Below are 57,671 nucleotides of genomic sequence, written 5' to 3' on the forward strand. Positions count from 1 at the left end.
GGGAGAGCAGGCGTCCCGCCGCGCGATTTTATGTGCCGGAGGCACGCCGGATTCAGACCGGCAAGTGTCTGACCTCTCTGTGGAAGTGGCTCAGGGCTTTGCGCCCATCCACTGGCGGGCAATGTCACGATATTCGCCGGTGGCTGTGCTGAGATGCAGCCACTGATCGACATAGAGCTTCCAGCTGATATCGTCGCGCGGAATCATGTAAGCCTTCTCGCCATACTGCAGCGGTTTGTCGGGATTGATCGCACAGAGCGTCGGGTAATGCTGCTGCTGAAAACGCGCTTCAGAGGCATCGGTGATCATCACATCCGCCTTGTTGTCCACCAGTTGCCGGAAGATGGTGACGTTATCGTGGAACAGCGTCAGTGAGGCCTTTGGCAGGTGGCTGTGCACAAAGGCTTCGTTGGTGCCGCCTGCCGGTTCAATCAGCCGCACGTCAGGCCGGTTGAGCTGTTCGATGGTCTGGAAGCGATCTTTATCGCTGCAGCGCACCAGTGGGATTTTGCCATCCACATCCAGAGGCCGGGCGAACCAGGCGGTCTGCTGGCGTTTCAGCGTGACGGAGACGCCGCCGACGGCGATATCACACTGCTTTGCCAGAAAATCGGGCATCAGGTTTTTCCAGCTGGTTGGCACCCACTCCACTTTCGCGCCGAGCGAGGTAGCCAGCGCGTTCGCCATGCTGATATCCAGCCCTTCATACTGATCATCGGGTCGCAGGTAGCTGTAAGGCTTGTAATCGCCGGTGGTGCAGACCTTAAGCGTTTTAGAACTGAGGATGGTGTCGAGATGAGATTGTGCCTGGACAGCACCGGTGGCCAGCAGCAAAGAGAGGACAATTTTTTTCATTTTGCATTTTTCTATAATTGTTTTCACAGTGAGTTTGCCTGCAGATGGTGCCATAAACCGGCGCATTGTTGCTTCCACAGCAAAAGTGTTGTGATCAACCTCCCATTTTTCTGCGACCGCAGCGCGCGTAAGCTAAGCGCCATATTCAGGAAATGAGGCAAATAATTCATGAGCAAGATTTTAATTATCGATGGCGGCAAAACCTTTGCCCACTCTAAAGGCGAACTGAACCACACGCTGACCGACGTTGCGGCCAGCCAGTTGCGTGACATGGGGCATGAGGTGTCTGTGACCCTGGCTGACAGCGACTACGTGGTCGCCGATGAAGTGCAGAAATATGTCGATAGCGATGTGGTGATTTATCAGATGCCAGGCTGGTGGATGGGCGAGCCGTGGACCGTGAAGCGTTATATCGATGAAGTCTTTACCGAAGGCCACGGCTCGCTCTACGCCAGCGATGGCCGTACCCGTTCTGATGCGGCAAAGAAATATGGTTCCGGCGGTCTGCTGCAGGGCAAAAAATATATGCTGTCACTGACCTGGAACGCGCCGCTGCAGGCCTTTACCGATCCGGAGCAGTTCTTTGAAGGCGTCGGCGTCGACGGTCTTTATCTGCACTTCCACAAAGCCAACCAGTTCCTGGGCATGGAAGCGCTGCCGACCTTTATCTGCAACGATGTGATTAAAGCGCCGGACGTGCCACGCGATATTGCCGCTTATCGGACCCATCTTAGTCGCGTTTTTGCGTAAGATGGCTGGGGGATACCCCCTATTTTCCCATGAAAGAGGAATTCGCGAATGTTAACAGTCGTTGCTGAAATTTGTGTCAAACCCGGTCGCCGTCAGGCTGTGCTGGATGCGGTGAAAAAACTGATCCCGCTGGTTTTAGAAGAAGATGGCTGCCATCAGTATGACGCGCTGCTGGACCATCAGGCGCAGGTGCCGTGGAAGCAGAACTCGCCGGACTCCATTTTTATGCTGGAACAGTGGGAAACGCTGCGTCATCTGGAGCAGCATCAGCAGATGCCGCACATGGATGCGCATCGCGCCATCATTAAAGATGATGTGGTGGATGTGAAGATTCTGGTGCTGGAACCCAGCGCCTGATTCGTGCTGAAGGCTTAACCCCTTTTCGGTAAAAGGGGTCAAGGCTGCTGACAACCTCAAACCTGAGTGCCTCTGGCAGCAATGAATTAGCTCAACGCGAAGGGAACACGGTCAGAAGAGGAAAGCGTCCCGCGCCAGGGATGGCGCGGGTAGAGCGACCAGGGACTGGCTTGAGCGCCTTTCCGATCTGACCGTGTTCCCTGTGCAAGCACAATCTCACAGCGAATCCGGCCAGACTTGCCAGCATCTCCAAACCCCTGCCCTATGACAGGGGTTTTTTATTATGGCAGGAGAGATCATAGCAGCTGACGCCGATCAATCTCGGTGCGGAGAAAATCCAGAAAGCAGCCGATGCGCGAAGAGAGCGTGGTGTTGCGGTAATAGACCGCATGCACCGGCAACCGCAGCTCGCGGGTTTCAGCGGGGAGAACCGGCACCAGCCGGCCTGCCGCGCAATCTTCCCGGCTGACAAAGTCGGAGAGGCGTGCGATCCCCTGTCCTGCCAGCGCCAGTTGCCGGATGGTTTCGCCGCTGGAGGCAGAGATTGTGGGCTTAATGCGCATGAAATCGCCATCAGGCTGCCAGATCGGCCAGACGTTGTGCGCCTCAAGATGGCTGAAGCCGATGATTTGATGCTGCGCGAGATCGGCCACGCTCTGCGGGGTGCCCGCTTTCGCCAGATAGGCCGGACTGGCCATCAGCCGGATCGCACTGCTGCCAAGCATCCGGGCGCGCAGCGTAGAGTCGCGCAGTTCGCCGATGCGAATGGCAATATCCGTTTGCTGCTCCAGCAGATCGATCAGGATATCGTCGGTATTCAGTTCAAGCTGGATCAGGGGATAGCGGGCGCGGAAATCGTCCACCAGCGGCACAATCACATGCAGCATAAAAGGGGTGGCGGCGTTTACCCGCAGCCGCCCTGACGGCATCTCGCGCCGCAGGGCTATCTGCTCTTCGGCCTGCTCAACCGAGGCCAGGATCTGTCGCGCATGCTCCAGAAAAACCTGTCCCTCTTCGGTCAGCGCCAGCCGTCGGGTGGTGCGATGCAGCAGGGTGGTCTGCAGCTTGCTCTCCAGCCGGGACAACGCCCGGCTGATGCCCGAACTGGTCTGCGCCAGCTGGGATGCCGCCGCGGTAATGGAACCGCTGTCCACCACCGCCACCCAGGCGCGTAATTCTTCCAGGGTAATTTTCACAAGGATTACTGTCTCTGCTCTGAATCTGCCGGGTTCTCCGGGGATGTGCTGGCTGAAGCACAAAGAGAACAGGACGCTTTCGCGTCCTGTTTTTTTACACTTCGATATCGGCCTTGTCGCCTTTTTCCTGCAACCAGTTACGCCGGTCTTCGGAGCGTTTCTTCGCCAGCAGCATATCCATCATGCGCAGCGTCTGATCGATATCCTCTTCACTAATGGTCAGCTGTACCAGACGGCGGGTATTCGGATCCAGCGTCGTTTCGCGCAGCTGTAAGGGGTTCATCTCGCCCAGCCCTTTAAAGCGCTGAACGTTAGGTTTGCCCTTTTTGCGTTTCAGCTGCTCCAGCACGCCCTCTTTCTCATCTTCATCCAGCGCGTAGTAGACCTCTTTTCCGAGATCGATACGGTAGAGCGGCGGCATGGCAACGTAGACGTGTCCGTTTCTGACCAGTGAACGGAAATGTTTCACGAACAGGGCACACAGCAGCGTGGCGATGTGCAGACCATCCGAGTCCGCATCCGCCAGAATGCAGATCTTGCCGTAGCGCAGCTGTGAAAGATCTTCGCTGTCGGGATCGATGCCGATCGCCACGGAAATATCATGCACTTCCTGCGACGCCAGCACCTCATCGGAAGAGACTTCCCAGGTGTTAAGGATCTTGCCCTTAAGCGGCATGATCGCCTGATATTCACGATCGCGCGCCTGCTTGGCCGAGCCGCCTGCCGAGTCCCCTTCGACCAGGAACAGTTCTGTTTTATTCAGATCCTGCGCGGTGCAGTCCGCCAGCTTGCCCGGCAGCGCCGGACCGCTGGTGAGCTTTTTACGCACCACTTTTTTGGCTGCCCGCATACGTCGCTGGGCGCTGGAGATCGCCAGCTCAGCCAGCTGCTCTGCGATCTGGATATTCTGGTTCAGCCACAGGCTGAAGGCATCTTTTACCACGCCAGAGACAAAGGCTGCGCACTGACGTGAAGAGAGGCGCTCTTTGGTCTGCCCGGCGAACTGCGGATCCTGCATTTTTACCGACAGCACATAGGCGCAGCGATCCCAGATATCTTCAGCGGAGAGCTTCACGCCACGCGGCAGAATGTTGCGGTATTCGCAGAACTCGCGCATCGCATCCAGCAGCCCCTGACGCAGGCCGTTGACGTGAGTCCCGCCCTGCATGGTCGGGATCAGGTTAACGTAGCTTTCAGTTAACAGCTCGCCGCCTTCCGGCAGCCACAACAGCGCCCAGTCAACCGCTTCCACATCGCCAGCAAAGCTGCCGACAAACGGTTTTTCCGGCAGCGTCGGTAAGCCATTCACCGCTTCGCACAGGTAGTCAGTCAGGCCATCTTCGTAGCACCAGGTCTGTTCGGTATTGTTCAGCTTGTCTTTAAAGACAATCTCAACGCCAGGACAGAGCACCGCTTTGGCTTTCAGCAGATGTGATAAGCGTGACACCGAAAAACGTGGGCTGTCGAAGAAGCTTTCATCGGGCCAGAAATGGACGCGCGTGCCGGTGTTGCGTTTAGCCACCGTGCCGGTAACCGTGAGATCCTGGACTTTGTCGCCATTCTCAAACGCCATGTCATAGATTTCGCCATTACGGCGCACCGTGACTTCGACGCGTTTTGACAGGGCGTTAACCACCGAGATACCAACGCCGTGCAGGCCGCCCGAGAACTGATAGTTTTTATTGGAGAACTTGCCGCCCGCGTGCAGACGACACAGGATCAGCTCGACGGCAGGCACGCCCTCTTCCGGGTGAATATCCACCGGCATGCCGCGGCCATCATCAATAACTTCCAGCGACTGGTCAGCGTGCAGAATCACTTCAACCCGCTTCGCGTGGCCGCCCAGCGCCTCATCGACGCTGTTATCAATCACTTCCTGACCCAAATGGTTGGGTCGCGTCGTATCGGTGTACATCCCCGGGCGACGGCGAACAGGCTCAAGGCCAGTCAGGACCTCAATGGCATCCGCGTTATAGTTAGATTGACTCATCGTAAATGTCTGATTAGAAGGGTGAAATGGGGTGCGATTTCCGCATTACTCAGGGATGATTCAGACCGAGAAAGTCCAGAATCTGCAGGAAATGGCGCTCGAATCCAGTAAATGCATGATTTCCGCCCTCTTCTACCGTGTGACGGCACGCGCTGTAATAGTCGAGCGCCTGACGGTAATCGAGAACTTCATCGCCGGTCTGTTGCAGCAGCCAGAGTAAATCGGGCGCTTCCAGCGGTTCAATCTGCATTACTTTCAGATCGTAAATGTGGCGTGACTCTAACACATATTGCTGGCCGGTGTAGGGATTCTGATTTTCGCCCAGGAAATCCGCCAGCAGCTCAAAAGGCCGCACCGCAGGATTGACGACCACAGCAGGCAGCATAAAGCATTGCGACAGCCAGGTAGCGTAATAACCGCCCAGCGACGAGCCCACCAGCCCCAGCGTTTCGCCGCTGCGGCTCAGTACCAGATCTTCCAGCATTGCGGCGGCATCGGCCGGAAACGTCGGCAGCTGGGGCACGATCATTTCGATCTCCGGATGCTGCGCCTCTAACCATTGCCGGAACTGCGTCGCCTTAGCCGACTGCGGCGAGCTGTTAAAACCGTGCAGATAGAGTAATGCCGCCACGCGTCAGTATCCTTCTGAGTCTAAATCGGGACGAAAAGCGTCGGTGTCGAGCCGGTTAACCTCGGTCTCAAGGCCGCCATCCGGATACAGCGTGAACCAGCGCCAGCCTGGTGCCACGGTGTCGATCGTAAAGCTGGTGCAGTGCGGTTTGAACTGAACGCAGGTTGAAGGGGTGGCCAGCACACGACGACCGTGCCACTCAAGATCCAGCTCCTGGTGAATATGACCACAGACCAGCGTCCGGGCTAACGGGTAATGCTGTAACACCGCATCGAGCTGATGTGAGTTGCGCAGGCTGTGCTGATCGAGCCAGGTACAGCCAGAGGCCAGCGGATGGTGGTGCAGCAGCACCAGCGTGTGACGTTGCGGATAGCGGGCCAGCGCGTTATCGAGCCACTCCAGCTGATAATCGCTCAGCATCCCGTGCGGCACACCCGAGACCTGGCTGTCCAGCAACACAATCTGCCACTGTTCACCCACCAGCACCTGCTTGTGGGCATTGATATGAGCGGCTGCCAGCGTGTCGAACATCGCGGGCTGAAAATCATGATTACCGGGCAGCCAGACGCAGGGCCGCGGCAAACGTGAGATGCCCTCAGCAAAATGCTGATAGGCTTCGATAGAGTGATCCTGGGCGAGATCGCCGGTGGCGATAATCAGGTCGTAGTCGCGATGTTGCGCAATAATCGCATCCAGCACCGCTTTATAGCTCGACCAGGTGTTCACCCCAAGCAGCGATTCATGTTTTCCCGCGAACAGGTGGGTATCCGTGATTTGCAAAATCCTGATTTCGGAACCGTTCGCTGCAGGAAGAGTTAGCAGGCTATCCAAAGCGTTTCCTTCGTCTCCACGCCATTTACTGCATTATACGCATCAGCAGACCGGAACTGCCATCGCACCATGTGCCAGGCAGTAGCGCAGCCAGTCTGCGAGAAACTGGTTTATCTGATGTTTTTCATCGCGCTGATGCAATTTTTTATTAGGATAATCATAGCGCGCTTTGAAACGATAGATCTGTTGAGTTGAACACACTTCGGCGACCATCGCATCGTGATAGAGCCTTACCGACATCGAGGGCAGACTCCAGTAACTCACGGCAGGCGCGACCTGGCGGATCTCCACCAGCGTGGTGTAGCGTGTGGACTCCTGGATCGTCAGCTGATAACGGGCGCCACTCACCTGATAGATCACCGATTCTCCCGCCTCATCGTTACGCGGCAGCAGGCGGCGTAACTGGGCGAAATTGGTTTCGCAGAGCCGCATCATTTCGGGAAAGTCAGGGGTATAGCGCTGTTTCATTTTTGTATCCACTCTTCGCGTAGTTTCTCATGGTGCAACGCCAGCCATTGCAGGGCGATGACAGACGCCGCATTGTCAATTATCCCCTCTTCCACCCAGCGGTAAGCCTGTTCGCGGCTCACCACATGGACAAGAATATCCTCATTCTCTTCCTCCAGACCATGGCATCCCTCTGCCTGGCTGGCATCCACTTCCCCAATCAGCACCGACAGACGTTCGCTGGTGCCGCCAGGGCTGGCCAGATAGTTAAGCATGGGCTTAATCCGGCCGACCTCTAATCCTGCTTCTTCAACGGCTTCACGGCGCACGACCTGCTCAACAGATTCACCGGGCTCAATAATGCCGGCGACCATCTCCAGCAGCCAGGGCGAAACACTGCTGTCATAAGCCGGGATGCGGATCTGTTCAATCAGCACCACTTCATCGCGTAAGGGATCATAAGGTAGCAGCACGGCGGCATGTCCGCGCTCAAAAACTTCGCGCTGTACTTCCCCACTCATTTCGCCGTTAAACTGGCGGTGGCGGAAGCGATAACGTACGACGGAAAAAAAACCATCATAGACGGTTTCGCGTGCAATAATTTCTACATCGTTTTTTGTGAAAGTCACAGGGGATTTTTTTTCTTCCGGCATCATCGGGTTCCTTATGCAGATTGGGGTGGAGCGAAAAAAGCCTGTAACCGTGCTCCATGTAAGTGGTTCTTTCTGAATTATTTACGTAAATTAGGGGGAGAAGGCACGTTCAGCCAACTTATCTCACAGTTGCCCTCTGCTAGAATCGGCGATAATTTTTTGGCTTACCCGGCAGCGCACCCACTGCAATTTGCTGCAACAAAAGGAATGCAAATGAAAAAACTGCTCCCATTTTTTATTGGGCTGAGCCTGGGCGGTTTCAGCTTCGCCAGCCAGGCCGAAGACCTGCTTCAGGTTTATCAACAAGCACGTCTGAGCAACCCGGATCTGCGCAGCGCCGCTGCCGATCGCGATTCTGCCTTTGAGAAAATCAACGAAGCGCGTAGCCCATTATTACCCCAGCTCGGCCTGGGTGCAGACTACACCTATAACAACGGCTATCGCGACAGTAGCGGTCTCCATTCCAACACGACCAGCGGCTCGCTGCAATTAACCCAGACTATTTTCGACATGTCGAAATGGCGCGCACTGACCCTGCAGGAAAAAGCTGCCGGTATTCAGGATGTGACCTATCAGGTGGCGCAGCAGGATCTGATTCTGAACACCGCGACCGCCTACTTTAACGTGCTGAAAGCGATTGATACCCTTTCTTACACCGAAGCGCAGAAACAGTCGATCTATCGCGAACTGGATCAAACTACCCAGCGCTTTAACGTTGGTCTGGTTGCCATTACTGACGTACAGAACGCCCGTGCGCAATATGACAGCGTGCTGGCTAACGAAGTGACCGCGCGTAATAACCTTGATAACAACGTCGAAACGCTGCGTCAGATCACCGGCATGGACTACATGTCGCTGGCGTCGCTGAGCATTGATCGCTTCAGAACCGATAAGCCCGAACCGGTCAGCGCGCTGCTTAAGCAGGCGGAAAGCCGTAACCTGTCGCTGCTCTCTGCGCGTCTGAACCAGGATTTAGCCCGTGAGCAGATCCGCTCAGCTGAAGCTGGTCACATGCCGACGCTGGGTCTGACGGCCTCTACCGGCATGTCGAACAGCAAATATGGCGGCAGCCGTGCGAACCAGAGCCAGGGGTCTACTGACTCCATTACCGGTTCTAACCAGGTGGGTCTGAGCTTCTCACTGCCACTCTATAGCGGCGGCAGCGTCACCTCTCAGGTGAAACAGGCGCAGTACAGCTTCGTCAGCGCCAGTGAATCACTGGAAAGCGCGCACCGCTCTGCGGTTCAGACAGTCCGCTCATCGTTTAACAACGTGAATGCTTCTATCAGCAGCATCAACGCTTATAAACAGGCCGTGGTCTCTGCGCAAAGCTCTCTGGATGCGTCAGAAGCGGGCTATCAGGTTGGTACGCGTACTATCGTTGATGTGCTGGATGCAACCACCGTGCTCTACAACGCTAAGCAGCAGCTCTCTGATGCGCGCTATAGCTATCTGATTAACCAGCTGAATATCAGCTATGCGCTGGGTACGCTCAATGAGCAGAGCCTGCAGAAACTGAACAGCCAGCTGGGTAAAGAGATCCCGACCTCACCGGAAACGGTAGCACCGGAAAATGCACAGCAGACCGCGCGCGTGGATAGCGGTCCGGCGGCAACCGGCTCTTCTGAGGCAGCGCGTCCTGCGGCTCGCCACAGCAGCGGTAATCCTTTCGGTAATTAATGAGCGGACGGGCTGCTTTGCGGCCCGTCTCTCTGTTGAACGTATAACTAAGTAAAGATCCCTGTTGTATCAGGCCTCCAGCTTCAATTTTACCCCCCCATCCCCTATTCTATGCGCTACCTTTGGGCACAGGATAATCATAATGAAACGCACAAAATCTATTCGCTATGCCGCTTTTCGCAAAAGCTGGCAGGCACGCCATTTAACGCCCGTTGCTATCGCCGTTTCGGCGGTATTTATGCTGGCTGGTTGTGAACAGAACGACGAAACAGTTTCGATGTACCAGAATGCCGATGACTGTTCAAAAGCCAATCCGGGCCAGAGTGCGCAATGTACTACCGCATTCAATGAAGCCAAAAAAGAGGCGGAACGCACCGCGCCTAAATATGCCACGCGTGAAGATTGTGTCGCTGAATTTGGTGAAAACCAGTGTCAGCAGACACCGGCTCAGGCGGGCGTGGGCACCACTAATGCCGAATCGCAGCAGAGTGGCGGCAGCTTCTGGATGCCACTGATGGCAGGTTACATGATGGGTCGCATGATGGGCGGTGGTTCGGGCTTTGCACAGCAACCGCTCTTCTCACCGAAAAATGCCCGCAGCCCGGCCAATGGTCAGTTTGTTGATGCATCAGGCCGTAATTATGGTGCAGCAACATCCGGCAAAAGCATGACCGTGCCGAAAACGGCGCTGGCACCAAAACCGGCTACCACCTCCACCATTACCCGTGGTGGCTTTGGTGAAACCGTCGCGAAGCAGAACAGCATGCAGCGTAGCAGCGCCAGCGGCACTTCCAGCCGCTCAATGGGAGGCTAACGCCCCGATGGAACGCATTGCCATTTCAGAGCGCCCAGGCTGGCGCGAAAAAGCCACCGAGTTCGGTTTTCGTTTTCACACCATGCATGGTGAACCCTACTGGTGTGAAGATGCTTATTATCAGTTCACACTGGCGCAAATCGAGCATCTGGAAGAGGTGACCGCTGAATTACATCAAATGTGCCTGCAGGTGGTGGAAAAAGTGGTTAACAGCGAAGCGTTGCTGGCTAAATTCCGCATCCCCAAACACACCTGGGACTTCGTGCGCGATTCATGGCATCAGCGTCAGCCTTCGCTTTACTCTCGTCTGGATCTCGCCTGGGATGGCAAAGGCGATGTAAAGCTGCTGGAGAACAATGCCGATACGCCGACCTCGCTGTATGAAGCGGCATTTTTCCAGTGGCTGTGGCTGGAGGACCAGCTTAACGCCGGTCAGCTCCCCGCAGGCAGCGATCAGTTTAATAGCCTGCAGGAAAAGCTGATTGAACGCTTCGCCGCGTTACATCAGCAGCACGGCTTCAACTGGCTGCACTTCGCCTGCTGCCGTGACACCGACGAAGATCGCGGCACCGTGCAATATCTTCAGGATTGCGCCACCGAAGCGGGACTGCCGAGTGAGTTTCTCTACATGGATGAAATTGGACTGGGCGAAAAAGGGGAATTTACCGACGCCCAGGATCAGGTGATTAGCAACCTGTTCAAGCTCTATCCGTGGGAATTCATGCTGCGTGAGATGTTCTCCACCAAGCTGGGCGATGCTGGCGTGCGCTGGCTGGAACCGGCCTGGAAAAGCATTATCTCGAATAAAGCCTTGCTGCCGCTGCTGTGGGAGATGTTCCCGAATCACCCTAATCTGCTGCCCGCCTGGTTCGCGGAAGATGACGTGCCGCACATGGACAAATATGTGGTGAAGCCGCTGTTTTCACGTGAAGGTGCCAACATTCGCATCGTGGAAAATGGTCAGGAGATCGCCCGCGTCGATGGGCCGTATGGCGAAGAGGGAATGATCGTCCAGCAGTTCCATCCGCTGCCTAAGTTTGGCGACAGCTATACGCTGATCGGCAGCTGGCTGATTGACGATCAACCGGCCGGTATCGGCCTGCGGGAAGATCGCGACCTGATCACGCAGGATCTTTCCCGTTTCTATCCGCACGCTTTTATCGGTTAATGCACCGCGATAATAACAGGCCAGCTTCTGGCCTGTTTTCTTCTGGCTTCCCTAACCTACCTGAACCGACAACATGCTGATCGCACCCATCTCCATGCCATCAACCGGAATGCTGATGGCGTCATCCGGCTGACGTGCGCCAAGTACATAGAGCAGCGGCAGATAGTGCTCAGGTGTTGGATTAGAAAGCGCCGCACCAGGATGATCCATAAAGTTAACCAGCGGATGAGAAGCAGCATCGCTCTGCACCGCCAGGTTATCGCGGACAAACTGTTCAAAACTGCTGGCCCATGGATAAACTTCGCTGTTGCCATCCCAGCGCACTTTACGCAGGTTATGTACCACGTTGCCGCTGGCGACAATCATCACACCCTGATTGCGCAGTGCAGCCAGTTTCTGACCCATCTCAAAGTGCCATGCCGCAGGTTTGGTGCCATCAATGCTTAGCTGGACCACCGGAATATCGGCCTCCGGATACATCTTGATCAGCACACCCCAGGAACCATGATCCAGTCCCCACTCGTGATCCAGCGTCACCGCAACGGGCGCTAACTGCTCCACCAGCTGCTGCGCCAGTTCAGGCGATCCCGGTGCCGGATAGCGCGTATCAAACAGCGCCTGCGGAAAGCCCCCAAAATCATGAATGGTCTCAGGCTGTGCCATTGCCGTCACGGCGGTGCCGCGCGTATACCAGTGCGCAGAAACCGCAATAATCGCGCGTGGACGTGGCAGAGTATCGCCCAGGTGACGCCACGCGGCGGTATAGCGATTCTCTTCAAGGGCATTCATCGGGCTGCCGTGACCCAAAAACAGCGCTGGCATTCGTAACTGGCTCATTCGTGATCCCCGGGATCGAGTATTTGATAGCCATTACGATACGCGCATCCGCTGCTTTATCACGCGGATAACCATGATGGTGATCATCAGGAAATTTGAATGAAATTTAACGTGGCAGGTTTAACAGCGTTTCGACATGAAGGAAAGAGGAGTAGTCAGCGGTCAGGCCGCGCCATTCCGGGTGTCAGGACGATAAACAGGCCCGGGAGGGGCCTGTTTATCGCAGCAGCCAGATTAGCTGGCGTGGCGTGTTTCGTGCGCGCGACGCCAGGCGATCAGATCTTCAATGGTCACCACCGGCATGTTGTGCTGACGGGCGAACGCAATCGCTTCTGGCGCATGAGCCATGGTGCCATCGTCGTTGGTCAGTTCGCACAGCACACCTGCGGGCTTAAAGCCGGCCAGGGTGACTAAATCAATAGTCGCTTCGGTATGCCCGCCACGGGTTAATACGCCGCCTTCGCTGGCACGCAGCGGGAAGACATGACCAGGGCGATGCAGATCGGTGGGTCTGGCATTGTCGGCAATGGCGGCGCGGATGGTGGTGATACGATCCTGCGCGGAGACGCCCGTGGTGACGCCTTCTGCGGCCTCAATGGTCACGGTGAAGCCAGTGCCGAAAGAGCTGGTGTTGTTTTCCACCATCATTGGCAGATCGAGCTGCTGGCGACGCGCTTCGGTCAGGCAAAGGCAGACGATGCCGCTGCCGTGACGGATAGTCAGTGCCATCTGTTCAACGGTCATGGTTTCTGCGGCGAAGATCATGTCGCCTTCGTTTTCGCGATTTTCATCGTCGAGTACCATCACACCGCGTCCCTCACGCAGGGCGGCGATAGCACGTTCTACACGCTGTTCAGGCGTGCCAAATTCAGAAAGTAGCGTCTGATTCATGGTAATAAAAACCTTAAAATGTATGGGTTACCAGAATCAGGGCGTGCTTAGGAGTGACGTCAAAAAGACGTGGCAATAACGTGAAGCAGACACAATTGTCCGACAGATGTCGTTACCCTCTCCCATCCGGACTGTAACCGTCGGCCCCGGAATTACACCGGATCTGCTGACCTTTACCTCTCTTTTCATCAAGATAAAGCGCTCGCGGGCTTTCAGCCGAAGCTGATTTACCGCCGGTGGGGAATTGCGCCCCGCCCTGAGAATAAGCACTTTAACTATAACGCCGATCGTTTGAGGCGGCAATCATCAATAGCGCAATTGCTTTTGCATTTCCTGCGTTACCGATTTGAGGTTTATCCTTTTCATTTCTGGCATTACACTTAACACTTATTACGTTGGTAAACACGCTGACACAGCTCCCCGTAACCAGGAAATCATCATGATCGACACGAAAAAAATTGAACAACTTGCCCGTCAGGTTCACGAAGCGATGCCTAAAGGTGTTCGTGAGTTTGGTGATGATGTCGAAAAGAAAATTCGTCAGGTTCTTCAGGCGCAGCTGACCCGGATGGATCTGGTCAACCGTGAGGAGTTTGATGTGCAGACGCAGGTATTACTGCGTACACGTGAGAAGCTGGCGGCGCTGGAGCAGCGTCTGGCGCAGCTGGAAAGTCAGGGGTCATCAGCCGGTACGCCGCCGACGGCAACCGCACCGGTAACGCCTGTTGCGGCGACCACACCATCAGCCGCCGTAGCGACCTCACCTGCAGCCTCGCCGTCACCGGTTGCGGACGTGGTGAAGCCTGTTGCGGACAACAAGCCAGAATAAGCCCTTAAGCGGGAGCCCGGCTCCCGCTTACGCTGCGCTTTAGCTGCCGCGGATGGTTTTGATAATGTTGGTAGTGGAGATACCATCTTCGAAGTTCAGCACCTGAACGTCGCCGCCATTTGCCCACACTTCTTTGCTGCCCGCGATATCTTCCGGCTTGTAATCTCCCCCTTTGACCAGCAGGTCAGGGAGAATACCCGCAATCAGCCGCTGCGGCGTATCCTCTTCAAATACCACCACCCAGTCGACCGCTTCCAGCGCGCCCAGCACGATCATCCGGTTTTCCTGTGGGTTCACCGGACGGCTTTCGCCTTTCAGACGTTTAGTCGACGCATCGCTGTTCACCGCGACAATCAGTCGATCGCCGAGCTTGCGGGCATTTGCCAGGTAGGAGACATGACCGGCATGCAGAATGTCGAACACGCCGTTGGTCATCACCACTTTCTCGCCTCGGCGACGGGCCATCTCAACGGCGGCTTTTAACTGCGCTTCGGTCATGATGCCGAAACCCTGTTCCGGGCGGGCATGAATCGCATTTTCCAGCTCAACGGTGCTGACGGTGGACGTACCCAGTTTACCCACCACCACACCCGCAGCCGCGTTGGCCAGGAAACAGGCTTCTTCCAGCGAATCACCGGCCGCTAATGCCGCCGCCAGCACGCCAATCACCGTATCGCCCGCACCGGTCACGTCATAGACTTCCTGTGCCTGGGTGGGCAGATGCAGAGGCGCTTTGCCCGGCTGCAGCAGCGTCATGCCATTTTCTGAACGGGTCACCAGCAGCGCGGCGAGGTCAAAATCGGCAATCAGCTGGGTGCCGCGCGCCACAATTTCCTCTTCGTTTTTGCATTTACCGACCACGGCTTCAAATTCAGAGAGGTTCGGCGTCAGCAGCGTCGCGCCACGGTAGCGCGTAAAATCGGTGCCTTTCGGGTCGATTAATACCGGTACGCCCGCTTCGCGCGCCAGAGTAATCATGGTCTGCACGCTGGAGAGCGCGCCTTTGGCGTAATCGGACAGCACCAGCGCACCCGCGGCGGCCAGTGACTCACGCATTTTCTGGTGAATCGGCTCCGGATCGACCTGATCAAAGCCCTCTTCAAAATCGAGGCGGATCAGCTGCTGATTACGGGAAAGCACGCGCAGTTTGGTAATGGTCGGATGGCTTTTGACCGCCACGAAGTCACAATGCACGTTGACGTCTTTCAGCGTGTTACTCAACACACGCGCCGCATCATCTTCGCCAGTCAGGCCAATCAGTCGCGACGCGGCACCGAGTGCTGCAATGTTCATCGCCACGTTTGCCGCGCCGCCAGGGCGCTCTTCAACCGTGTCCACTTTCACCACCGGAACCGGCGCTTCAGGGGAGATACGGCTGGTTGGGCCATACCAGTAACGATCCAACATTACATCGCCAACAACCAGCACTGAGGCTTGGCCGAACGCGGGCAGAGTCACTTTCATTCCAGACACTCCAGACTGCATTAAAAATAGTGCGCGGATGATAGCACAGTTGCGATTTGTGCTATCAGCATCACGCCAGGATAGACGCAGGCGTTATCAGCCAGCGCTGCCAGCTGCTCAGAACCGTCTGCCGCTCCGCTGCATAGGCCTCTGGCTCAACGTGGCCGGGCTGTTCCTGCAGGGCGCGATGGTGCAATGCGTCGCGCAGCGTCACATAAGCCTGCGTCAGCGCCTGTGCTTCATCGGCGGGCATTTTATGGTACTTCGCCATCAGCTCGAAAATGCGCACATTGTCAGACCAGCGCGTCAGTTCAGGCTGCTCAGCGGCGTAGCGTAAGACAAGATATTGGGCGATGAATTCAATATCGGTGATGCCGCCCGCGTCGGCTTTGATATCCCAGCGACCTTTATGTTTGTTGCTGAGGTGGGCGCGCATTTTTTCACGCATCTCACGTACTTCAGTTTGCAGCGCTTCGGCGGCACGTGGCAGCGACAGAATCGCCTGACGAATCACGCTGAAACGTTCACCCAGTGCCGCCTCGCCAAAGACGACGCGTGCCCGGACCAGCGCCTGATGCTCCCAGGTCCAGGCTTCACTGCGCTGATACTCTTCAAAGGCCTCAAAGGTACTGACCAGCATGCCCGCCGCGCCCGAAGGACGCAGGCGCGCATCCACTTCATAGAGAATGCCGGAGGAGGTGCGGGTACTGAAGAGATGCATGATGCGCTGGGCGAGGCGCAGATAGAACTGACGGCCATCGATGCTGCGCTCCCCTTCTGTCACCGCGTCTGCCGGGCAGTCATGCAGGAACACCAAATCGAGGTCAGAACTGTAACCCAGCTCCCAGCCCCCCAGTTTGCCGTAGCCCAGCACGGCAAAACCGCGTTCATGTTCATTACTCAGATGCGAAGGACGGCCGTAACGCTGCACCATCATATTCCACGCCTGGCGCACCACAGATTCGATAATCGCTTCTGCCAGCCAGGTGAGATGATCGCTGACTTTCATCACCGGCAGCGTTCCGGCGATGTCGGCGGCAGCAATACGCAGATGCTGTGCCTGCTTAAACTGCCGCACCGCTTCCAGTTGCTGCTCTTCGTCCTCGGTAGGGATGCGCAGCAGATACTGTCGCAGCTCATCGCGATAGGCATCGGTGGCGGTTGGCTGATAGAGCGTGGCGGGATCGAGCAGTTCATCCAGCAATAAGGGATGACGCGCCAGCTGGCTGGCTACCATCGGTGAGGCGGCGCACAGGCGAATTAAGTGGCGCAGCGCACCGTGATATTCGGTCAGCAGCTCCAGATAGGTGCTGCGGGTCAATACGCCGATCAGCAGCGGCGTCAGGCGGCCGAGCGTCACCGCCGCATCTTCACGCGGGCAGACTTCGCTCAGCAGACGCGGCATCAGCTGGTCCAGCGCCTGACGGCCACGCGGGCCGATGGTGCGCCGGTTGATATCCTGACGAAACGCCTCCAGCGTCTGGTGCAGCATAAGCCGCTGCTCGTCACTGAGCTGCGGCACCAGCGACGCCAGTTCGCTATCCTCCAGCTGGTCCTGCCACAGCACCTGAAACTCTGCCAGCTCACGCTGATCGCCAATCTCAGGGGTATCTTCGCCAATCAGCTCATCGAAGATAGCGCGCACCGCCGCCATCTGGCCGTCGAGCAGGGTCATCAGAGCAGGCCAGTCGGCACAATCCATCGCCCACGCCAGCCGGGCGCGATGCAGTTCATCCTCTGGCAGGGTCTGGGTCTGCTCGTCGCCCAGGCTTTGCAGCAGATTCTCCAGCCGCCGCAGGAACAGATAGGCGTCGCGTAGTGCATTGACCTGTTCCGCTGGCAGCAGGGCCAGGGTTTTGATCGCCTCCAGCGTCGGCAGCAGTGAACGCAGCTGCAACGAGCGCTCACGTCCGCCGCGAATCAGCTGGAATACCTGCACGATAAATTCGGTTTCACGGATGCCGCCCGCACCCAGTTTGATATTGTTTTTCAGCCCGCGTCGCCGCACTTCGCGGCTGATCATCCCTTTCATGTTACGCAGCGACTGGATCACGCTGAAGTCGATGTAGCGGCGGTAAACGAATGGCCGCAGCATCTGCTGCAGCTCCAGGCTCCAGCGATCGTGGTCATCACCCATCAGCCGCGCCTTGACCATGGCGTAACGCTCCCAGTCGCGTCCCTGCTCCTGGTAATAATCTTCCAGCGCGGCAAAGCTCATCACCAGCGGGCCGCTGTCGCCAAACGGGCGCAGACGCATATCCACCCGATAGACAAAACCATCCATGGTGGGTTGATCCAGCACTTTAATCAGCCGCTGTCCCATGCGGGTAAAGAACTGAGCGTTGTCGAGTTCACGCCGTCCGCCACGCGTTGTGCCGTTTTCCGGCCAGGCAAAAATCAGGTCAATATCAGAAGAAAAATTGAGTTCGCCGCCGCCCAGCTTGCCCATGCCCAGAATCAGCATCGGCTGCGCGTCGCCGTCCGCATTACAGGGCGTACCAAAATCACGACAGCAATCCTGATAAACCCAGTCACGCGCCCGGCTGATCAGCACTTCGGCTAATGCGCTGAGCTGTTGCAGGCTCTGTTCGGTTGTGGCGTGCTGCAGAGACTGCATCCAGGCGATGCGTACCAGCATACGGCGACGAAACAGCCGCAGTTCACGCATCAGGCTCGCTTCACTGTCGATGCCGCTAAGCGCCTGATTGAGCCACGCAGAGTAGTGTTGCCACTCATCAGGCTGCGGCGGCTGGTCGAGCATCGCCTGCCACCAATCGGGATGTTGTTGCAGGTTTTCCAGCACAAAATCGCTGAAAGCCAGTCCGGCAGCCTGCTCCGGGCTTAACGAAGCCAGCGGAACCCCAATCTGTCGGGCGGCCTCTTCGGCCTGGTCGCGTAGCAACGCGGGAAGTGCTGACAACATAACTCCCTCCTTGATGGCGTGACGGAATGTCCTTTAGCGGCCAGCGCCGCTGGTGAGCCAGAACGGAGGCTGTTTCAGCGCCTGCATCGCCAGCCAGGCTAACCCGGACGTCTGTTTTTCATGAATTGCCGACAGCAGCTGTTGCCACGGGTCGAGCCAGCTCACGACCGCCTCAGACGGATAGAATCCCGCCAGCAGGTGGACGGTAAGCAATTGACGCGCCAGACGGGTAGCTTTGTCCTGATACTCGTTGGGTTGTTTTACCGTGATGAACGTTTCTCTCAGATCGGCGTTGACGCGGCTCAGCATAATGTCGCTGAAGCGTTTATAGGACCCCTGCAGCTTGGCTTCCCCTTTGGCATCGATCCACTGACGCCACTGAGATTCAGCCAGCCAGTGTGTCAGCGCCAGCTGCGTCTCAACCGAGAGGGAAGATAAGCAGAAAGTGGCAGCATCCTGCTCTTCATTCACCAGCGTCTCTTCCAGCGTGGTCAGCTGCTGACGCAGCGCACTGCTGGCTTTACGCGGCACCAGCGCACCAAACAGGCTGAACGCCTGACGCAGCAGATCCAACGCTTCGCGCACCGCATCCTGGGCCGCCGCATTGCCGCGCAGCCAGACTTCTTCATGATATTGCCAGTGATGAAGTCCTGCTGACATCGCGGCCACCATGCCCTGCTCTACGGTGGCTTTGGCGCCCGCTTTCAGCAGCGGGAAAGGCTGTATCTGGCGCGGCGGATTACCCTGCGCCAGCTGATAGCCGCGGGCAGCTTTGCTCAGGCTGCCCATACGCAGACCGCCCAGCGCCACCAGCTGCTGTGCGAAGGCCAGCAGATCCTGGCGTTCGCCACGTTTCAGCTCCAGCTCGATCTCGCACAGCGGTTCGCTGAGATCGCCTGCCGTGACCTCGCCCTGATCAAACGCCACTTCAATTTCACTGTTGCCTGTGGTGATCAGCCAGATCTCGCGCTGGAAATGGGTGGTGAACAGGGGCTGCAAGCGCGGCTGCAGTGCCGCGACATCGGTGCCCTGCGGCCAGATCTCTGCCGGCAGGCGTGCAATGTCCAGAACCGGTTCGCTGAGCTCAACGTTGTATTCCGGACGCTGATGCAGTCCGCCGAGCGTCTGCCCCGCCGCTTTCAGCGTCATTTCATAACGCTGGTCTACGCCGCGGATACGCAATCCCATATCCCAGCGTCGTAGCTGGTTGTCGTCGGTTTCAAAGTAGATGTTGGTCAGCTCGCGAGCAGCCTGATGCTGATGCGGCAGAGTGGAGAGCAGTTCAGCCAGTTTCCCGGCCGCCTGTGGAGTTGCAATGAACTTTAGTTCGATTTCGATGGTCATAATTTTTTATTCACTACGCCGCTGGCACTTAAGAGGGTGTTTCCTGCATATTTCAGGCGATTATCAGCAGGTTACTCAAGCTGTCGCCTGGAGGGCAAGGGGTTATCAGGCGAAGATTAATGCACAGAAGCCGCGCTGTCTCTGCTTTCTTTGCTCTTTCGCAGACCTTTTCGCACTCTCATGAGACCAGGATAGTTCTCATTCAGATTTATGCGAGGCCTCTCCAGACTGTGCCGGTAAATTTTTAGTCAGACTAAGCCAAACGAAATCGAATGAAAAAAATTACTCTCGCTGGACTCACTTTGCTGGCCCTTAGCACCCTTGCACCTGCCCATGCCGACGAAAAACGCTATGTTTCTGATGAACTTTCAACCTGGGTTCGTAGCGGACCGGGCGATCAGTTTCGCCTGCTCGGTAAGCTGAACGCCGGGGAAGAGGTGCAGCTGTTACAGACCAACAATGACACGCATTATGGCCAGATCCGTGATTCGGAAGGCCGTACCACCTGGATTCCCCTGTCGCAGCTCAGTGCTAATCCGAGCCTGCGCACCCGGGTGCCTCAGCTTGAGCAGCAGGTGAAAGATCTGACTGCCAAACTGGATAACATCGACAACAGCTGGAACCAGCGCACGGCTGAAATGCAGAACAAAGTCGCCAGCAGCGACGGCGTTATCAACGGGCTGAAAGGCGAGAATCAGAAGCTAAAAAATGAGCTGATCGTCGCGCAGAAGAAAGTCAGCGCCGCTAACGTTCAGCTGGATGATAAGCAGCGCACCATCATCATGCAGTGGTTTATGTATGGCGGCGGCGTGCTGGGCGTCGGCCTGCTGCTGGGCCTGTTACTGCCGCACATGCTGCCGCGCCGTAAGAAAAGCGATCGCTGGATGAACTGACACCATTTAGCCGGATTTGAGCAGGGGATCGCAGGATCCCCTTTTTGGCATGTCTGCAATCCGGGGAATCTGTGCAACAATAAAATGATATGCACCGCTGATTTCAGGCGCGGGACGCGCCCGGCGTGCAGGTCATTTCTTTTTCTCTGGAGTTTTGCGTGAAGACGTTTCTTGTTGGCGGTGCGGTGCGTGATGCGCTGCTGAATCTGCCGGTTACAGACAAAGATTGGGTGGTGACAGGTTCCACGCCCGAAGCCATGCTTGAGCAGGGCTATCACCAGGTCGGTCGCGATTTTCCCGTTTTCCTGCATCCCGTCAGTCGCGAAGAGTATGCGCTGGCACGTACCGAGCGGAAAAACGGGAAAGGCTACACCGGTTTTGTCACCTGGTCCGCGCCCGACGTGACGCTGGAGCAGGACTTACAGCGCCGCGATCTGACCATCAATGCGATTGCGCAGGATGAAAACGGTGAGCTGGTCGATCCTTATAATGGCCAGCGTGATATTGCCCTGCGCCTGCTGCGTCACGTCTCTGACGCCTTCAGTGAAGATCCGCTGCGGGTACTGCGCGTTGCGCGCTTTGCGGCGCGTTTTGCCCATCTCAACTTTCGTATTGCCCCCGAAACCCAGCTGCTGATGCAGCAGATGGCCGAAAGCGGCGAGCTGTCGAATCTCACTGCTGAGCGGGTGTGGAAAGAGACGGAAAAGGCGCTGAGTTCCCGTAATCCGCAGGTCTATTTTCAGGTCCTGCGCGACTGCGGTGCATTGCAGGTGCTGTTTCCTGAGCTGGATAATCTGTTTGGTATTCCTGCGCCGATTAAGTGGCACCCGGAAATCGATACCGGCGTCCATACGCTGATGACACTGGCGATGGCCGCCGCCCTCTCCAGTGAGATCGAGGTGCGCTTCGCCACGCTGTTCCATGACGTCGGCAAGGCGCTGACGCCGCCTGAGCTGTGGCCCAGCCACCACGGTCATGGCCTGGCGGGTGTTCCCCTGGTCGAGGCGCTGTGCCAGCGACTGCGGGTACCAAACGCGATTCGCGATCTGGCGCTGATTGTGACCGAATTTCACGACGTGGTGCACACCATTGAACGGCAATCTGCCGCGTCGCTGGTAGCACTGTTTGACCGAATCGATGCCTGGCGCAAGCCACAGCGCGTTGAGCAGATGGCGCTGACCAGTGAAGCGGATGCGCGCGGGCGAGCCGGACTGGAGAGCATGCCTTATCCGCAGGGTGACTATCTGCGTCGTGCTTTTGCGCTGGCGCAGGCGGTGCCGACCAAAGCGGTGGTCGAAGCGGGATTTAAAGGTGCAGAAGTGCGGGAAGAGTTGACGCGACGACGGATTGACGCCGTCGCGCAGGGTCTGGCGATTACGCAGCCTGACTAGCAGGCTGCGTGGGCTTTACATGAAGACCATGTAAACCGCGGCTGCCACAATAAAACGGTAGATCGCGAACGAAACAAACGAGATGCGTTTGATCAGCTGAAGGAAAGCTTTAATCGCAATCAGCGCCACGATAAACGCCGTGACAAAGCCCACCGCAAACATCGGGAAATCCGCCATCGTCAGGAAGCCGATGCTCTTGTACATATCCAGTACGGTCGCACCCATCATCATTGGCACCGCCAGGATGAAGGAGAACTCCGACGCGGCATAGCGGCTCACGCCCATCAGCATGCCACCGGAGATGGTTGCACCGGAACGTGAGAAGCCCGGCCACAGCGCTAAGCACTGGAAACAGCCAATCATAAACGCCTGACGATAGGTAATATCATCGACGCCCACCGCTTTCGGCTGTTTTGGCTTAAGGTACTCAGCTGCCAGCAGCAGCACACCACCTACCACCAGGGCGTACATCACGTTGATCGGATTAAACAGCGTTTTGATCTGATCGTGCAGCACCAGACCCACGACCACCGCCGGTACCATACCCAGCAGGATATGGATCAGCGACAGACGGCCAGTGCCGACGCCTTCATGTTTGACTTCGCCAAAGTGGATGCCGATCAGGCCAAACAGACGGCGCCAGAACATCACTACTACAGCCAGAATCGATCCTAACTGGATCACAACTTCAAAGGTCTCGGCTTTTTCACCCTCAAAGCCCAGCAGGTGACCCACTATAATCATGTGCCCTGTGGAAGAGACCGGTAAAAATTCGGTCAGCCCTTCCACAACGCCCAGGATTGCAGCTACCCAAAGCTGATGAATATCTGCCATCAAATGTTTCCTCTATCCGTTTCAAAACCATTAAAAAGGCGGTAGCGCGTGGCTATCGCCTGAAATCATGCCGCTATCAGCCTGAATTAAACCTTAAGGTCTACACCATTTCGCCTGCTGTAACGAAACGGTACACGCTATGACAGACAGTAATTTGGTTTGGTTTCATTGTGATGGCAATCACATCGTATTTATTTAGGAATAGTCCCGCGCTCAATTCGCACGCCAACCTGTGCTGCCTGGGCTACAGCCCCCGGTTTGCTTACCTTTATGCGGACGCCAGGCGAATTGAAACGGTTCATCAACAGATCCGCGATTTCTTCAGCAACCCGTTCAACCAGCGCAAAACGACTGCCGGTAAGATGCGTCAGAATCGCCGAGGAGACATCCGCATAGCTGAGACAATCTTTCACATCGTCGCTGCTGGCCGCCAGACGGTTATCCCAGGCCATTTCGACATCGAGCACCAGCTTCTGCTGTATGCCCTGTTCCCAGTCGTAAACGCCAATAGTGGTGAAGACCGTGAGTTGTTCTATAAATACGATATCCATGATGAGAGTCTCTGTTTTTGGCTAAGCCGGATACCACTTCCGGCTGATTATGCGTATTATCCACGGTTAAAGAGATCAAAACGACCCTAAAGGGAACGGTACGGTGTTATGAGTGCTTTCGCGCTTGGTATGATTATTTTCGCGTATCTTTGCGGTTCGATTTCCAGTGCGATTCTGGTTTGCAAACTCGCTGGCCTGCCCGATCCGCGCACACACGGTTCCGGCAATCCGGGTGCCACCAACGTCCTGCGTCTGGGCGGTAAAACCGCAGCAGCCAGCGTATTAGTGTTTGATGTGCTGAAAGGGATGGTGCCGGTCTGGCTGGCCTATCTGATGCACGTGACTCCGCTCTATCTCGGCCTGACCGCCATTGCCGCCTGTCTGGGTCATATTTATCCGGTGTTCTTTCACTTTCGCGGTGGCAAGGGTGTGGCGACGGCATTTGGCGCGATTGCGCCGATTGGCTGGGACTTAACCGGGCTGGTCACCGGCACCTGGCTGTTAACGGTCTTACTCAGCGGCTATTCCTCGCTGGGTGCCATCGTCAGCGCGCTGATCGCGCCTTTTTATGTCTGGTGGTTCAAACCGCAGTTCACCTTCCCGGTTTCCATGCTCTCCTGTATGATCCTGCTGCGTCATCACGATAATATTCAGCGGCTGTGGCGGGGTCAGGAAGGCAAGATCTGGAAGCGCAAAAAGAAATCTCAGCCATAAAAAAAGCCGGCAAGCCGGCTTTTTTCACATCAGATGGCGGGCAGTTCCGACAGCGGCCAGCGCGGTCGCACGCTGACGCTTAACTCTCCCCGCGTTCCGCCTTTTAACCGCACCATGCCCGCATACGCGATCATCGCACCGTTATCGGTACAGAACTCCGGGCGGGCGTAGAACACTTCGCCGCCGCGCTTTTGCATCATGATCGCCATCTGCTCGCGCAGTGTGCGGTTAGCGCTGACGCCACCGGCAATCACCAGACGCTTAAAGCCGGTCTGATCCAGCGCACGCTTACATTTTATCGACAGCGTATCCACCACCGCGTCTTCAAAGGCGCGGGCGATGTCAGCACGGGTCTGAGCATCATCATCATTGGCGCGGATGGTATTAGCGGCAAAGGTTTTCAGGCCGGAGAAGCTGAAATCCAGGCCCGGACGATCGGTCATCGGACGCGGGAAGGTAAAACGTCCCGCCGTGCCCTGCTGCGCCATCTTCGACAGCATTGGTCCGCCCGGATAATCCAGCCCAAGCAGCTTGGCCGTTTTGTCGAACGCTTCACCCGCCGCATCATCGATCGATTCACCCAGCAGCGCATATTCACCAATGCCGGTGACGCTAATCAGCTGCGTATGTCCGCCCGACACCAGGAGTGCAACAAACGGAAATTCCGGCGGATTCTCTTCCAGCATCGGTGCCAGCAGATGGCCTTCCATATGGTGGACCGGCACGGCGGGGACTTTCCAGGCAAACGCCAGGGCGCGGCCAATGGTGGCACCAACCAGCAGCGCACCGACCAGTCCAGGGCCTGCCGTGTAAGCCACCGCGTCGATCTGCTGCGGCTCCAGACCGGCCTCTTTCAGCGCAGCCTGAATCAACGGCACGGTTTTACGCACGTGATCACGTGAGGCCAGTTCCGGCACCACACCGCCATAATCGGCGTGCAGTTTTACCTGGCTGTAGAGTTGGTTAGCCAGTAATCCGGCCTCGTCATCATAGATTGCGATGCCGGTTTCATCGCACGACGTTTCAATACCCAGAATTCGCATTGCATCACCTCATTCTTGCGGCGCGCAGTTTATCACAGCAATTGGATGTGCAGCGCGGGCATCCACCGTAAAAAGTCATTTTCTGTCGGCTAAAGAGTGCGCTATACTCCCGCCCCTGGAAAAACCGGCAGCCGCACAGGCAAACGCTCCTGTTGGTTTCAAATTATCCATGGTGCTTTACAAACCAACTTGAGTTGGAGTAAAATGCTGCACCATTTTGAAATGTGCTGGCGCCGCAGTCAGCAGCAAAAACCGAATTTTATCGAGGTGAGAGTTACATGCCGGTAATTAAAGTACGTGAAAACGAGCCATTTGACGTAGCACTGCGTCGCTTCAAGCGTTCATGCGAGAAAGCAGGCGTTCTGGCTGAAGTTCGTCGTCGTGAGTTCTATGAAAAACCGACTACCGAACGTAAGCGCGCTAAAGCGTCAGCAGTTAAGCGTCACGCCAAGAAACTGGCTCGCGAAAACGCACGCCGCACTCGTCTGTACTAAGTCGTTCCGGAGGTCCGCCTCCACCGCGTGATTCACGCAGACAGAGTCAAGTAAAAGGCCGTGCTTTCCGAAAGGAAGCGCGGCTTGTTGCCGTTTATGAGCTGAAAATCTGGGGCGTATGGCTGGACGAATTCCACGCGTATTTATCAACGATTTACTTGCCCGCACGGATATCGTGGATCTTATCGATGCCCGCGTTAAGCTGAAAAAGCAGGGTAAGAATTTCCATGCGTGCTGTCCTTTCCATAATGAAAAAACGCCCTCTTTCACCGTAAACGGCGAAAAGCAGTTCTATCACTGTTTCGGCTGTGGTGCACACGGCAACGCTATCGACTTTTTAATGAACTTTGATCGTCTGGAGTTTGTGGAAAGTATTGAAGAGTTAGCCACTTCCCACGGTTTAGACGTGCCTTATGAAGCAGGCAGCGGGCCCAGCCAGATGGAACGCCATCAGCGCCAGAGCCTGTATCAGCTGATGGAGAACCTGAACGGTTTTTATCAGCAGGGTCTGCAGCAATCCAGTGCGCAGCCAGCACGCGACTATCTTGATCGTCGTGGTCTGAGCGCCGAAATCATCAATCACTTCGCCATAGGTTACGCGCCAGCCGGCTGGGATAACGTTCTCAAGCGTTTTGGTAAGCAATCGGAAGATCGCGAGTCATTGATGGAAGCGGGCATGCTGGTCAGCAATGACAAAGGCCGAACTTATGACCGGTTTCGCGACCGCGTCATGTTTCCGATTCGCGATAAGCGTGGACGCGTCATAGGTTTTGGCGGACGCGTGCTGGGTAACGATACGCCGAAGTATCTGAACTCGCCGGAAACACCTATTTTCCATAAAGGCCGCCAGCTCTATGGCCTTTATGAAGCCGTTAAGAACCATCCTGAACCCGCCCGCCTGTTAGTGGTTGAGGGATACATGGACGTGGTTGCGCTGGCGCAGTACGGGATAGATTATGCCGTCGCGTCATTAGGCACCTCCACCACTGCTGAACACATTCAGTTGCTGTTTCGCAGTACCGACACCGTGATCTGCTGTTACGACGGCGACAGGGCTGGTCGTGAAGCGGCATGGCGTGCGCTTGAAACCGCATTGCCTTACATGAATGATGGTCGTCAGCTACGCTTTATGTTTTTACCCGATGGTGAAGACCCGGATACGCTGGTACGCAAAGAGGGTAAAGAGGCCTTCGAAGCGAGGATGGAGCAGGCGATGCCGCTCTCTTCGTTTTTATTTGATAGCCTGCTGCCGCAGGTGGATCTGAGCTCACGTGACGGAAAAGCGCGCCTGAGCACGCTGGCTTTACCGCTGATTACGCAGATCCCTGGTGAGACCTTACGTATTTATATGCGTCAGGAACTGGGGAATAAGCTGGGTATTCTTGACGACAATCAGCTTGAAAAGCTGATGCCGAAGCTGGCCGCAAGCGGAACGACGCCGGTAGCGCCACCGCTGAAGCGTACCACTATGCGCGTGCTGATCGCGTTGCTGATTCAGAGTCCGCAGCTGGCCACCCTGGTGCCTTCGCTTGATGGGCTGTCTGAGTCAAAAATGCCGGGTTTACCGCTATTTATTGAATTAGTGGGCCGTTGTAATGAGAATCCTGGATTGACCACCGGTCAGCTACTAGAGTTATATCGCGGAACAAATTTTAGTCAGACGCTTGAAACACTGGCGATCTGGAACCACATGATAGTAGATGAGGAAGCCGAAGCGGTGTTTCAGGACTCGCTGGCCAGCATCTACGACTCTGCTCTTGAAGAGCGCCTGGAGTTTTTGATTGCGCGTGAACGCACCCAGGGACTGAGCGCCGATGAGCGCCGGGAACTCTGGACTCTCAGTCAGGCGTTTGCCAGAAAGTAACTGTTTTCAGCACGCTGCCCGTTCTGACAGATGAAAGGGCAGATTGCCTGTTTTAGTGCCGCGGACACCCGTTTCGCTACCGTGAGTGATGCCGGTACCGAAATAGTCCGCAGTACCAAAAGTTAAAGGCCGCAGGCGTCGAAGCCAGTCTGGTCACCGCCAGCGCACAGCTTCCGCAGCGTACTGAAGTACGTGAGGAAAGCGAGCACTGCCGGGGAGCAGAATGGCAAGTAAGCCAGGCCAGCAGCACATATTTTAAAGGCCGCAGGCGTCGAAGCCAGTCTGGTCACCGCCAGCGCACAGCTTCCGGAGCGTACTGAAGTACGTGAGGAAAGCGAGCACTGCCGGGGACAAGAATGGCAAGTAAGCCAGGCCATTAGCACAGAGTTTATACAAGCGGCTTAAGTGCCGAATACTGATGGGCAAAGCCCACGCCGCGACGAAGGCAGCGGCAAGAATTAAATGCCTTTACTGCTATTGTTGGCTCGCTGCCGACCGACACCAATCTAATTTAACAGAAGTGTGGATACCGTCTTATGGAGCAAAACCCGCAGTCACAGCTCAAGCTTCTTGTCACCCGTGGTAAGGAGCAAGGCTATCTGACCTATGCTGAGGTCAATGACCATCTGCCGGAAGATATCGTCGACTCAGATCAGATCGAAGACATCATCCAGATGATTAACGACATGGGTATTCAGGTGGTTGAAGAAGCCCCGGATGCCGACGATCTGATGCTGAACGAAAACAGCTCCGATACTGACGAAGATGCCGCGGAAGCTGCCGCTCAGGTGTTATCCAGCGTTGAATCTGAAATCGGGCGTACCACTGACCCGGTCCGCATGTATATGCGCGAAATGGGTACCGTTGAACTGCTGACGCGCGAAGGCGAAATTGACATCGCTAAGCGTATTGAAGACGGTATCAACCAGGTTCAGTGTTCTGTAGCCGAATACCCTGAAGCGATTACGTATCTTCTGGATCAGTACGACAAAGTTGAAGCAGGCGAATCACGCCTCTCCGATCTGATCACCGGTTTCGTCGATCCTAACGCAGAAGAAGATATCGCCCCAACGGCAACGCACGTGGGCTCTGAACTCTCTGATGCCGATCGTAAGGACGATGAAGAAGAAGATGAGGAGGATGATGACAGCTCCGACGACGATAACTCAATCGATCCGGAACTGGCGCGCGAGAAGTTTTCTGACCTGCGTAAGCAGTATGAAACTACCCGCGCAGTGATTAAAAGCAAAGGTCGCAGTCATGCTGCCGCCGTTGCTGAAATCCAGAACCTCTCTGATGTCTTCAAGCAGTTCCGCCTGGTACCGAAGCAGTTCGATTACCTGGTAGGCAGCATGCGCACCATGATGGAACGCGTTCGTACGCAGGAACGTCTGATCATGAAGCTCTGTATTGAGCTGTGCAAAATGCCGAAGAAAAACTTTATCACGCTGTTTACCGGCAACGAAACCAATGAAACCTGGTTCAAAGCCGCACTGGCCATGAACAAGCCGTGGTCTGAAAAACTGCTGGAAGTGCAGGACGACGTGACACGTTCCCTGCAGAAACTGGCGCAGGTTGAAGAAGAGACCGGTCTGACCATTGAACAGGTCAAAGACATTAACCGTCGCATGTCGATCGGTGAAGCCAAAGCACGTCGCGCCAAGAAAGAGATGGTGGAAGCTAACCTGCGTCTGGTTATTTCGATTGCCAAGAAATATACCAACCGCGGTCTGCAGTTCCTTGACCTGATTCAGGAAGGTAATATCGGCCTGATGAAAGCGGTAGATAAGTTTGAATATCGCCGTGGTTACAAGTTCTCAACCTATGCGACCTGGTGGATCCGTCAGGCTATCACCCGCTCTATCGCCGACCAGGCGCGTACCATCCGTATTCCGGTGCATATGATTGAGACCATCAACAAGCTCAACCGTATTTCACGCCAGATGCTGCAGGAGATGGGCCGCGAACCTACGCCGGAAGAGCTGGCTGAACGTATGCTGATGCCAGAAGATAAAATCCGCAAGGTGCTGAAAATCGCTAAAGAGCCGATCTCTATGGAGACGCCGATTGGTGATGATGAAGATTCACATCTGGGCGATTTTATCGAAGACACCACGCTGGAGCTGCCGCTGGATTCTGCTACCTCAGAGAGCCTGCGTTCTGCGACCCATGACGTGCTGGCTGGCCTGACCGCGCGCGAAGCGAAAGTGCTGCGCATGCGTTTCGGTATCGATATGAACACTGACCATACGCTGGAAGAAGTGGGCAAACAGTTCGACGTTACGCGTGAGCGTATTCGTCAGATTGAAGCCAAAGCTCTGCGTAAACTGCGCCATCCGAGCCGTTCGGAAGTGCTGCGCAGCTTCCTCGACGATTAAGTCAGACAAAAACCCCGGTTCGCCGGGGTTTTTTATGCCTGCCTGTTACTGCCTCTCCCCTGCCCTGCGCAGATTCATTCGTTCCCCGCATGCAGTTCCACATAGAGCTGACGATAAGCCTCTACCATCTCGTCCAGTGATGCGCGATTAAGGCCGCTGGGATTCGGCAATACCCATACCTGCGTTTTCCCCATACATATAGGCTGTTTGCCCCATTCGACTTTGTTCTGCTTAAAAGCACGACGAAACGCATCCTTACCCAGAATCGCCAGCGCAGCCGGCTGGTAATCCAGTACCTTTTCCATCAGCCGTTTGCCGCCATCGCGCAGCTCATCAGGCGCTAACTCACTCGCCTGCACCGTGGGCCGCTCAACCAGCATGGTGATGCCGCAGCCGGTTTCCGTTAAGCGCTGCTCCTCTTCCGGCTTCAGCTGCTGCTGGGTGAATCCGGCCAGATGGATCACTTTCCAGAACCGGTTGCCGGGATGCGCAAAGTGAAACCCCTGATGGGCCGTTGACTGACCCGGATTAATGCCACAGAACAGCACATCAAGACCGGAGGTGATGATGTCGCGGATCGCGTGTTCACTCATGCCGCCACCTCCAGCGTGCGCTGCTTCAGCGCATCGCGGCTGCGTTGCAGCATCTGGCTGGCCTGCTCTGCATCCGGACAGGCTCGCGCCAGCGCCAGCGCGCCAACCATCTCTGCGAGCATGCTGGAGGCCAGCGCTTCCGCATCGGGCAGCCTCAGTTCACGCAATATATGCGCCAGACCGGCATGCATCGCGTTAAAGCCCTGTGCGAAGATCTGCCGCGTTGGCTGTGGAAGATGAGCCACTTCACTCACCAGAGCGGCTAATGGACAGCCCTGCGCCGGTGCATTGCGATGCGCCTCGGAAAGATAGCTATCAATAAAATCTGCCAGTTGCTGCGCTGGCTGGGTCATGGGCTCCGCGGGCGTTAAGGTATCGGCTTCAGCAAACATATGCTTCAGCACCTCCTGAACCAGCTCCTCGCGTGAGGTAAAATGTGCATAAAAACCGCCGTGTGTCAGACCGACCCGCTTCATTAGCGCCGCCACACCAATTCCTTCGGTGCCGGTTTCAAGCATCACGCGCGCCGCCTCATCAAGGATACGCCGCCGCGTATGCGCTTTGCTGCTCTGCTTCTCCATCTCATCTCCTGCGGTGTCTGCTACGTAGCGTCTGGCTATTATTGTAATTATTACGGTCATCATATTCCAGCTTGACGACAGATATGATGATCGTCATATTGATGGCTATTATGACGACCATCATACGAGGAAAAAGAGATGTCACAATCAGGCACAGCTTTAATTACCGGCGCATCCAGCGGTATCGGCGCGACCTATGCAAAACGACTGGCAGCACGCGGTTATGATTTGATTCTGGTCGCGCGCGATCAGGGGCGGCTCACCACCCTGGCTGACGCACTGGCAAAGCAGCACGATATTCGGGTGACGGTTATGGCGGCTGACTTAACGCACGAGCAGGATCTGCAACGCGTGGAGTCGGAACTCGCGAACAACGCACAGATTACGCTGTTGCTGAACAACGCGGGCATGGGCGTTGAGGGTGAGTTTCTGGAGGCGGACATCACACGCATTAACACCATGCTGGCGTTAAATATTCTGGCACCCACCCGTCTGGCACAGGCAGCTGGCCGGGCTTTCAAAGCGCGCGGAAATGGCATCATTATCAATATCGCCTCAGTGCTGTCGCTGGTGCACGAGATGTTCAACGGCGCTTATAACGCCACTAAGTCTTATGTACTGACTCTGACGCGTGCGATGCAGCGTGAACTCGCAGAGAGCGGCGTGCAGGTACAGGCGGTGTTGCCCGGTGCGACCCGTACGGAGATTTTCGATCGCGCAGGCCAGTCTATTAATGACATCCCGGCTGAAATGCTGATGGACGTTGATGAGATGGTGGACGCCGCGCTTGCCGGACTCGACAGCAAGGAGACGGTAACCATTCCGGCGCTGGAAGATCTGCAGATGTGGCACGACTACGATCAAGCACGTGGCACGATGGTTCCTCATCTTTCGCGGAATCAATCAGCATCACGTTATCGTCAGCGCTGAGTCAGCCATCAGCCATAACGACTGAAGTCCGGTTTCACTAAAGGCGCGGAGAAGCATAATCCGTGCCTGTTTGCGACTTCGGGATCGCGGTTCGCCAGATTTGTTATAGAAATCAGCAGGTAAATCACTGCTGCTTATTTCAGCAACCGGTGGCTGAGTGCTGGATTGCCCTGAAGAGATACTTTATAATCCCCGCTCCGCTGGCCCCTTAGCTCAGTGGTTAGAGCAGGCGACTCATAATCGCTTGGTCGCTGGTTCAAGCCCAGCAGGGGCCACCAAATTTAGTCATAAAATACATATATTTAAGCCGCTCATTGAAGCGGTTTTTTTGTATCTGAATTTCTGAGTGGCGGTAAAGTGGCGGTGCATTTTCCTCAACAGCCTTATCATGCCGCTGCTGATTGCTTTAAGCAGGTGGAACAAAACTACTAAACAAAGCAAAAAACCTCAGAAGTATGTAAAGTAACTCGTCCATGTAATAGTACGGCGTTTTTTCTGAAAACGCTGGCGAATAAGCATTCGGCTTGCGAGAGAAAGCGGGCTGGTTCCACGTGTGGTTTGTGGCTTAGTGGTCCGGTTTGCCTCATCGGTCGCGGCGGCGAGTCAGTTGATAGCTTTCAGCACTGCATTTTCAGCTTCTGGTACCGACTCAGCCGTTTCACCTCTCCTTTCCATGATTAACCTCACACTCGCTTACCCACTATTTTCCCTGTAAAAGACACCGCTAATCCTCATTCTGATAACCCGACAATACTCCGGAGTCACTTTTTAACCCTGCAGAGGGTGTATCAGATTATTTTCATAAACCCGCTATATTTACGGATATGAACAAATGCAGTCCAGACGGGCCAATTGAAATCTGCACAACGTGTGCGCTGAGGTCAGATTCACAACTCTGCAGATTAATTTATTGAACAGAAGAGTATGAATAGATTAGAGGTTTATCATGAAAAGTTCATCGAGTGCTGAACTCTGCTGCCGGGTAATTCGTGGAAGAACCATCATGCCGCTGAAGAAAGTTGCGTTGTATCAGGTCGAATTTGAAAATGGCAGATTTGCTGTGTTACGCATTAATAACCTTCTGACGCTTCAGGAAGGCGATATTATCTCAAGAGTTAATGAAGTATGGTCTGCAGGACCAGATATTATTCAACTTTCACCATTCGAATTTCTCGACCAGGGTGAATCACAGCGTTATTTCACCGAGTACGAAAGATAATGCAGAGTTATCAGCATATTGAAATTAATGTTACGAATATATTGCCTCAATAAGGGATAAGGTTAAGCAGTATGACTTGCTGCTGCCTGGTGATCACAACCTAAAAAGACGACGGACTTTATATAACATACAATGACTTACAGTGAGGGCATAAGACTGCCTGTCCTTTATTCTTTTTAGCTACAGACTGTCTGGAAAACTTTTTACACACCGGACACTGTGTATTGGTTTCGCTGCTGTGTAGCGCGTCGAAGAGAAAGCTCAACCAGGTCATGTCGTTATCCTCTGAAATGTTTCCCTCAGCGTAACACAGTGGAGGTAAATTAATTTTTTTATCTGTCGGCTGTGATGTTAAAAAGGGCTAAGGTGAGGAGAAGGCAGCCGTTTATTTTTTTAACTTTATTTTATCGCCATAAAAGAACACCAGCCGGTTAATCAGGATAGCTACGAATAACGGAAACAGGACTATAATCAATATCATCTACACCTGTTTATCACCTCCAGCCCTTCTTTTGGCTCCTTTTTTGTCATCCTTTCTTTTTTTTCCGGATCCAGCTGCTGCGCAAGCGCAAGGAAATGAGTGTGAAAATAAAACTGACGACGTGGTTCAGCCGGGAAAGTGAATTACCCGATGAGCATTTTCCTTTGTTCCCGACTGAAGGTATTTATCAGGCCCACAGGCCAGATATTTTTTCGGCTGAACAAATGGATAACTACGGCGAAAAATTAGCGAAAACGCATAATCTGTCGGGTGGAAAATGGTCCTACCGACTGTTGCAGCAGCTGGCAGATAATGAACTGTCATTGACGCGCAGCGCAGAGATCCTGAGTGAAGGCGATAAGCGCAGCCAGACACCGGCGGCCGTCTGGATACTGGATAATTTTTACATCATTGAAGAGCAGATCCGCCTGGTCCGGCACCTGTTACCGGCCAAATTCGGTAAAGGACTGCCCATGCTGGAGGAGTCGGCTCATTACCTGCGCATCCAGGCTATCGCCGAGGAGATGATTAAGCACAGTGATGGCCGACTGGAAACCAGCGTCCTGTATCCTTTTATCGCTGCCTACCAGCGCGTTACGCCCCTGCTGCTCGGCGAACTGTGGGCCATGCCTGCCATGTTACGGTTTGCGCTTATCAACAATCTGGCCCGGATTGCGGCTGACGTCGCCAGGGTACATCAGGAACGTAATAAAGCGGAGCAGTGGATCAGCGATATCCTCTCCACTGCCGCCGAAGATGCGTCAAAAGTTATTCTGGTCATCGCTGATATGGCCCGCCAGAACCCGCAGGTTTCCGGCGCTTTCGTCGCTGAACTTGAACGGCGCTTAAGTGGCCAGAACAATACTCTGGCGTTAACCTGGGTCGAACAACAGCTGGAAAATACCGGCCGGAAAACCTCGGAAGTCATTGAGCAGTTCAACCGGCAGCTGGCCCTGAGTCAGCTCTCTGTCAGCAACAGTATTACTGGCCTGCGGCAACTCGGCGAAATTGACTGGCAGGCCTTTGTCGAATCCGTCAGCCTGGTTGAGAAAGTCCTGCAGCAGGATCCCACCGGGACATACCCGCTGATGCATTTTGACAGTCGCGATGACTACCGCCACGTGATTGAACGTCTGGCACGGCACAGTCGCTTTGATGAACGTGAAGTCGCCCAGGCTGTGCTGACGCTGGCCAGCCAGCCTGATCTTCCCCTGCGTCAGCAGCATGTCGGCTATTACCTGCTGGATAAAGGATTTCAGCAACTGGAACAGCAGCTTGACGTTAAGGTGACGTGGCTGAACAGGAGCCGGCAGCATCTGAGTCAGACCCCTTTACTCTCCTGGTTAGGCAGCCTTTTACTGCTGACAACCGCGTTTACCGCCGAGATGCTCTACAGCACCCATCAGGCGGGCATGGCATCTTTATTGTGGTTGCTGGTGCTGCCCGCCATCATTGTCAGCAGCCAGCTAGCCTTGCAGTTGCTGAGCGAGTTAACCACCCGTAGCCGCCATCCCCTTCCCCTGCCCCGACTCGATTATTCTCTGGCGGTACCGGAGCATGACCGCACACTGGTAGTTATCCCCTGTTTACTCAGCAGCAATGAGGGAACAGACGCCCTGCTGCGCTCTCTGGAAATCTGCTATCTCGGTAACGCCTTAGCGAATATCAGTTTTGCGTTACTGACCGACTTTACCGATAGCGCCGAACAGGACCATCATCATGACGCCGCGCTTATCCGTTACGCCGTGCTGAAAACGGAAGCGCTGAATCGGCGCTACAGCGGAGGTAAATCGGATATTGCGCTCTTTTCCCTGTTACACCGTGACCGCACCCATAATATTTCTCAGGGTGTCTGGATGGGTTATGAACGCAAGCGCGGTAAGATCCATGCTCTGAATCGCTGGCTACAGGGTGAAGAAAACGCCTTCAGCATCACGGTAGGTGCCACGCAGGCTCAGCTGCACAGCGTTAAATATGTGATTACTCTCGACAGCGACACAATACTGCCGCGTGAGACAGCGCATAAGCTGATTGGCGTCATGGCCCACCCGCTCAATGCGCCGGTATTCGACGATGTCAAAAATCGGGTGGTTGAAGGCTATGCCATCCTGCAGCCTCGTCTGGCTGAAGAGATACCGGTTAACGGTCAGAGCCGCTATGCCCGGCTGTGCAGCAGCATTCCGGGGAATGATGCTTACTCCTCACTCTCATCCGATATTTATCAGGATCTGTTTGGTGAAGGCTCATTTGTCGGCAAGGGTATTTACGATGTCGCTGCCTTTAGCCGGGCGATACGCAATACCTGTCCGGAAAATCTGGTGCTGAGCCATGACCTGCTTGAGGGGTGCTATGCCCGCTCCGGTGTGGTCAGTAACGTCGTCCTGTATGAACAATATCCGGATAGTTATCTGAGCGATGTTGCCCGACGATTTCGCTGGGTGCGGGGCGACTGGCAGCTCCTTAACTGGCTACGGTTGCAGGTGCGGCAGGAAGATTGCAGTCGTCAAAAGAACCCGCTCAGTGCGCTTTCCCGCTGGAAATTAACAGACAACCTGCGCCGCAGCCTGGTGGCGCCTGCCCTGCTGATGCTGGTGTTTATGCTGTGCACGATAGTACCGAACCCGGCATTCTGGGTCGGATGCATCATGCTCTTTCTGCTGCTTCCGGGACTGCCAGCGTTGGTAATCGACGGGGTGACGAAAAGTAAAAAGCGTGCCTGGCGGCAGCATTTATCCATGCTGGTCACCGATGCCTTTAACCGCCTCTCCCGCGCTGGCCTGGCGCTGGCCATCCTGCCTCACGAGAGTTACTGGTCGCTGAAGGCGATTATCGTAACCTTATGGCGCCTGACTATCAGCCACCGCTTTCTGAACGAGTGGAAAAGCGCTTCATCACAGAAACCTGTCGAGCCTGATGTGCGCCATTTCTACCGCCGCATGTGGATTAATCCGGTAGCAGGCGCGGCTCTGGTATTCCTGACCAGCCTGAGCATGCCGTTGATGACGCATGTCGCACTGGCGCTCGCTTTATTGTGGGCGGTCGCCCCCGCGTTACTGAGCCGCATGAGCCAGCCTAAACGCGCTCAGCCAGGCAGCCTTTCAGCGGAACAGCGCCTCTTTTTGCGTCGCACCGCGCGTAAAACCTGGGCGTGGTTTAACGAATTTGCCAGCAGTGACAACAACCATTTGCCGCCGGATAATCTACAGGAGATTCCGGAGTCGCGGGTGGCCCACCGGACTTCACCGACCAACATTGGCCTGTCGCTGCTGGCAAACCTGACGGCCTGGGATTTTGGTTATATCAGCCAGAATCGGGTCATCAGCCGGACTCTCGACACCCTCGATACCCTTGATCGAATGGAGCATTTCAGAGGACATCTTTATAACTGGTATGACACCCAGACGTTAAAACCGCTGAACCCACGCTACGTCTCAACGGTAGACAGCGGTAATATGGCGGCTCACCTTGTAACCCTTCAGGCTGGCCTGGCGCAGTGGAAATACCAGCCGGTGATGTCTCTCCCCTGTATCCTGGAAGGTCTCTCCGATACCTTCTCACTGCTTAAAGACCAACTGAGCGACACCCGCAGCGACATTGTGGAACAAATCGATGCGCAGCTAAGCCTGATGCAGCGCGCTTCGCCCGCCGATTTTCACGCCGGGATGCAGGCTCTGCTGGCATTAAGCATGGTGGCAGAACAGGCTTATCTTCCGACAACGCGGGTAAACTGGCCGGCGCTTTTCCATCAGCAACTGGTCGATTTCACTCAGGAGTGGGCCCTCCTTTTCAGCTGGGTTACCCCGGATGCGCCACTGCCTGCCGACATTCCGTCATTGCTGTGGCTCGCTGAGTTGAACCTGAACCGCCCCGGACTCCCGGAAAAACAGGCAGAGACTGCGATATGGGCCGCCCGCGAACGAATGGCTGCCCTGCTGGAGCTGGACAGCCGCCTTAGCGATCACGCCAGTATGGACTTCCGCTTTCTCTATTATCCGGCCACGTCTTTACTCAGCGTGGGCTATAACATGGACAGCGGTCTGCTGGACGCCAGCAAATATGACCTTTTCCCTTCAGAAGTCCGCCTGACGCACTACTTTGCTATCTCCACCAGCCAGCTTCCGGCCAAGAGCTGGTTTGTGCTGGGTCGCTTATTTACTCAGCTGAATAACCAGCCCGCCGTGATGTCATGGAGCGGCTCAATGTTTGAATACCTGATGCCGCACCTGGTCATGCCGGTTTACCCCGACACGCTACTGGAAAAGATGGCGTTATCGGCGGTCAGGCAACAGATTGCCTCGGGTAACAGCACCGATACGCCCTGGGGCGTTTCGGAATCGGGTTACGCTGCGTTTGACGTCAATCATAACTACCAGTATCGGGCATTTGGTACGCCAGAACTGGGTCTGAAACGCGGCCTGAATGACAATCATGTTGTTGCGCCCTATGCGACGCTGCTGGCGCTGATGGTGCTGCCGCAGGAGGCGACGGCTAATCTGATAAGACTTAAAAAAATGGGTGCCAGCGGTGACTACGGTTATTACGAAGCGCTGGATTTCACCGCGGATCGACTGGCTCCCGGTCAGCCATTTGCGATCGTCAAATCGTATATGGCTCATCATCAGGCGATGGGATTGCTTGCGCTCTCTCACCAGCTGCTGGATGCGCCCATGGTCGCGCGGTTTATGTCCAGCGCACTGTTTCAGTCGTCGCGTTTGCTGCTGCAGGAAAAAGTGCCTGATGATATTGAGCTCTATACCCCACGCCGCAGTTTTGTCGAAAACAGTGACCCTAAACAGCAGCGCAGCATTCCCGACCAGCGTGAATTCAGTGGTTCAGATCCGCGCCAGCCACAACTTCAGCTGCTTTCCAATGCAGATTATCATCTGATGGTGACGCACGCGGGGACAGGCTACAGCCAGTGGAAGGGGCTGGCACTCACCCGCTGGCGTGCGGATAGCACCAGCAACAACTACGGAACGTTCTGCTACGTTACCGATCAGCAATCCGCCGAAGTGATTGCTCACAGCTATCAGCCGACCTGCTGCGAGCGTCCGCATTATAAAACCCGTTTCAATGATGCCGGGATTGAGTTTGACGCTTCAGGCACCACCTTCAGCATTCACACGCATATCGTGGTCTCCCCGGAAGATGATGTGGAGATCAGACGCATCACGGTCACTAACCGTTCCCGTCAGACCCGCCCGTTCGATATCACCAGCTACACCGAAGTGGTACTGGCGCCAGCAGCCAGCGATATGGCCCACCCTGCGTTCAGTAATCTGTTCGTCCAGACTGAGATCGTTGACAGGCTGGAAGCGATTCTGGCTCACCGTCGGCCACGTGAAGAGAAAGAAGTGACGGCATGGATGTTTCACGCGATGGCGATACATGGCAATACCGGCCGCCAGACCTCTTTTGAAACCGACCGGGCTCGTTTTCTCGGGCGCGGCAGGACGCCAGCCGATGCTCAGGCGCTGATGCCGGGCAGTGAATTAACGGGTCAGCAGGGAGCGGTGTTAGATCCCGTGTTATCAATTCGCCAGTCAGTGACGTTAAAAGCGGGAGAGACCGTCACCATCGATATGCTTTACGGTGTGACACTTCAGCGTGATACCACTATTGCGCTGATTGAGAAGTACCGTAACCACATCAGCGCCGATCGGGTGTTTGAACTGGCATGGTCCCACAGTCAGGTCGCCTTGCGTCAGTTGAATATCCGCACCGAAGATACCAGCCTGTTTAATCAGCTGGCCAGTGCCGTACTGTTTTCCAGCGCCGAAATGCGTGGCGAATCAGACGCGCTGATGCAGAACCGGCTGGGCCAGGAGTCATTGTGGCGCCATGCGATTTCGGGTGATCTGCCGATTCTTCTGGTTCGGATAGAAAACATTAATCAACTCGACCTGGTCACCACGCTCATTCAGGCGCACCAGTACTGGCGACAAAAAGGACTGACGGTCGATCTGCTTATCCTGAACAGCGACCAGGGCGGCTACCAGCAGAACCTGTTCAATCAGCTCACGACCCTGATCCCTGCCGGAGATGAACGGCAGCAGGCGGACAAACCTGGCGGCATATTTATCCGCAAAAGCGAAAGTTTTTCCGCTGACGATCTGCAACTGTTGCTGAGCGTCGCGGCGGTCGTGCTGGAAGGCCGGAACGGCAGCCTCGCCGATCAGCTCAGCACGCTGTTAAAACCGGTGCGCACCCCGCCTGCTTTTGCATTTCCATCTGTCAGTAAGACGCCGCCGCCTGCAGCCGTCACCTTTTCGCCGGAGCGGTTGCAGTTTTTTAATGGCACCGGTGGCTTCAACGAGGACGGCAGCGAATATCACATCATTCTTTTCGGCCAGCAGCAGACGCCTGCGCCGTGGTGCAATGTGCTGGCCAACAGCCAGTTGGGCACCGTCATTTCCGAGAGTGGCCAGGGCTATAGCTGGTATGAAAACGCGCATGAATATCGTCTGACGCCCTGGCACAATGACCCCGTCAGTGACAGCTCTGGCGAAGCGCTTTATCTGCGTGATGAAGAGACGGGTGATGTCTGGTCGCCCACGCCGCTTCCGGTTCGCGGCAAGGGTGATTATCTGACCCGTCATGGCTTCGGTTACAGCACGTTTGAACACACGGAGTATGGCATCAGCAGCACGTTAACGGTGTTCGTGGCAGAAGAGGCGCCGGTCAGACTTTCCCTGCTGACGCTGAGTAACCTCTCTGGCAAAACGCGTAATCTGTCGATTACCGGATACGTCGAATGGGTTCTGGGTGAGCTGGCGAGCCGCTCCGCAAGGCATGTGGTGACGTCCCCTGCCGCTATCGCCACAGGCAGCGCGGTTCTGGCCAGAAACTTTTATAACAGCACGGGCTCTGCGCGGACCGCTTTTTTTGCCGTCACAGGTACCCGGATTGCGTACAGCGGCAACCGGCTTGAGTGTCTGGGCCGTAACGGCACCACACGGCAGCCCGCGATGATGAATGTTCGTGGTCTGTCAGGTAACACCGGGGCAGGAATGGATCCCTGCGCCGCGCTGCAGACGCTGACGACACTGATTGACGGCGACAGCCGCAGCTTTGTTTTTGCCCTTGGCGTCGGTGAGGATGAGAGTGCAGTGACCGCGCTGATGCAGCAGTTCCTCTCCACCGGGGAGGCTCAGAACGAGCTGACCAAAGTTAAACAGCACTGGCACCAGCTACTGACTAAAGTGCAAATCCAGACACCGGCAGCGGAGGTCGATTTACTGGCAAACGGCTGGCTGCTGTACCAGACGCTGGCCAGCCGTTTGCTGGCGCGCAGCGGATATTACCAATCCGGTGGTGCCTTTGGTTTCCGCGATCAGTTGCAGGATACGCTGGCGCTGACCCACGCTGCCCCTCAGCGCCTGCGCGATCAGCTGTTGTTGTGTGCATCCCGCCAGTTTATCGAGGGAGATGTACAGCACTGGTGGCATCCGCCTGCTGGTCGCGGCGTCAGAACCCGCTGCTCCGACGACTACCTGTGGCTGCCTTATGCGCTGTGCCGCTATGTGCAGGCAACCGATGATATTGCGCTGCTGTCACAGCCCGTCAGCTACCTTGAAGGTCGCCTGCTGGCTGAGGACGAAGAGTCTGTCTATGAGCTTCCGGGCGTCAGTAAGATTAACGAACCGCTATGGCAGCACTGCGTTCGCGCGGTTAACCACGCCCTTACTTTCGGTCAGCACGGCCTCCCGCTGATGGGCTCCGGGGACTGGAACGATGGTATGAGTACCGTCGGGATTGCCGGCAAGGGTGAAAGCGTCTGGCTCGGCTTCTTCCTCTATACGGTTCTGGACCGCTTTGCCGCGCTGGCTGTGCGGTTCGGCGATACCGATACCGCCCGCCACTGTCAGGAGCACGCGCAGACGCTCAAAACCGCGCTTAACCATGCGGCCTGGGATGGCGAATGGTATCTGCGCGGCTTTTTTGACAGTGGCCAGACGCTCGGTTCACATGCTGACAGTGAGTGCCGGATAGACGCCATTGCCCAGAGCTGGTCGGTACTCTCTGGCGCAGGCGAGGACGCCAGATGCCGGTCAGCGATGGAGGCGCTTTATCAGCATCTGGTTGATAAGGATAACCGGCTGATTAAATTGCTCACTCCGCCTTTCGATGGTGCAGGGCCAAATCCGGGCTACATTCGCGGTTATTTACCGGGCGTCAGGGAAAATGGCGGTCAGTACACCCATGGGGCTCTGTGGGCGATTATGGCCTTTGCGGCGATGGGTGAAACAGAGCGCGCCTGGTCCCTGCTCTCTATGATTAATCCGGTTAATCATAGTGGCAATCAACAGGATATGGCGATCTACAAAGCAGAGCCTTATGTGATGGCTGCGGATGTGTATGCGGCCGAAGGCCACAGCGGGCGGGGTGGCTGGACCTGGTATACCGGTTCGTCAGGCTGGACCTATCAGCTTATCAGTGAGAGTCTGCTTGGGATAAGCCGGCGCGGCAACGCGCTGTCTGTCCGGCCACAGCTTCCCGCTGACTGGTCAGAGATAAAAATTGTCTACCGTGAGGGGGAAGGGATCTACAACATCCGGGTTACTCGCGGTGACAGCACTTATCAGCTGTGGCTGGATGGCAAACGGTGTGACGGTGACGAAATAGCGCTGGAAGGTCATCGCCAGGAACATCAGGTTGAAGTCTGGCTGGGCTCTGCGTCAGATTAAGTTAAACCTGACAACCCGCCTGCATCAGCTTAAAGAGGAGATTAAGTGGCCTTTGCGAGCGGGCCGTTGAGCTGCCACCCGCGTCAGCACGGGCAGCGCAACGGCAGCGATCTGGTGAATGGCGAGGGTTAATCGCCTGCTCACAATTATCTGTCGCCCTGCCCTGTTTTCCCTCGCGAAGCCCATGCTATCTTGTGGTTTTGATTTTTTCAGTGGGCAAAATTGATGACAAAGTTGCGGGTAGGGATCGTGTTTGGCGGGAAATCGGCTGAGCATGAGGTGTCGTTACAGTCGGCCAAAAATATCCTTGAGGCGATCGACAAAACCAGGTTTGACGTGGTGTTGCTGGGCATTGATAAGCAGGGACACTGGCGTCTTAACGATGCTTCAAACTTCTTACTTAACGCTGAAAATCCGGCGCTGATCGCGCTGAATCACGCCGCTGAAGATGTGGCGCTGGTGCCCGGCACAACTCAGCAGCAGATCATCACCCGTCATAATGCCCATCCGCTGTCGCAGATCGACGTTATCTTCCCTATCGTGCACGGTACGCTGGGTGAAGATGGCTCCCTGCAGGGCCTGTTGCGTATGGCCTCGTTACCCTTCGTCGGTTCCGACGTGCTGGGTTCTGCGGTCAGCATGGATAAAGATTTTACCAAACGCCTGCTGCGCGACGCCGGCCTCAACGTCGCGCCGTGGGTGAGCGTCACCCAGGCCCAGCGCGCCCAGCTGGACGCCAGCGCAGTCATTGCCCGCTTTGGCCTGCCGCTGTTTATCAAACCCGCTAACCAGGGTTCATCGGTGGGCGTCAGCAAAGTGGACAGCATTGAAGAATTTGATGCCGCGCTGGCGCTGGCCTTCTCCTTTGACCGCAAGGTGCTGATTGAGCAGGGTATCAAAGGTCGCGAGATCGAGTGTGCGGTGCTGGGCAACGATGCCCCCGAAGCCAGCCCCTGCGGTGAAGTGGTGGTGCATGACGCCTTCTACTCGTATGACACCAAATATATCTCTGAGAGCGGTGCGCAGACGGTGGTCCCGGCGGCTATTGCACCGGAAACCAGCGATACGATTCGTGAGGTCGCCATCAAAGCCTTTACCGCGCTGGAGTGCTTTGGCATGGCGCGCGTCGATGTGTTTTTAACTGACGACGGCGAAATTATCGTCAACGAAGTGAATACCCTGCCCGGCTTCACCAATATCAGCATGTATCCGAAACTGTGGCAGGCGGCCGGACTCAGCTATCAGGATCTGATCAGTCGCCTGATCGACCTGGCGATTGAACGCCACCAGCAGGCCAGTACCCTGAAAAGCAGCGTCAGCTGACAGAACCCGGCGGCGTGGCGTTATGCCACGTCGCTGGTGATGGCACGGTAGTTAACCGGTGAGGTCTGATTGCGGCCATTACGTTTCGACAGATAGAGATTTTTATCGGCTGCGGAGATCAGCCGGTTGATGACGCGGTGCCACTCCGTCGCCTCACCGGCATTGCCATGCGCCAGCCCCAGACTGACAGTTACCGTGGCCGTACTGCCCTGCAGCCAGAACTTCTCTTTCGCCATCTTCTGCCGGATGCTCTCAGCAAGAAAGTAGAGCTTTTCCGGATTCTGGTCGAACAGCACCACCGCAAACTCTTCGCCGCCAAAACGGCAGATGCGCCCCTCTTTACCCACAACGCGCTGCATACGGCGGGCGATCTCTTCCAGTACGCTGTCACCCGCATCATGACCAAAATTGTCGTTAATCGCTTTAAAGTAGTCGACATCCAGCAGGATCACGCCCACCCGGCGGTCCGGGAAGATCGGCTCAGCACGCAGACTTTCATAGAGGCCGGAACGCGACAGCAGCCGGGTCAGGAAGTCATAGTTGGCGCGCAACGCCAGACGCTGGTTGAGCTGGCGAATCGCATCCATGCTCACCGCCACAATCAGCGGGCTGATCGCAATGGTCGCCACGCCCAGCCGTGCCGAAGTCAGATGGGTGATCGGCAGCATATTGTCATCGCCCTGGATATTCATCACACCGTGCGAAACCAGAATGATTTCGCTAATGCCGGTGAGCAAAATCACCAGACTGGTGAGCGGCATCGGCAGCACGATGGCGCACCAGACCAGCGCCGGAACCGGGAACGTCAGGCTGCCTGCGCCGCCCATCATCGCGCCAATCATCAGCGAAAAAATCACGGCGACAACCGGTGCCAGCTTGCGCATCTGCATAAACTGCCGGGGCGACAGCGACGCCCAGTCGCGCGTCAGCAAAAAGGGCAGCAGCATCAGCCCGGTTGAGAACTGTTCGCTGAACCATTCGCCCCAGGCCGTCACCAGCCCGCTGTTAAAATCGGCCTGCTGCGCCAGCGCCCCCCAGCTGGCGCAGGCCAGTCCGGCCAGCAGACAGGCCGGAAAAATGCGCAGCACGCTGGTTATACGCTCGCTGCCGGAGTCGTGCTGAAGATGTTTTACCAGCAGCGTCACCGCCACCAGCACAAACAGAAGATTCGCCATGTTGAGGGTAAAAGCAGAGAGCGCCCAGCCTGAAAAAACGATGTCGTTAAACACCATCGCAGCAAAGGTGGCCAGGTAATAGCGGGTCTGATGCAGAAAAGGATTCCGGACGATCACGCCAGTGACGATCGCATTGACCGGCCAGAACAGCGACAGCTCCTGTGGAAAGCGCAGGTGTCCGCCGATAAAGCAAAACAGCAACGTGATTAAAAACAGTGAAAATGCGTTCTTCTTAACGTTGTGCTCTTCAAACAGCTGTATGCGCATACATCCGGACCTTGTCACAGAGAGGCTGGCTGTCCACGCCAGCCTGGACAGGCGCGTGGTGTCAGAATGATTAAATCCTGAATCTCCTCAATGTCATCCGGCGATAAAACCTCGTTTCATGGGCTAACTCAGAAAAGTTACCGTTTTGAGGCTAAACCCATCAGATGACAGCAAAAACTGGGGCTCTATTATGCATCGTAAATAAAAAAATCGGATATCCGAGATATCCGATTTTTTCTGTTCTGACGACTTACCGTTGCGCTAAATGCTATTTTACGGCAACCGGCCACTGACTCAGGCGAATGCCGCGTTTGTCGGCGTTATCGCCAAAATCTTTCAGCACCGCTTTGACGTCGGGATCGATATATTCCGCATTGTCGTTATCGACGATGACTACGCTGTTCTCCGGGATCTCATCCAGCAATCCCTGCAGCTTTGGATTGTGCATAAAGGTCAGGTTCTGCTGAAAGCGCAGCACGTAGTGGTCGTCATAGCGGGTGAGCTGCAGCGCGTTGCGATGGCTTTTATAGATGCTATAGAGGATCTGCGTGGCGATCCCGATACCAATCCCGACCAGCATGCCCAGCGTGATAATACCGACGATGGTGGCCAGAAACGGAACGTACTGCTGCGCGCCCATCCGGAACTGCTCAATAAACAGTTTGGGTGTCGCCAGCTTGTAGCCGGTATAGAGCAGCACGGCAGCGAGGCTGGCCAGCGGAATGGCGTTCAGCATCTCACTGAACCACATACCGCAAATCAGCAGCAGCACACCGTGAATGAAGATCGACAGTTTGGTCTGCGCGCCCGCACTGACGTTAACCGAACTGCGCACGATCACCGCCGTTATCGGCATCGCGCCAAGAAAACCGGCCGCCAGGTTACCGATGCCCTGCGCGAACATCTCTTTGTTGGGCGACGGCGCGGGCGTCTGAGGACGCAGTTTTTTCAGCGCCTCCTGACTCAGCAGCGTTTCCAGACTGGCGACCAGGGCTAAGGTTACCGCAACAACCCAGACCTGCGGATTCTGCCAGGCCATCCAGTCGGGCGTTTCCAGCTCTGCCATCAGCGCGGAAATGCTGTCAAAAGCGGGCAACGAAATGCGCGCCAGACCGCTGGTCATCTCCGGGAACAGCCGTCCACCCACGACGGTAGCAAGGCAGCCTATCAGCACGGCAATCAGCGGCCCAGGGATCCAGGCCAGCGCTTTGATCCGCTTCACCGGTGCGGTGGTCCAGAGACATAAAATGGCCAGGCCGACACCCGCTACCGCTACCGCAGGCAGCGAGAAGGTCATCTCACCGGTCACCAGTGAAACCAGCTCCGCATCGCCCGCGGCTCCCAGCGCCACCGGGATCTGCTGCATGATCAGCAGCAAACCGATCGCCGCCAGCATCCCTTTGATGACGCTGCCCGGCACCAGCGAAATAAACCGTCCGGCACGCAGCAGGCCAAACAGACATTGCAGTGCTCCGGCGATAATCAGCGCGGTGAGAAAGGCGGAAAAACTGCCCAGAGACGCCATTGAGGCGACGACGATGGTGACAAGGCCTGCCGCCGGGCCGCTGACGGCAAACCGGGACGGACTCAGTGATGTGACCACCAGGCCGCCAATCACACCGGTCAGCAGACCGGCAAACGGCGGTAATCCGCTGGCCTGTGCGATGCCAAGACAGAGCGGTAAGGCGACCAGAAACACCACCAGACCCGCAGGAATGTCGCGACGCAGGGTATCGAGGTTCATAATGAAGGTTCCTCTGCAGATTGATGAATCAGCTCTTTAAGATGGCCGGAGCGCAGGTCATACACACAACCAAACACCTCCAGTTCCTGGCCCGATTGCCAGATTTGCCGGACCGGTTCAGATTTCACCAGTCTGGCGAATTGCGCCTTAACGTTGGCCTCAACCAGCCGATCGAGCTGTTCACCCCGCTCCGCGTCTGAAGGGGGGCTTTCCGCCAGGCCATGCTGAATGTCATGACGCAACGTCTGAATGCGTCTCGCCAGCGCGCTCTCCTGCCCGTCCAGCACGCTGCCCGGCAGATTCTGCGCGGCTTCCACCCCACCGCAGCCATAGTGGCCGCTTAATACAATGCGTTTCACACCGAGAAAGAAGAGCGCGTATTGCAGCACGCTCAGTAAATTGTCATCGTCCTCAATCACCATGTTGGCGATATTACGATGCACAAAGAGTTCGCCAGGATGGGAGCCGGTTAAGACTTCTGCCGGAACGCGACTATCAGAACAACCTATCCAGAGTGAGTGCGGCTTTTGCTGATGAAGGAATTTTTTAAAGTAGTCTGGATTACGCTGGCGGCGCTGTAATGCCCAACTGCGATTTTTCGCTAATAAGGGTTTAAGTGTCGTCACAATCATCTTCTCTCTACTACCGGGATGTCGCATCCTGGCTAACCACAAAGTGTATCGGCTCACAAATAAAGCGTGAGCCGCCAGGTAAATAAGAACTGAGTCACAGAAAAAGGTTATAGCCGCTAACCATTACCAATGCACGAGCAATATTTCACAGCACTTTAACATCATGCTATTTGTCAATCCGGCGTCAGTAAGAGTCAGGGGTAAGTAAATTTAATTAAGCAGCAGAGAAGTGAAATAATTAGCGGAAACCATTTTAAGATCAATAATATCAATAGATTAAAATATAAAAGATAATAAACTAAAGTTATTGCTGACAAAAAAATACAATCATTAACCAAGGGGATATTCACTGCCATACCAACCGGCCTGCTTTTTACCAGGAATACTCTTAATTAAAAAATTAACCATTAGCACGATCAACCGGCTTAATTGCTGATAGCCAGTCAGATATGCCTGATTTTAGATAAGAATGAAGCAAGAGATAATTAATTTAATTTGCAGCAAAATAGTGACGGGAGAAAGTAAATCAGGACCATGTTTTAACAGAGCCTGACCTGGTCAGGCTCTTTTTCTTGACGAATTATTTACCGTTCCAGCTTTGCAGGCGCGATTCCCGCACAGACAGCTGCTGTTCGGGCGTCAGTTTATTGTAGTTTTCCGCCATTCCGCTCTCCCAGTCGCCGTAGAGCGGATTCGGCAGCACGATGAACTGCGTTCCAAACTGCTGATGGTTAAGATTCACAAAATCACGACGCGTCTGATTACCCTGATGCCAGGTCGCGCCACCAAAATCGTTGAGGTTATCGCCAACGTAGAGCACCACGTTATAGCCGGCATTTTTAATGGCATCGAAACGCGCCTGCTTATTGGAGCTGTCAGTATTCAGACGTACCGTTTTATCGCTGACGTTGGGGAAGCCAAGCTGCTGCATGTTAGCGACCGTGGCCGCGTAATCTTTCTGATCCCGGTTCGAGACATAGAACAGCGTGCCGCCATTCTGTGTGACATGACGCGCAAACTCTATCGCGCCCGGCACCGCTTTCGCCTGCCGCGCCTGTGTCCAGGCTGACCAGGTTTTGCTGCTGAACGGCTGGCCGTTCTTCGCCTGCCACGCGCTGTAGGCACTGTTATCCAGCATCGTCTCATCCAGATCGACAATCACCGCTTTGGGTTTGCCAGTCAGCGAGGGGGCCTGATCAAACGCCATACGCGCGGTATTAAATGCCTGCCAGGTCAGCGCCTGATATTCACCAGACTGCTGGAACCAGTTTACCGCCAGCACCGATTGCTGGCCGAGTTGCTGTTGCGCGGTCTGATGTGACGACGAGGCGCAGCCGGTAAGCAGCAGCGCGACCAGTCCGGATGCAGCCAGTTTTGCGGAGGTTTTCATCATTTCATCCTTAAGGTGAGAAAGGTCTGAGGAGAAGCTTCAAAAATGTAGCAGTTAACGTAAGCTGTGGGCAGCCCAACGCACGCTGTTATAACAGGAGATTCCTATGGCCGTGATCCCGCGCTCGCCATTGCTCGATTCGCTGGAGTGGCTCGAATATGCGTTTCAGCCAGCCGGAGAGCCACCACCCGCTGAGGCCGCCTATGGACATCAGCGCCACAGCGCGACCGTGGTCACCGATATCGAGAACATCCCACCCAAAAGCTGCGAGTCTGATGGCGTGATCGGCAGCGGGACGCGCCCGGTGGCGGTCTACACCGCCGACTGCCTGCCAGTGCTGTTCGCCGATCGCCAGCAGCGGATCGTGGCCGCGGTTCATGCCGGACTCAAAGGTACGCTGGCGGGTGTGCTGACCCGCGCGGTTGAAAAACTGTGCGAGCAGGGCTGCGAGCCGCAGAACCTGATGGTGGCGATCGGTCCGGCGATGGGCCCCTGCTGTTATGAACTGGCCGAACCGCAGCTGGCGGAGATTGCGCAGAACCCGGCATTGGCCAGCGGGCTGCGCTGGCACCAGAACCAGCCGGTTAATCCTCTGGCGCAACGTCCACAGGCCGCTGCCCGCCAGCAGGGTGTCTGGTTCGATCTGCCTGCGCTGGCAACGCAGTTGCTGATAAACGCGGGGGTGCCGGCTGCGCAGATCGATAACGTCAATGTCTGCACCTACTGCATGGCCGAAAGCGGTTCAAGCTACCGCTTCAATACCCACCACGGCAGCGGCTATCACTCCCGCTATTCGTGGATCCGTCGACGTTAATGGGTTTTCTGGCACCGCGCTGACAGCATGTAGCGGAACCTGAACAGTGACGGGCGCTGACGCCTGTCGCAAAGCTACGCGGGCCACGGATGGCGGTCTTAACTTCTTTGCGCAAGGCACGGGCTAGCTCCGCCCACTCTTTGTTACTCACCTCACTCCCCTGCCGTTGTTTATGATTTCACTCACACCCTGACATTCTTTAACTTTTTTTTAACGCAGAAGTGGCTAGAGTGAACTCATCCGACCACTTTACCGTGAGTGACTATCATGTCCGTCAATCCTGACTATCCTGCGCTGTTTACGCCGCTGGACCTTGGCTTTACCCGACTGAAAAACCGCTTTCTGATGGGATCAATGCACACCGGACTGGAAGAGCATCCGGATGGCGCAGCCCGGCTGGCGGCTTTCTACGGCGAGCGGGCGCGTGAAGGCGTCGCGCTGATCGTCACCGGCGGGATCGCCCCCAATGCCCAGGGTGTCACCACCGCGCATGGCGCGATGCTCACCGACGAGACGCAATGTGACTGGCACCGGCAGATCACGGAGGCAGTACATCAGCATCAGGGCAAAATCGCCCTGCAGATCCTGCATACCGGTCGTTACAGCTATCAGCCCGATCTGGTTGCGCCCTCAGCACGCCAGGCGCCGATTAATCCGTTTACGCCACAGGCGATGAGCGAGGCGGCGATTGAACAGACCATTGATGACTTTGCCCGCTGCGCCCGACTGGCACAGCAGGCGGGCTATGATGGCGTGGAGATCATGGGTTCCGAAGGCTACCTGATTAATCAGTTTCTGGTAAAGCACACCAATCAGCGCACCGACCGCTGGGGTGGCGACTTCCGGCAGCGGATGCAATTCGCGCTGGCGATTACCCGCGCCGTTCGCGCCGCGACCGGCGACGCCTTTATCATCATCTTCCGGTTGTCGATGCTCGACCTGATCGAAGAGGGCAGCACGCTGGAGGAGACGCTGTTACTGGCGGGCGAACTGGAGCAGTGCGGCGTCACGCTGTTCAATACCGGTATTGGCTGGCATGAGGCGCGCATCCCGACCATCGCCACCTGCGTGCCGCGTGCGGCCTTTGCGTGGGTGACGCAGCGCCTGCGTGAACAGGTGAAGGTGCCGGTCATCGCTACCAATCGCATTAACCATCCCGCCGTCGCCGAGCAGCTGTTGCAGTCCGGCTGCGCCGATATGGTGTCGATGGCGCGCCCTTTTCTCGCCGATCCCGCCTTTGTCACTAAAGCCCAGCGCGGTGAACCGGACAGCATCAATACCTGCATTGCCTGTAATCAGGCCTGCCTCGATCAGGTGTTCGCCGGTAAAATCACCTCCTGCCTGGTCAATCCGCGCGCCTGCCATGAGTCGCTGATGCCGGTCATCGCCAGCACCGCCCCGCGCAGGCTGGCCGTAGTGGGCGCCGGTCCGGCCGGCATGGCGTTTGCGCTGCAGGCGGCGCAGCGCGGCCATCAGGTAACCCTCTATGAGGCCGCGCCGGAGATAGGCGGCCAGTTCAATATTGCCCGGCTGATCCCTGGCAAATCGGAGTTCAGCGAAACGCTGCGCTATTTCCGGCATGAGCTGGCAGCCGCAGGCGTGACGGTTCAGACAGGCTGTCGGGTGACGGCGGATCAGCTGAGTGACGCCGATGAAGTGGTTCTGGCGACCGGCATTCAGCCGCGTACGCCCGATATTCCGGGCATCGACCACCCCAGCGTGCTGAGCTATCTGGAGGTGCTGCGCGATAAGCGCCCGGTGGGGAAACGGGTGGCGATTATCGGCGCAGGCGGTATTGGCTTTGATGTGGCGGAGTATCTGTCACAGCCATCCCATGACGAAGATCTGGCGGCGTTTTATGCCGAATGGGGCATCGACCACAGCCTGACGCAGCGTGGCGGCGTGATGAAACCCGAGCCGCCTGCCGCGTTACGGCAAATCTGGCTGCTGCAACGCCGCTCGGGAAAACCGGGTGCCGGGCTGGCAAAAACCACCGGCTGGATCCATCGCGCCAGTCTGCAGGCGCAGGGCGTTGAGATGTGGGGCAGCGTTGAGTATCTGGCGATTGATGACAGCGGCCTGCATCTGCGGCGCAACGGCGAAACGCTGTTGCTGGAGGTCGATAATGTGATTATCTGTGCCGGACAGGAGCCGCAGCGCGAACTGGAAGCCGCGCTGCGTGCAAAAGGACAGAGGGTGACAGTCATCGGCGGTGCAGATGTGGCGCAGGAGCTGGATGCGCGCCGTGCGATTGCGCAGGCGACGCAGCTGGCATTAACCCTCTGACTAGCGCATTTTCACCGCGCGCAGCACCACGAACTTCTGGTTAGAGGCGATCAGCGTACAGTTACCAAACAGCTTCTTCAGCTTGTGGTGATAATCGAGGTGGCGGTTGCCGACAATACGCAACTCGCCGCCATACTGAAGGCAGCGTTTGGCATCACGGAACATCTGCCATGCCAGGTGATCGGTCACCGCGTGCTGCTGGTGGAACGGCGGGTTGCACAGCACCGCGTGCAGCCGATCTGACGGATAGCCGCTCAGCACGTTGTTCACCAGGAACTGACAGCGTGACAGATCCTCAGGACGGTTCACTTCCACGTTAAGCTTGCTGGAAGCGACCGCCATGTAAGACTCATCAAGGAAATGCACCTCGGCCTGCGGGTTCTGCTCCAGCGCCACCAGTCCCACCACGCCGTTACCACAGCCGAGATCGACAATCTCGCCCTCAATGTTTTCCGGCAGATGCTGCACAAAGAGCCGTGCGCCGATATCCAGCGAAGCGCGCGAGAAGACGTTGGCGTAGTTGTGAATCTGATAAGGGGTGCCATCCAGCGGCCAGACCAGCGTCGGCGTGGCCTCACGCAGTTCAGGCTTGCTGAACTGGCTGTAGATCAGACGCGCTTTTTTCCACGCCAGTGAGGTTTTGGTTTCACCAATGATCTGTTCGAACAGCTGCAGGGTAGAGTTATGGATCTCTTTGGCGCGCGCTGCCGCCAGAATCACCGTATCAGGCGTGACGACTTCGCGAATGGCGCGCAGCTGGTGCTCCAGCAGCGCCAGGGTTTTAGGCACCTTGATCAGCACAGCCGCAGGTGAAGCAGGCAGTTCCGCCAGGCTATCAACAAAGTGAACGTCGCTGTCATCCAGCCCATTAAAGGTCAGGTTCTGACGGGCGGCCTGCTGGCTCAGCCAGGAGTCGCTGACGTGCCAGACGGTACGCGAATTCAGGGCGCAGGTTAAGGCCCCGAAACTGTCGTTGAAGACCAGCACCGGCCCCTCTGGCAGCGCCTGCTGTAACAGATATTCATCAGCCGCATCCCAGGCTTGTAATGGACTTTCGTCACGCATCTGCGGGAAGCGATGCAGGATCAGTGTGCGATCGTTCAGTTCAAGTTGGCTCATGAATTCTCCGGCGTGGTACACTTTGGTTGATTTTCGCCCCAAAATCGGGGGCGCAGTATACTGTCTTTCGCCTGGAATCCCTAATGTCCTCACTGATCTACCTTCAGGGTTATCCTGCCCCCCTTCTTGAGCAGGTTCAGTCGTTGATCGCCCATCAGCGCTTAGGTGCGTTCCTGCAGGAACGTTATCCTGACACTCATGACGTGATGAGTGATAAAGCGCTGTATGACTACACGCAGGCGCTGAAAAATCGCTATATGCGCAATGCGCCGCCGATCAGCAAAGTGATGTGGGATAACAAGATTAAGGTGATGAAGCATGCACTCGGACTGCACACTGCCATCTCGCGGATTCAGGGCGGTAAGCTTAAGGCGAAAGCGGAAATCCGTATCTCGACCTTTTTCCGCCTCGCGCCAGAGCCGTTTCTGCGGATGATCGTGGTGCATGAGCTGGCACACCTTAAAGAGAAAGATCACGATAAGGCGTTCTACCAGCTCTGCTGCCATATGGAGCCGGATTATCACCAGCTCGAATTTGATGCGCGACTGTGGATGACGGACCAGGCGATGCGCGGCAACGCGGCTTAAAGAAACTCCTGCGCTTTCTGAATCAGACTGGTTTTGGTCAGCGCGCCCAGAAAGCGCCGTTCCTGCGGATTGTTGAGCACCGGCAACCGCTCCAGCGTCACCGCCGCAAAGGCTTCCCATCCCTCACGCATACTCTGATTCTGATACACCACCGGGAAATCCTGATCCATCACGCACTGCACCGGTGAGTCGAGGGTGATCTCCTGGGCCAGCACCCGGCGCGAAATTTCATGAATCGAGACCACACCGAGGAAAGCGCCCGCGGCGTTGATCACATAAACATAGCGTTCACGCTTCAGGGAGCTGACCGCCAGCGCCTGCCCCACCGACTCCTCCGGCTGCAACGCCGCACCCGCAATAATCAGCTCGGCAATGCGCATGTTATCGAAATCATATTTCGCTTCTGAACGGCTGAAGTGATGACTCACGACCGGATAAGTACTGGCGGATTGCAGGCGATAGACCACCATCGACGCCAGCACCGTGGCGATCATCAGCGGAAACAGCAGGCTGCTGTTGAGTGTCATCTCCAGCACCATCAGCATCGCCATCAACGGCGCCTGACTGACCGCCGCCAGCACCGCCGCCATACCAATCGCGGCATAGAGCAGCACATTGCCGAGCGGCAGATGCAGCGCCGCCCCCACCGTCGCGATGATCACCCCCAGCAGCGCGCCAATCAGCAGCGAAGGGGTAAAGAGTCCGCCGACGGCGTTCGAGCCTACCGACAGGCTGGTAGCAAGGGTTTTCAGCACCAGCAGCAGCAGCAGACCCGGCAGCAGGTAGTGCCCGGCCATCACTTTGACGATCACCTCGTAGCCGTTGCCGAGGATATCAGTGGAGATCAGCGCCAGTAAGCCGACCGCAAAGCCGCCCGCCCCGAGGCGCAGCGGCAGGGAGGCGACCCGGCTGAACAGCACTTTGCTGCGGGCGATGCATTTAATCACGATCCAGCCCGCCAGACCGGCGCACAGACCAATCACCACCGTCATCAGCAGGCTGCTGAGATCCATGGCGAAGTTCGCGTCTGCCAGCGGATAGAGCGCGCTGCGAAAACCCAGCGTCCACATGGTCATCACCGCCGTGGCGGCAGCGATGATCAGGGGGATCAGCCGCTGCAACGCAGAAATGCCGAAGGCGATTTCCGCTACAAAAATCGCCGACGCCAGTGGCGCATGGTAAACCGACGCGAGGCCCGCCGCCGCGGCCATCGCCACCACGTCACTGTTTTTCAGGTTAAGTGAGGCCGGTAACAGGCGACCAATCGCACTGCCGCACAGTGCCGAGAGCTGCACCATCGGCCCCTCTTTACCTATCGACGCGCCGCTGCCGATACTGGCAATCGACGATAAGGCGCGGAACAGTGAGGTCCGGGTCGGCACCGCATCCAGCCGGGCGTTGATCACTTCAAGGTAATCCGTTTTCACCGTCTGCTGCTGCTCGATGGCAACGGCATAACGCAGAAAATAGCCCGCCAGTACGCCGCCCGCCCCCACCAGCAGCGGCCAGAATATCCACGGCCAGAGATGCAGGGATTCGGTTATTTCGCCACTGCGGGCAAACAGCAGATGGTTGATCAGTTCAATCACGCCGCGGAAAGCCAGCGTCACCAGCGACGCCGCACACCCGACCGGAATGGCGATCAGAAGTGTGGTCCAGTTTAATGCGTGCTTACTTGCTTTCACCTGCGCTCCCTGGTTGGTACATAAACATCATCGCTTCCGCATATTATTGGAATGCGGATCGCAGGATCAATCCCTGCCCGCCCGGCACCATTGCACAGCGTGGGTGAGATGTTACTCTGCCGCTTTACAGCTGCCGGAGAGATGACGTGATTCGTTTTGCCATTGTGGGAACAAACTGGATTACACGCCAGTTTATTGATGCCGCTCATGAAACCGGAGCGATGAAGCTCTGTGCGGTCTATTCACGCAGTCAGCAGCAGGCTGAGGCCTTTATCGCCGATTATCCCTGCAGACAGACCTTTACCTCACTGGAAGCGCTGGCCGCCAGTCCGGAGATCGATGCGGTCTATCTGGCCAGCCCCAACGCACTGCACTGTCAGCAGGCGCTGCTGTTTATGTCGCACGGCAAGCATGTGATTTGCGAAAAACCGCTGGCCTCTAATCTGGCAGAAGTGGAACAAATGATCGCCTGCGCCCGTGAGCATCAGGTGGTGCTGTTTGAGGCGTTTAAAACTGCCAGCCTGCCTAATTTCCTGCGGCTGCAGCAGGCACTGCCTGACGTGGGTAAACTGCGAAAAGCGCTGCTGAATTACTGCCAGTACTCCTCACGCTACCCACGCTATCTCAACGGTGAGAACCCCAATACCTTTGATCCGCGCTGGTCGAATGGCTCAATTATGGATATCGGTTATTACTGCCTGGCCTCGGCGGTGACGCTGTGGGGCGAGCCAGATCGCGTGCAGGCCAGCGCGACTTTGCTTGCAAGCGGCGTGGACGCGCACGGCGTGGTGGTGCTGAGTTACGGTGATTTCGACGTAACGATTCTGCATTCGAAGGTGAGTGATTCCAGCCTGCCCAGCGAGATTCAGGGTGAAGCGGGCGCGCTGGTGATAGAGAAGTTATCGGAGTGCCAGCAGCTGACTTTTGTGCCGCGGGGCGCGGAAAAGCAGACGCTGAGCCAGCCGCAGCATATCAACACCATGCTGTATGAAGCCGCCGCTTTTGCCCGGCTGGTTGAGCAGCGTCAGGTGGACCACCCTTCGCTTGAGGTTTCGCGGATTACTGCGTCGCTGCTGACTGAGATACGCCGCCAGACCGGCGTAATCTTCCCGGCCGACCAGGCTGCTATGTAAATATTTCTAAATATGTCTGAGAGGTGTTGCTTCCTGTGCGGCTAAACCGTAACTTACCCTCCTGCAAAGGGGAGTAACTTGTAAGCTGATTGATCGTCATTACGATGCGAAAGCATCCGGTCATCAGGCAACCCGGAATCAATTTCTGTGTTGTAAGTGAGACCTTGCCGGAAGGCGAGGTTTGCTTACACAAAAATAAGCGGCTGACGTCTTCTGACTTCAGCCGTTTTTTTTTATTTTTCGGACAGGATACGAATATGCAAACTGTGGGTACGCCTTTACTGTGGGGCAGCTTTGCGGTTGTGGTGCTTATCATGCTGGCTATCGACCTGCTGTTGCAGGGACGCCGTGGCGCGCAGACCATGTCTTTCAAGCAGGCGGCCGTCTGGTCGCTGATCTGGGTTTCAGTCTCACTGCTGTTCAGCGCCGCCTTCTGGTGGTATCTGGAGGGCAGCGCGGGACGTGAAGTCGCTAACACGCAGACGCTCGCCTTCCTGACCGGTTACGTGCTGGAAAAAGCGCTGGCGGTGGATAACGTCTTCGTCTGGCTGATGCTGTTCAGTTACTTCTCTATTCCGGCCAATCTGCAGCGCCGGGTGCTGATCTATGGGGTATTAGGCGCTATCGTGCTGCGTACCATCATGATCTTCGCCGGTAGCTGGCTGGTCACGCAGTTCAGCTGGATCCTCTATGTGTTCGGTGCCTTCCTGCTGTTCACCGGTGTGAAAATGGCGCTGGCGAAAGAGGATGACAGCGCGGTGGGCGAAAAACCTGTGGTGCGCTGGCTGCGTAAGCATCTGCGCATGACTGACGATCTCGACGGCGAGAAGTTCTTCACCCGCAAAAACGGCGTGCTGTTTGCGACGCCACTGCTGCTGGTGCTGATCATGGTGGAAATCAGCGACGTGATCTTTGCGGTAGACAGTATCCCGGCGATCTTCGCCGTGACCACTGACCCGTTTATCGTACTGACCTCAAACCTGTTTGCTATCCTGGGTTTGCGTGCCATGTACTTCCTGCTGGCAAACGTGGCGGAACGGTTCTCGATGCTGAAGTATGGCCTGGCGATTGTGCTGGTGTTCATCGGCTTTAAGATGCTGATTGTCGACCTCTACCATATCCCGGTCGGTATCTCGCTGGGTGTGGTCGGTGCCATTCTGGCATCAACCCTGCTGATTAATGCCTGGGTTAACCGCAAAAGAG

The 57,671-nt window shown here is 56.0% G+C and carries 45 protein-coding genes, 1 tRNA gene, 1 pseudogene and 1 riboswitch (1 of these 48 only partly in view); of the genes and pseudogenes, 22 read left to right on the plus strand and 25 right to left on the minus strand.

Annotated features, from left to right (window positions below; genetic code table 11):
• Positions 1–90 precede the first annotated feature (90 nt).
• Positions 91–909: a transporter substrate-binding domain-containing protein gene (locus HFD87_RS18045; protein WP_167423748.1), complete on the minus strand. Its 819-nt coding sequence runs from the start codon at positions 907–909 to the stop codon at positions 91–93.
• A gap of 114 nt (positions 910–1,023) precedes the next feature.
• Here HFD87_RS18045 and HFD87_RS18050 point away from each other — a divergent pair, with 114 nt between their 5' ends.
• Both HFD87_RS18050 and HFD87_RS18055 read left to right on the plus strand, forming a co-directional pair.
• A complete protein-coding gene (locus HFD87_RS18050; RefSeq protein WP_010249028.1) occupies positions 1,024–1,605 on the plus strand; it encodes an NAD(P)H-dependent oxidoreductase in 582 nt (193 codons plus the stop codon).
• A gap of 48 nt (positions 1,606–1,653) precedes the next feature.
• Positions 1,654–1,962: a putative quinol monooxygenase gene (locus HFD87_RS18055; RefSeq protein ID WP_031590861.1), complete on the plus strand. Its 309-nt coding sequence runs from the start codon at positions 1,654–1,656 to the stop codon at positions 1,960–1,962.
• A gap of 296 nt (positions 1,963–2,258) precedes the next feature.
• On the opposite strand, the gene HFD87_RS18060 is transcribed toward HFD87_RS18055, so the two are convergent.
• The 6 genes from HFD87_RS18060 to nudF form a co-directional block, all read right to left on the minus strand.
• The gene (locus HFD87_RS18060) at positions 2,259–3,158 is read right to left on the minus strand and encodes a LysR substrate-binding domain-containing protein (protein ID WP_010671124.1); all 900 of its coding nucleotides are present in this window, start codon (positions 3,156–3,158) and stop codon (positions 2,259–2,261) included.
• A gap of 94 nt (positions 3,159–3,252) precedes the next feature.
• The gene (gene parE, locus HFD87_RS18065) at positions 3,253–5,148 is read right to left on the minus strand and encodes a DNA topoisomerase IV subunit B (protein ID WP_010249031.1); all 1,896 of its coding nucleotides are present in this window, start codon (positions 5,146–5,148) and stop codon (positions 3,253–3,255) included.
• A 49-nt stretch (positions 5,149–5,197) separates the two neighbouring features.
• On the minus strand, positions 5,198–5,779 hold the full coding sequence (gene yqiA / locus HFD87_RS18070; protein ID WP_022623881.1) for an esterase YqiA: 582 nt from the start codon (positions 5,777–5,779) through the stop codon (positions 5,198–5,200).
• Positions 5,780–5,782: 3 nt separating this feature from the next.
• Positions 5,783–6,610 carry a 3',5'-cyclic-AMP phosphodiesterase gene (gene cpdA / locus HFD87_RS18075; protein WP_022623882.1) on the minus strand — a complete coding sequence of 276 codons (828 nt, stop codon included), beginning with the start codon at positions 6,608–6,610 and terminating at the stop codon, positions 5,783–5,785.
• 42 nt (positions 6,611–6,652) lie between these two features.
• Positions 6,653–7,078 carry a DUF1249 family protein gene (locus tag HFD87_RS18080; protein ID WP_008925735.1) on the minus strand — a complete coding sequence of 142 codons (426 nt, stop codon included), beginning with the start codon at positions 7,076–7,078 and terminating at the stop codon, positions 6,653–6,655.
• Positions 7,075–7,710 carry an ADP-ribose diphosphatase gene (gene nudF, locus HFD87_RS18085; protein WP_033758832.1) on the minus strand — a complete coding sequence of 212 codons (636 nt, stop codon included), beginning with the start codon at positions 7,708–7,710 and terminating at the stop codon, positions 7,075–7,077. The genes HFD87_RS18080 and nudF overlap by 4 nt, the downstream gene beginning before the upstream one ends.
• Positions 7,711–7,923: 213 nt before the next feature.
• Between nudF and tolC the strand changes: the two genes are divergently transcribed.
• From tolC to HFD87_RS18105, 3 genes are all read left to right on the plus strand, one after another.
• On the plus strand, positions 7,924–9,390 hold the full coding sequence (gene tolC, locus HFD87_RS18095) for an outer membrane channel protein TolC (protein ID WP_010249035.1): 1,467 nt from the start codon (positions 7,924–7,926) through the stop codon (positions 9,388–9,390).
• A gap of 142 nt (positions 9,391–9,532) precedes the next feature.
• Positions 9,533–10,204 (plus strand): DUF1190 family protein, encoded by a 672-nt coding sequence (locus tag HFD87_RS18100; RefSeq protein ID WP_010249037.1) that lies wholly within the window; start codon positions 9,533–9,535, stop codon positions 10,202–10,204.
• A 7-nt stretch (positions 10,205–10,211) separates the two neighbouring features.
• Positions 10,212–11,372, plus strand: coding sequence for a glutathionylspermidine synthase family protein (locus HFD87_RS18105; protein ID WP_022623884.1), 1,161 nt, complete (start codon positions 10,212–10,214; stop codon positions 11,370–11,372).
• 51 nt (positions 11,373–11,423) lie between these two features.
• On the opposite strand, the gene ygiD is transcribed toward HFD87_RS18105, so the two are convergent.
• Together ygiD and ribB are read right to left on the minus strand one after the other, a co-directional pair.
• Entirely contained in the window at positions 11,424–12,209 is a 786-nt protein-coding gene (ygiD, locus tag HFD87_RS18110; protein WP_033758835.1) for a 4,5-DOPA dioxygenase extradiol, read from the minus strand.
• Between the two features lie 234 nt (positions 12,210–12,443).
• Entirely contained in the window at positions 12,444–13,100 is a 657-nt protein-coding gene (ribB, locus tag HFD87_RS18115) for a 3,4-dihydroxy-2-butanone-4-phosphate synthase (RefSeq protein ID WP_031590879.1), read from the minus strand.
• A gap of 110 nt (positions 13,101–13,210) precedes the next feature.
• A riboswitch (FMN riboswitch) is annotated at positions 13,211–13,368 on the minus strand.
• 171 nt (positions 13,369–13,539) lie between these two features.
• Here ribB and HFD87_RS18120 point away from each other — a divergent pair.
• A complete protein-coding gene (locus tag HFD87_RS18120) occupies positions 13,540–13,929 on the plus strand; it encodes an accessory factor UbiK family protein (protein WP_033772624.1) in 390 nt (129 codons plus the stop codon).
• Positions 13,930–13,968: 39 nt separating this feature from the next.
• Here HFD87_RS18120 and hldE read toward each other — a convergent pair whose 3' ends face one another.
• The 3 genes from hldE to HFD87_RS18135 form a co-directional block, all read right to left on the minus strand.
• Complete coding sequence (hldE, locus tag HFD87_RS18125) at positions 13,969–15,393, minus strand: bifunctional D-glycero-beta-D-manno-heptose-7-phosphate kinase/D-glycero-beta-D-manno-heptose 1-phosphate adenylyltransferase HldE (protein ID WP_167423749.1); 1,425 nt, start codon at positions 15,391–15,393, stop codon at positions 13,969–13,971.
• Positions 15,394–15,463: 70 nt separating this feature from the next.
• Positions 15,464–18,316 carry a bifunctional [glutamate--ammonia ligase]-adenylyl-L-tyrosine phosphorylase/[glutamate--ammonia-ligase] adenylyltransferase gene (gene glnE / locus HFD87_RS18130; RefSeq protein ID WP_158148987.1) on the minus strand — a complete coding sequence of 951 codons (2,853 nt, stop codon included), beginning with the start codon at positions 18,314–18,316 and terminating at the stop codon, positions 15,464–15,466.
• 33 nt (positions 18,317–18,349) lie between these two features.
• Positions 18,350–19,660: an inorganic triphosphatase gene (locus HFD87_RS18135; protein ID WP_010671132.1), complete on the minus strand. Its 1,311-nt coding sequence runs from the start codon at positions 19,658–19,660 to the stop codon at positions 18,350–18,352.
• Positions 19,661–19,932: 272 nt separating this feature from the next.
• On the opposite strand from HFD87_RS18135, the gene HFD87_RS18140 reads away from it, so the two are divergent.
• Positions 19,933–20,553: a TIGR04211 family SH3 domain-containing protein gene (locus tag HFD87_RS18140; protein WP_008925741.1), complete on the plus strand. Its 621-nt coding sequence runs from the start codon at positions 19,933–19,935 to the stop codon at positions 20,551–20,553.
• Positions 20,554–20,711: 158 nt separating this feature from the next.
• A complete protein-coding gene (locus tag HFD87_RS18145) occupies positions 20,712–21,944 on the plus strand; it encodes a multifunctional CCA addition/repair protein (RefSeq protein WP_010249056.1) in 1,233 nt (410 codons plus the stop codon).
• A 15-nt stretch (positions 21,945–21,959) separates the two neighbouring features.
• On the opposite strand, the gene bacA is transcribed toward HFD87_RS18145, so the two are convergent.
• A complete protein-coding gene (bacA, locus tag HFD87_RS18150; RefSeq protein WP_010249058.1) occupies positions 21,960–22,778 on the minus strand; it encodes an undecaprenyl-diphosphate phosphatase in 819 nt (272 codons plus the stop codon).
• Between the two features lie 191 nt (positions 22,779–22,969).
• Positions 22,970–23,329, minus strand: a complete 360-nt coding sequence (folB, locus tag HFD87_RS18155; protein ID WP_010249061.1) for a bifunctional dihydroneopterin aldolase/7,8-dihydroneopterin epimerase — start codon at positions 23,327–23,329, stop codon at positions 22,970–22,972.
• A 108-nt stretch (positions 23,330–23,437) separates the two neighbouring features.
• On the opposite strand from folB, the gene plsY reads away from it, so the two are divergent.
• Positions 23,438–24,043, plus strand: a complete 606-nt coding sequence (gene plsY, locus HFD87_RS18160; RefSeq protein ID WP_167423750.1) for a glycerol-3-phosphate 1-O-acyltransferase PlsY — start codon at positions 23,438–23,440, stop codon at positions 24,041–24,043.
• Positions 24,044–24,072: 29 nt separating this feature from the next.
• Here the strand turns inward: plsY and tsaD are convergent, their stop codons facing one another.
• Positions 24,073–25,086, minus strand: a complete 1,014-nt coding sequence (gene tsaD, locus HFD87_RS18165; RefSeq protein ID WP_022623892.1) for a tRNA (adenosine(37)-N6)-threonylcarbamoyltransferase complex transferase subunit TsaD — start codon at positions 25,084–25,086, stop codon at positions 24,073–24,075.
• Between the two features lie 278 nt (positions 25,087–25,364).
• Here tsaD and rpsU point away from each other — a divergent pair, with 278 nt between their 5' ends.
• The 3 genes from rpsU to rpoD all read left to right on the plus strand — a co-directional run bounded on the left by rpsU (position 25,365) and on the right by rpoD (position 29,822).
• Positions 25,365–25,580 carry a 30S ribosomal protein S21 gene (gene rpsU, locus HFD87_RS18170; protein ID WP_001144069.1) on the plus strand — a complete coding sequence of 72 codons (216 nt, stop codon included), beginning with the start codon at positions 25,365–25,367 and terminating at the stop codon, positions 25,578–25,580.
• A 118-nt stretch (positions 25,581–25,698) separates the two neighbouring features.
• Entirely contained in the window at positions 25,699–27,444 is a 1,746-nt protein-coding gene (gene dnaG, locus HFD87_RS18175) for a DNA primase (protein WP_033772636.1), read from the plus strand.
• A gap of 536 nt (positions 27,445–27,980) precedes the next feature.
• A complete protein-coding gene (gene rpoD, locus HFD87_RS18180; protein ID WP_010678531.1) occupies positions 27,981–29,822 on the plus strand; it encodes an RNA polymerase sigma factor RpoD in 1,842 nt (613 codons plus the stop codon).
• A gap of 74 nt (positions 29,823–29,896) precedes the next feature.
• Here the strand turns inward: rpoD and mug are convergent, their stop codons facing one another.
• Together mug and HFD87_RS18190 are read right to left on the minus strand one after the other, a co-directional pair.
• The gene (mug, locus tag HFD87_RS18185) at positions 29,897–30,415 is read right to left on the minus strand and encodes a G/U mismatch-specific DNA glycosylase (RefSeq protein WP_010678532.1); all 519 of its coding nucleotides are present in this window, start codon (positions 30,413–30,415) and stop codon (positions 29,897–29,899) included.
• Complete coding sequence (locus HFD87_RS18190) at positions 30,412–30,996, minus strand: TetR/AcrR family transcriptional regulator (protein WP_167423751.1); 585 nt, start codon at positions 30,994–30,996, stop codon at positions 30,412–30,414. Before HFD87_RS18190 ends, mug begins: the two co-directional genes overlap by 4 nt.
• Before the next feature lie 138 nt (positions 30,997–31,134).
• On the opposite strand from HFD87_RS18190, the gene HFD87_RS18195 reads away from it, so the two are divergent.
• Both HFD87_RS18195 and HFD87_RS18200 read left to right on the plus strand, forming a co-directional pair.
• On the plus strand, positions 31,135–31,926 hold the full coding sequence (locus HFD87_RS18195; protein WP_143789733.1) for an SDR family oxidoreductase: 792 nt from the start codon (positions 31,135–31,137) through the stop codon (positions 31,924–31,926).
• A 202-nt stretch (positions 31,927–32,128) separates the two neighbouring features.
• Positions 32,129–32,204: transfer RNA gene (locus HFD87_RS18200), tRNA-Ile, on the plus strand.
• A 193-nt stretch (positions 32,205–32,397) separates the two neighbouring features.
• Here the strand turns inward: HFD87_RS18200 and HFD87_RS23190 are convergent.
• Positions 32,398–32,481, minus strand: a pseudogene (locus tag HFD87_RS23190) (STM2901 family protein); the annotation flags it as partial.
• Positions 32,482–32,872: 391 nt separating this feature from the next.
• On the opposite strand from HFD87_RS23190, the gene HFD87_RS18205 reads away from it, so the two are divergent.
• Positions 32,873–33,145 carry a hypothetical protein gene (locus HFD87_RS18205; protein ID WP_238697655.1) on the plus strand — a complete coding sequence of 91 codons (273 nt, stop codon included), beginning with the start codon at positions 32,873–32,875 and terminating at the stop codon, positions 33,143–33,145.
• 118 nt (positions 33,146–33,263) lie between these two features.
• Here the strand turns inward: HFD87_RS18205 and HFD87_RS23085 are convergent, their stop codons facing one another.
• Positions 33,264–33,419, minus strand: coding sequence for a YnfU family zinc-binding protein (locus tag HFD87_RS23085; protein WP_216844881.1), 156 nt, complete (start codon positions 33,417–33,419; stop codon positions 33,264–33,266).
• 308 nt (positions 33,420–33,727) lie between these two features.
• Here HFD87_RS23085 and HFD87_RS18210 point away from each other — a divergent pair, with 308 nt between their 5' ends.
• Both HFD87_RS18210 and ddlA read left to right on the plus strand, forming a co-directional pair.
• Entirely contained in the window at positions 33,728–42,313 is an 8,586-nt protein-coding gene (locus HFD87_RS18210) for a GH36-type glycosyl hydrolase domain-containing protein (RefSeq protein ID WP_167423752.1), read from the plus strand.
• Positions 42,314–42,538: 225 nt separating this feature from the next.
• The gene (ddlA, locus tag HFD87_RS18215) at positions 42,539–43,636 is read left to right on the plus strand and encodes a D-alanine--D-alanine ligase (RefSeq protein WP_163799468.1); all 1,098 of its coding nucleotides are present in this window, start codon (positions 42,539–42,541) and stop codon (positions 43,634–43,636) included.
• A 20-nt stretch (positions 43,637–43,656) separates the two neighbouring features.
• Here the strand turns inward: ddlA and HFD87_RS18220 are convergent, their stop codons facing one another.
• The 4 genes from HFD87_RS18220 to HFD87_RS18235 form a co-directional block, all read right to left on the minus strand.
• Complete coding sequence (locus HFD87_RS18220) at positions 43,657–45,078, minus strand: GGDEF domain-containing protein (protein ID WP_163799470.1); 1,422 nt, start codon at positions 45,076–45,078, stop codon at positions 43,657–43,659.
• Between the two features lie 268 nt (positions 45,079–45,346).
• Positions 45,347–46,822 (minus strand): SulP family inorganic anion transporter, encoded by a 1,476-nt coding sequence (locus tag HFD87_RS18225; protein ID WP_089414893.1) that lies wholly within the window; start codon positions 46,820–46,822, stop codon positions 45,347–45,349.
• On the minus strand, positions 46,819–47,454 hold the full coding sequence (locus HFD87_RS18230; RefSeq protein ID WP_163799471.1) for a carbonic anhydrase: 636 nt from the start codon (positions 47,452–47,454) through the stop codon (positions 46,819–46,821). The genes HFD87_RS18225 and HFD87_RS18230 overlap by 4 nt, the downstream gene beginning before the upstream one ends.
• Positions 47,455–48,034: 580 nt before the next feature.
• A complete protein-coding gene (locus tag HFD87_RS18235; protein ID WP_010256579.1) occupies positions 48,035–48,844 on the minus strand; it encodes a 5'-nucleotidase, lipoprotein e(P4) family in 810 nt (269 codons plus the stop codon).
• Between the two features lie 106 nt (positions 48,845–48,950).
• On the opposite strand from HFD87_RS18235, the gene HFD87_RS18240 reads away from it, so the two are divergent.
• Together HFD87_RS18240 and HFD87_RS18245 are read left to right on the plus strand one after the other, a co-directional pair.
• Positions 48,951–49,658 (plus strand): polyphenol oxidase family protein, encoded by a 708-nt coding sequence (locus tag HFD87_RS18240; RefSeq protein ID WP_167423753.1) that lies wholly within the window; start codon positions 48,951–48,953, stop codon positions 49,656–49,658.
• Positions 49,659–49,925: 267 nt separating this feature from the next.
• Positions 49,926–51,944, plus strand: coding sequence for an NADPH-dependent 2,4-dienoyl-CoA reductase (locus HFD87_RS18245; RefSeq protein WP_167423754.1), 2,019 nt, complete (start codon positions 49,926–49,928; stop codon positions 51,942–51,944).
• On the opposite strand, the gene rlmG is transcribed toward HFD87_RS18245, so the two are convergent.
• Positions 51,945–53,063: a 23S rRNA (guanine(1835)-N(2))-methyltransferase RlmG gene (gene rlmG, locus HFD87_RS18250; RefSeq protein ID WP_061902014.1), complete on the minus strand. Its 1,119-nt coding sequence runs from the start codon at positions 53,061–53,063 to the stop codon at positions 51,945–51,947.
• 83 nt (positions 53,064–53,146) lie between these two features.
• Between rlmG and HFD87_RS18255 the strand changes: the two genes are divergently transcribed.
• Complete coding sequence (locus tag HFD87_RS18255; RefSeq protein WP_010256568.1) at positions 53,147–53,650, plus strand: M48 family metallopeptidase; 504 nt, start codon at positions 53,147–53,149, stop codon at positions 53,648–53,650.
• Here the strand turns inward: HFD87_RS18255 and HFD87_RS18260 are convergent.
• On the minus strand, positions 53,647–55,335 hold the full coding sequence (locus HFD87_RS18260; RefSeq protein ID WP_022623916.1) for a chloride channel protein: 1,689 nt from the start codon (positions 55,333–55,335) through the stop codon (positions 53,647–53,649). The two genes, HFD87_RS18255 and HFD87_RS18260, sit on opposite strands and share 4 nt — an antisense overlap.
• A gap of 146 nt (positions 55,336–55,481) precedes the next feature.
• Between HFD87_RS18260 and HFD87_RS18265 the strand changes: the two genes are divergently transcribed.
• Together HFD87_RS18265 and HFD87_RS18270 are read left to right on the plus strand one after the other, a co-directional pair.
• A complete protein-coding gene (locus tag HFD87_RS18265; RefSeq protein ID WP_167423755.1) occupies positions 55,482–56,468 on the plus strand; it encodes a Gfo/Idh/MocA family protein in 987 nt (328 codons plus the stop codon).
• A 257-nt stretch (positions 56,469–56,725) separates the two neighbouring features.
• Positions 56,726–57,671, plus strand: the 5' portion of a protein-coding gene (locus HFD87_RS18270; RefSeq protein ID WP_010699777.1) for a TerC family protein. 23 nt of this gene lie beyond the right edge of the window; the window shows 946 of its 969 coding nt (coding positions 1–946); it begins with the start codon at positions 56,726–56,728; the stop codon falls past the right edge of the window.

Source organism: Pantoea sp. EKM21T (assembly GCF_011800405.1).
Taxonomy (GTDB): Bacteria; Pseudomonadota; Gammaproteobacteria; order Enterobacterales; family Enterobacteriaceae; genus Pantoea; species Pantoea agglomerans.

Coding starts and splice junctions, on each gene's coding strand:
- ribB (WP_031590879.1), bottom strand. CDS start 13,100: ATGAATCAGACGCTACTTTCTGAATTTGGCACGCCTGAACAGCGTGTA.
- HFD87_RS18190 (WP_167423751.1), bottom strand. CDS start 30,996: ATGGAGAAGCAGAGCAGCAAAGCGCATACGCGGCGGCGTATCCTTGAT.
- parE (WP_010249031.1), bottom strand. CDS start 5,148: ATGAGTCAATCTAACTATAACGCGGATGCCATTGAGGTCCTGACTGGC.
- HFD87_RS18045 (WP_167423748.1), bottom strand. CDS start 909: ATGGCACCATCTGCAGGCAAACTCACTGTGAAAACAATTATAGAAAAA.
- HFD87_RS18235 (WP_010256579.1), bottom strand. CDS start 48,844: ATGAAAACCTCCGCAAAACTGGCTGCATCCGGACTGGTCGCGCTGCTG.
- HFD87_RS18105 (WP_022623884.1), top strand. CDS start 10,212: ATGGAACGCATTGCCATTTCAGAGCGCCCAGGCTGGCGCGAAAAAGCC.
- HFD87_RS18205 (WP_238697655.1), top strand. CDS start 32,873: ATGAAAAGTTCATCGAGTGCTGAACTCTGCTGCCGGGTAATTCGTGGA.
- dnaG (WP_033772636.1), top strand. CDS start 25,699: ATGGCTGGACGAATTCCACGCGTATTTATCAACGATTTACTTGCCCGC.
- HFD87_RS18120 (WP_033772624.1), top strand. CDS start 13,540: ATGATCGACACGAAAAAAATTGAACAACTTGCCCGTCAGGTTCACGAA.
- hldE (WP_167423749.1), bottom strand. CDS start 15,393: ATGAAAGTGACTCTGCCCGCGTTCGGCCAAGCCTCAGTGCTGGTTGTT.
- HFD87_RS18225 (WP_089414893.1), bottom strand. CDS start 46,822: ATGAACCTCGATACCCTGCGTCGCGACATTCCTGCGGGTCTGGTGGTG.
- rpsU (WP_001144069.1), top strand. CDS start 25,365: ATGCCGGTAATTAAAGTACGTGAAAACGAGCCATTTGACGTAGCACTG.
- HFD87_RS18050 (WP_010249028.1), top strand. CDS start 1,024: ATGAGCAAGATTTTAATTATCGATGGCGGCAAAACCTTTGCCCACTCT.
- ddlA (WP_163799468.1), top strand. CDS start 42,539: ATGACAAAGTTGCGGGTAGGGATCGTGTTTGGCGGGAAATCGGCTGAG.
- HFD87_RS18080 (WP_008925735.1), bottom strand. CDS start 7,078: ATGAAACAGCGCTATACCCCTGACTTTCCCGAAATGATGCGGCTCTGC.
- HFD87_RS18240 (WP_167423753.1), top strand. CDS start 48,951: ATGGCCGTGATCCCGCGCTCGCCATTGCTCGATTCGCTGGAGTGGCTC.
- nudF (WP_033758832.1), bottom strand. CDS start 7,710: ATGCCGGAAGAAAAAAAATCCCCTGTGACTTTCACAAAAAACGATGTA.
- HFD87_RS23085 (WP_216844881.1), bottom strand. CDS start 33,419: ATGACCTGGTTGAGCTTTCTCTTCGACGCGCTACACAGCAGCGAAACC.
- rlmG (WP_061902014.1), bottom strand. CDS start 53,063: ATGAGCCAACTTGAACTGAACGATCGCACACTGATCCTGCATCGCTTC.
- HFD87_RS18135 (WP_010671132.1), bottom strand. CDS start 19,660: ATGACCATCGAAATCGAACTAAAGTTCATTGCAACTCCACAGGCGGCC.
- folB (WP_010249061.1), bottom strand. CDS start 23,329: ATGGATATCGTATTTATAGAACAACTCACGGTCTTCACCACTATTGGC.
- glnE (WP_158148987.1), bottom strand. CDS start 18,316: ATGTTGTCAGCACTTCCCGCGTTGCTACGCGACCAGGCCGAAGAGGCC.
- HFD87_RS18255 (WP_010256568.1), top strand. CDS start 53,147: ATGTCCTCACTGATCTACCTTCAGGGTTATCCTGCCCCCCTTCTTGAG.
- bacA (WP_010249058.1), bottom strand. CDS start 22,778: ATGGCAGATATTCATCAGCTTTGGGTAGCTGCAATCCTGGGCGTTGTG.
- HFD87_RS18100 (WP_010249037.1), top strand. CDS start 9,533: ATGAAACGCACAAAATCTATTCGCTATGCCGCTTTTCGCAAAAGCTGG.
- HFD87_RS18055 (WP_031590861.1), top strand. CDS start 1,654: ATGTTAACAGTCGTTGCTGAAATTTGTGTCAAACCCGGTCGCCGTCAG.
- HFD87_RS18230 (WP_163799471.1), bottom strand. CDS start 47,454: ATGATTGTGACGACACTTAAACCCTTATTAGCGAAAAATCGCAGTTGG.
- HFD87_RS18245 (WP_167423754.1), top strand. CDS start 49,926: ATGTCCGTCAATCCTGACTATCCTGCGCTGTTTACGCCGCTGGACCTT.
- plsY (WP_167423750.1), top strand. CDS start 23,438: ATGAGTGCTTTCGCGCTTGGTATGATTATTTTCGCGTATCTTTGCGGT.
- rpoD (WP_010678531.1), top strand. CDS start 27,981: ATGGAGCAAAACCCGCAGTCACAGCTCAAGCTTCTTGTCACCCGTGGT.
- HFD87_RS18140 (WP_008925741.1), top strand. CDS start 19,933: ATGAAAAAAATTACTCTCGCTGGACTCACTTTGCTGGCCCTTAGCACC.
- HFD87_RS18220 (WP_163799470.1), bottom strand. CDS start 45,078: ATGCGCATACAGCTGTTTGAAGAGCACAACGTTAAGAAGAACGCATTT.
- HFD87_RS18195 (WP_143789733.1), top strand. CDS start 31,135: ATGTCACAATCAGGCACAGCTTTAATTACCGGCGCATCCAGCGGTATC.
- tsaD (WP_022623892.1), bottom strand. CDS start 25,086: ATGCGAATTCTGGGTATTGAAACGTCGTGCGATGAAACCGGCATCGCA.
- ygiD (WP_033758835.1), bottom strand. CDS start 12,209: ATGAGCCAGTTACGAATGCCAGCGCTGTTTTTGGGTCACGGCAGCCCG.
- tolC (WP_010249035.1), top strand. CDS start 7,924: ATGAAAAAACTGCTCCCATTTTTTATTGGGCTGAGCCTGGGCGGTTTC.
- mug (WP_010678532.1), bottom strand. CDS start 30,415: ATGAGTGAACACGCGATCCGCGACATCATCACCTCCGGTCTTGATGTG.